The 57,671-nt window shown below is 70.9% G+C and carries 47 protein-coding genes (2 of these 47 only partly in view); 25 read left to right on the top strand and 22 right to left on the bottom strand.

The window, feature by feature from the left end:
* Both ACH442_RS34100 and ACH442_RS34095 read left to right on the top strand, forming a co-directional pair.
* A protein-coding gene (locus ACH442_RS34100) for a protein kinase (protein WP_396342178.1) crosses the window boundary here: on the top strand, positions 1–917 show its 3' portion. Its footprint begins 745 nt before the window's first position; 917 of the gene's 1,662 nt are visible here — the last part of the coding sequence; the start codon falls outside the window, past its left edge; the stop codon is at positions 915–917.
* Positions 918–962: 45 nt separating this feature from the next.
* Complete coding sequence (locus ACH442_RS34095; protein ID WP_396342177.1) at positions 963–1,625, top strand: hypothetical protein; 663 nt, start codon at positions 963–965, stop codon at positions 1,623–1,625.
* 183 nt (positions 1,626–1,808) lie between these two features.
* Here ACH442_RS34095 and ACH442_RS34090 read toward each other — a convergent pair whose 3' ends face one another.
* Together ACH442_RS34090 and ACH442_RS34085 are read right to left on the bottom strand one after the other, a co-directional pair.
* The gene (locus ACH442_RS34090; protein WP_396342176.1) at positions 1,809–2,123 is read right to left on the bottom strand and encodes a PLD nuclease N-terminal domain-containing protein; all 315 of its coding nucleotides are present in this window, start codon (positions 2,121–2,123) and stop codon (positions 1,809–1,811) included.
* A 217-nt stretch (positions 2,124–2,340) separates the two neighbouring features.
* Positions 2,341–3,117, bottom strand: coding sequence for an SGNH/GDSL hydrolase family protein (locus ACH442_RS34085; protein ID WP_396342175.1), 777 nt, complete (start codon positions 3,115–3,117; stop codon positions 2,341–2,343).
* A gap of 233 nt (positions 3,118–3,350) precedes the next feature.
* On the opposite strand from ACH442_RS34085, the gene ACH442_RS34080 reads away from it, so the two are divergent.
* Positions 3,351–3,728, top strand: a complete 378-nt coding sequence (locus ACH442_RS34080; RefSeq protein ID WP_396342174.1) for a hypothetical protein — start codon at positions 3,351–3,353, stop codon at positions 3,726–3,728.
* A gap of 216 nt (positions 3,729–3,944) precedes the next feature.
* Entirely contained in the window at positions 3,945–4,205 is a 261-nt protein-coding gene (locus ACH442_RS34075; RefSeq protein ID WP_396342173.1) for a hypothetical protein, read from the top strand.
* A 9-nt stretch (positions 4,206–4,214) separates the two neighbouring features.
* Here the strand turns inward: ACH442_RS34075 and ACH442_RS34070 are convergent, their stop codons facing one another.
* Positions 4,215–5,234 (bottom strand): LacI family DNA-binding transcriptional regulator, encoded by a 1,020-nt coding sequence (locus ACH442_RS34070; RefSeq protein ID WP_396342172.1) that lies wholly within the window; start codon positions 5,232–5,234, stop codon positions 4,215–4,217.
* Between the two features lie 136 nt (positions 5,235–5,370).
* Between ACH442_RS34070 and ACH442_RS34065 the strand changes: the two genes are divergently transcribed.
* From ACH442_RS34065 to ACH442_RS34045, 5 genes are all read left to right on the top strand, one after another.
* Positions 5,371–7,341 (top strand): beta-galactosidase, encoded by a 1,971-nt coding sequence (locus ACH442_RS34065; protein WP_396342171.1) that lies wholly within the window; start codon positions 5,371–5,373, stop codon positions 7,339–7,341.
* On the top strand, positions 7,338–8,207 hold the full coding sequence (locus ACH442_RS34060) for a carbohydrate ABC transporter permease (RefSeq protein ID WP_396342170.1): 870 nt from the start codon (positions 7,338–7,340) through the stop codon (positions 8,205–8,207). The genes ACH442_RS34065 and ACH442_RS34060 overlap by 4 nt, the downstream gene beginning before the upstream one ends.
* The gene (locus tag ACH442_RS34055; protein WP_396342169.1) at positions 8,204–9,031 is read left to right on the top strand and encodes a carbohydrate ABC transporter permease; all 828 of its coding nucleotides are present in this window, start codon (positions 8,204–8,206) and stop codon (positions 9,029–9,031) included. Before ACH442_RS34060 ends, ACH442_RS34055 begins: the two co-directional genes overlap by 4 nt.
* Before the next feature lie 97 nt (positions 9,032–9,128).
* Positions 9,129–10,463 carry an ABC transporter substrate-binding protein gene (locus ACH442_RS34050; protein ID WP_396342168.1) on the top strand — a complete coding sequence of 445 codons (1,335 nt, stop codon included), beginning with the start codon at positions 9,129–9,131 and terminating at the stop codon, positions 10,461–10,463.
* Entirely contained in the window at positions 10,460–12,523 is a 2,064-nt protein-coding gene (locus tag ACH442_RS34045) for an alpha-galactosidase (RefSeq protein WP_396342167.1), read from the top strand. Before ACH442_RS34050 ends, ACH442_RS34045 begins: the two co-directional genes overlap by 4 nt.
* Positions 12,524–12,633: 110 nt before the next feature.
* Here the strand turns inward: ACH442_RS34045 and ACH442_RS34040 are convergent, their stop codons facing one another.
* Genes ACH442_RS34040 through ACH442_RS34025 form a run of 4 tightly spaced genes read right to left on the bottom strand, consistent with a single transcriptional unit; the run spans position 12,634 to position 15,993 of the window.
* Positions 12,634–12,885, bottom strand: a complete 252-nt coding sequence (locus ACH442_RS34040; protein WP_396342166.1) for a DUF6510 family protein — start codon at positions 12,883–12,885, stop codon at positions 12,634–12,636.
* An 11-nt stretch (positions 12,886–12,896) separates the two neighbouring features.
* Positions 12,897–13,631 (bottom strand): ferredoxin reductase, encoded by a 735-nt coding sequence (locus ACH442_RS34035; RefSeq protein WP_396342165.1) that lies wholly within the window; start codon positions 13,629–13,631, stop codon positions 12,897–12,899.
* Entirely contained in the window at positions 13,601–14,200 is a 600-nt protein-coding gene (locus ACH442_RS34030; protein ID WP_396342164.1) for a sulfite oxidase-like oxidoreductase, read from the bottom strand. The genes ACH442_RS34035 and ACH442_RS34030 overlap by 31 nt, the downstream gene beginning before the upstream one ends.
* Positions 14,201–14,226: 26 nt before the next feature.
* Positions 14,227–15,993 carry a S8 family peptidase gene (locus ACH442_RS34025; RefSeq protein ID WP_396342163.1) on the bottom strand — a complete coding sequence of 589 codons (1,767 nt, stop codon included), beginning with the start codon at positions 15,991–15,993 and terminating at the stop codon, positions 14,227–14,229.
* 116 nt (positions 15,994–16,109) lie between these two features.
* Here ACH442_RS34025 and ACH442_RS34020 point away from each other — a divergent pair, with 116 nt between their 5' ends.
* The gene (locus tag ACH442_RS34020) at positions 16,110–16,544 is read left to right on the top strand and encodes a nitroreductase family deazaflavin-dependent oxidoreductase (RefSeq protein WP_396342162.1); all 435 of its coding nucleotides are present in this window, start codon (positions 16,110–16,112) and stop codon (positions 16,542–16,544) included.
* A gap of 98 nt (positions 16,545–16,642) precedes the next feature.
* On the top strand, positions 16,643–17,776 hold the full coding sequence (locus ACH442_RS34015; protein WP_396342161.1) for a DUF5925 domain-containing protein: 1,134 nt from the start codon (positions 16,643–16,645) through the stop codon (positions 17,774–17,776).
* 7 nt (positions 17,777–17,783) lie between these two features.
* Here the strand turns inward: ACH442_RS34015 and ACH442_RS34010 are convergent, their stop codons facing one another.
* Genes ACH442_RS34010 through ACH442_RS33985 form a run of 6 tightly spaced genes read right to left on the bottom strand, consistent with a single transcriptional unit; the run spans position 17,784 to position 23,455 of the window.
* The gene (locus ACH442_RS34010; RefSeq protein ID WP_396342160.1) at positions 17,784–19,154 is read right to left on the bottom strand and encodes a multicopper oxidase family protein; all 1,371 of its coding nucleotides are present in this window, start codon (positions 19,152–19,154) and stop codon (positions 17,784–17,786) included.
* Between the two features lie 11 nt (positions 19,155–19,165).
* Positions 19,166–19,582: a hypothetical protein gene (locus ACH442_RS34005; protein WP_396342159.1), complete on the bottom strand. Its 417-nt coding sequence runs from the start codon at positions 19,580–19,582 to the stop codon at positions 19,166–19,168.
* Between the two features lie 46 nt (positions 19,583–19,628).
* Positions 19,629–20,864 carry an adenylosuccinate synthetase gene (locus tag ACH442_RS34000; protein WP_396342158.1) on the bottom strand — a complete coding sequence of 412 codons (1,236 nt, stop codon included), beginning with the start codon at positions 20,862–20,864 and terminating at the stop codon, positions 19,629–19,631.
* A gap of 2 nt (positions 20,865–20,866) precedes the next feature.
* The gene (locus ACH442_RS33995) at positions 20,867–21,787 is read right to left on the bottom strand and encodes a hypothetical protein (RefSeq protein ID WP_396342157.1); all 921 of its coding nucleotides are present in this window, start codon (positions 21,785–21,787) and stop codon (positions 20,867–20,869) included.
* A gap of 10 nt (positions 21,788–21,797) precedes the next feature.
* Positions 21,798–22,727 (bottom strand): molecular chaperone DnaJ, encoded by a 930-nt coding sequence (locus ACH442_RS33990; RefSeq protein WP_396342156.1) that lies wholly within the window; start codon positions 22,725–22,727, stop codon positions 21,798–21,800.
* Complete coding sequence (locus tag ACH442_RS33985; RefSeq protein WP_396342155.1) at positions 22,724–23,455, bottom strand: NUDIX hydrolase; 732 nt, start codon at positions 23,453–23,455, stop codon at positions 22,724–22,726. The genes ACH442_RS33990 and ACH442_RS33985 overlap by 4 nt, the downstream gene beginning before the upstream one ends.
* A gap of 480 nt (positions 23,456–23,935) precedes the next feature.
* Between ACH442_RS33985 and ACH442_RS33980 the strand changes: the two genes are divergently transcribed.
* Both ACH442_RS33980 and ACH442_RS33975 read left to right on the top strand, forming a co-directional pair.
* Positions 23,936–26,227 (top strand): IPT/TIG domain-containing protein, encoded by a 2,292-nt coding sequence (locus ACH442_RS33980; RefSeq protein WP_396342154.1) that lies wholly within the window; start codon positions 23,936–23,938, stop codon positions 26,225–26,227.
* Positions 26,228–26,481: 254 nt separating this feature from the next.
* Positions 26,482–28,770: an IPT/TIG domain-containing protein gene (locus ACH442_RS33975; protein WP_396342153.1), complete on the top strand. Its 2,289-nt coding sequence runs from the start codon at positions 26,482–26,484 to the stop codon at positions 28,768–28,770.
* Between the two features lie 117 nt (positions 28,771–28,887).
* Here ACH442_RS33975 and ACH442_RS33970 read toward each other — a convergent pair whose 3' ends face one another.
* Positions 28,888–29,589, bottom strand: a complete 702-nt coding sequence (locus ACH442_RS33970; RefSeq protein ID WP_396342152.1) for a hypothetical protein — start codon at positions 29,587–29,589, stop codon at positions 28,888–28,890.
* A 231-nt stretch (positions 29,590–29,820) separates the two neighbouring features.
* Here ACH442_RS33970 and ACH442_RS33965 point away from each other — a divergent pair, with 231 nt between their 5' ends.
* The 3 genes from ACH442_RS33965 (at position 29,821) to ACH442_RS33955 (ending at position 34,434) form a co-directional block, all read left to right on the top strand.
* The gene (locus tag ACH442_RS33965) at positions 29,821–31,077 is read left to right on the top strand and encodes an IPT/TIG domain-containing protein (protein WP_396342151.1); all 1,257 of its coding nucleotides are present in this window, start codon (positions 29,821–29,823) and stop codon (positions 31,075–31,077) included.
* Between the two features lie 18 nt (positions 31,078–31,095).
* Complete coding sequence (locus ACH442_RS33960) at positions 31,096–32,283, top strand: IPT/TIG domain-containing protein (RefSeq protein ID WP_396342150.1); 1,188 nt, start codon at positions 31,096–31,098, stop codon at positions 32,281–32,283.
* A gap of 138 nt (positions 32,284–32,421) precedes the next feature.
* Entirely contained in the window at positions 32,422–34,434 is a 2,013-nt protein-coding gene (locus tag ACH442_RS33955) for a S8 family peptidase (RefSeq protein WP_396342149.1), read from the top strand.
* A gap of 26 nt (positions 34,435–34,460) precedes the next feature.
* On the opposite strand, the gene ACH442_RS33950 is transcribed toward ACH442_RS33955, so the two are convergent.
* On the bottom strand, positions 34,461–35,186 hold the full coding sequence (locus ACH442_RS33950; protein ID WP_396342148.1) for a hypothetical protein: 726 nt from the start codon (positions 35,184–35,186) through the stop codon (positions 34,461–34,463).
* Between the two features lie 242 nt (positions 35,187–35,428).
* Between ACH442_RS33950 and ACH442_RS33945 the strand changes: the two genes are divergently transcribed.
* Both ACH442_RS33945 and ACH442_RS33940 read left to right on the top strand, forming a co-directional pair.
* Entirely contained in the window at positions 35,429–35,650 is a 222-nt protein-coding gene (locus ACH442_RS33945) for a hypothetical protein (protein WP_396342147.1), read from the top strand.
* A gap of 80 nt (positions 35,651–35,730) precedes the next feature.
* Positions 35,731–36,330 carry a DUF4142 domain-containing protein gene (locus ACH442_RS33940; protein ID WP_396342146.1) on the top strand — a complete coding sequence of 200 codons (600 nt, stop codon included), beginning with the start codon at positions 35,731–35,733 and terminating at the stop codon, positions 36,328–36,330.
* Between the two features lie 67 nt (positions 36,331–36,397).
* On the opposite strand, the gene ACH442_RS33935 is transcribed toward ACH442_RS33940, so the two are convergent.
* The 5 genes from ACH442_RS33935 to ACH442_RS33915 all read right to left on the bottom strand — a co-directional run bounded on the left by ACH442_RS33935 (position 36,398) and on the right by ACH442_RS33915 (position 45,409).
* Entirely contained in the window at positions 36,398–37,585 is a 1,188-nt protein-coding gene (locus ACH442_RS33935) for a VWA domain-containing protein (protein ID WP_396342145.1), read from the bottom strand.
* A gap of 408 nt (positions 37,586–37,993) precedes the next feature.
* Entirely contained in the window at positions 37,994–40,348 is a 2,355-nt protein-coding gene (locus tag ACH442_RS33930) for a DUF5682 family protein (RefSeq protein WP_396342144.1), read from the bottom strand.
* Positions 40,341–41,402, bottom strand: a complete 1,062-nt coding sequence (locus ACH442_RS33925; RefSeq protein ID WP_396342143.1) for an AAA family ATPase — start codon at positions 41,400–41,402, stop codon at positions 40,341–40,343. Before ACH442_RS33925 ends, ACH442_RS33930 begins: the two co-directional genes overlap by 8 nt.
* Positions 41,403–41,453: 51 nt before the next feature.
* Positions 41,454–44,246: a DUF5691 domain-containing protein gene (locus ACH442_RS33920; RefSeq protein WP_396342142.1), complete on the bottom strand. Its 2,793-nt coding sequence runs from the start codon at positions 44,244–44,246 to the stop codon at positions 41,454–41,456.
* Positions 44,247–44,452: 206 nt separating this feature from the next.
* Complete coding sequence (locus tag ACH442_RS33915) at positions 44,453–45,409, bottom strand: glutathione S-transferase family protein (RefSeq protein WP_396342141.1); 957 nt, start codon at positions 45,407–45,409, stop codon at positions 44,453–44,455.
* A 67-nt stretch (positions 45,410–45,476) separates the two neighbouring features.
* Between ACH442_RS33915 and ACH442_RS33910 the strand changes: the two genes are divergently transcribed.
* From ACH442_RS33910 to ACH442_RS33895, 4 genes are all read left to right on the top strand, one after another.
* Positions 45,477–46,694, top strand: a complete 1,218-nt coding sequence (locus ACH442_RS33910; RefSeq protein WP_396342140.1) for an exonuclease domain-containing protein — start codon at positions 45,477–45,479, stop codon at positions 46,692–46,694.
* Positions 46,695–47,161: 467 nt separating this feature from the next.
* Entirely contained in the window at positions 47,162–47,857 is a 696-nt protein-coding gene (locus ACH442_RS33905; protein WP_396342238.1) for a response regulator transcription factor, read from the top strand.
* A complete protein-coding gene (locus ACH442_RS33900) occupies positions 47,850–49,205 on the top strand; it encodes a sensor histidine kinase (protein ID WP_396342139.1) in 1,356 nt (451 codons plus the stop codon). The genes ACH442_RS33905 and ACH442_RS33900 overlap by 8 nt, the downstream gene beginning before the upstream one ends.
* Positions 49,206–49,240: 35 nt before the next feature.
* Entirely contained in the window at positions 49,241–49,732 is a 492-nt protein-coding gene (locus tag ACH442_RS33895; RefSeq protein ID WP_396342138.1) for a hypothetical protein, read from the top strand.
* Here ACH442_RS33895 and ACH442_RS33890 read toward each other — a convergent pair whose 3' ends face one another.
* Both ACH442_RS33890 and ACH442_RS33885 read right to left on the bottom strand, forming a co-directional pair.
* A complete protein-coding gene (locus ACH442_RS33890) occupies positions 49,733–50,503 on the bottom strand; it encodes a DUF5995 family protein (protein ID WP_396342137.1) in 771 nt (256 codons plus the stop codon).
* 171 nt (positions 50,504–50,674) lie between these two features.
* Positions 50,675–53,485: an AAA family ATPase gene (locus ACH442_RS33885; protein WP_396342136.1), complete on the bottom strand. Its 2,811-nt coding sequence runs from the start codon at positions 53,483–53,485 to the stop codon at positions 50,675–50,677.
* A 175-nt stretch (positions 53,486–53,660) separates the two neighbouring features.
* Here ACH442_RS33885 and ACH442_RS33880 point away from each other — a divergent pair, with 175 nt between their 5' ends.
* The 3 genes from ACH442_RS33880 to ACH442_RS33870 form a co-directional block, all read left to right on the top strand.
* Positions 53,661–54,317 carry an adenylate/guanylate cyclase domain-containing protein gene (locus ACH442_RS33880; RefSeq protein WP_396342135.1) on the top strand — a complete coding sequence of 219 codons (657 nt, stop codon included), beginning with the start codon at positions 53,661–53,663 and terminating at the stop codon, positions 54,315–54,317.
* A 132-nt stretch (positions 54,318–54,449) separates the two neighbouring features.
* Positions 54,450–56,504 (top strand): type IIA DNA topoisomerase subunit B, encoded by a 2,055-nt coding sequence (locus tag ACH442_RS33875; RefSeq protein ID WP_396342134.1) that lies wholly within the window; start codon positions 54,450–54,452, stop codon positions 56,502–56,504.
* A 14-nt stretch (positions 56,505–56,518) separates the two neighbouring features.
* On the top strand, positions 56,519–57,671 hold the beginning of the coding sequence (locus ACH442_RS33870) for a DNA topoisomerase (ATP-hydrolyzing) subunit A (protein ID WP_396342133.1). 1,367 nt of this gene lie beyond the right edge of the window; only the first 1,153 of its 2,520 coding nucleotides appear in the window; the start codon lies at positions 56,519–56,521; its stop codon lies off the right edge, out of view.

Raw genomic sequence — 57,671 nt, 5'->3', positions numbered from 1 at the left:
GGAAACTGATCAGGTCCTGCCTCTCGGCGAAATCGCGCCAGCGCCCCGCCGCCCCCGCGCTCGTCCGCGACCTGCGGATGCTGTCCCGCAAACTGGCCGGGATCCCGGCGCTGCCACCACCCGAGGCGCCCCGCCTGCCGCCGGCCGACCCGGACGACATGGCGGTCGACCCGCCCGAACTGCGCCGCGCCGTCCACCCGTCGGCACCGTCCCGGCATGCGATCCCGCCGGCCCGCCGGCCGCGCAACATCGCGCCGAGCCACCGCTGGGTCCGCTCCAGCGCGACCGTCGCGATCCTCGCCGGAGTCCTGCTCGCAACCGGCGTCGCCACCTCGGTCTGGCGTCTCGCGCCCGAGCAGAGCGCCGCGCAGCCGCCACCGCCCGCCGGCACGCCCTCCAGCCGTCCGCAGCCGGCCGCCGCGCCGTCCTCCGCGAGGCACGCCGCACCCTCGAAGAAGCCGCGGGCCAAGGCCGCCTCCCCGACCAGAAAGCCGATCAAGGTACGGACGAAGCGGGCCGTCGACATCAGGAAACCCCAACCCGAGGGGGACCAGCAGGGCCCGTGGCAGTGCGCACCCGGCCTGATGATCGACCTCGCCACGCGCAGCCCGCTCTCCCCGCGCCCGTGCCACTCGCTCGGCCGGACCGTGCGGTTCCAGGCGTCGCTGACCGCCCCGGCCGGTGGTCGCGGGCGCATCGAGGTCACCCTGCGCGACGCCGACACCGGGCGGACCGTGGCCGGGCCGACCACGTGCGACGGGCTCACGTTCACGCCGGGGACGATGACCCGGGCGTGCGGGCCGGCGGGCGCGGCGCCCCGGCGGGGACGCAACTACACGGTCGTGATGGCGTTCCGCTACGAGCGCGACGGACGTACCGCCACCAGCACCGCACGGGGCCGAGTCTTCACCTGGTGACGTAGCGCACTAAGATCCTTCGATACGCCGGGAGGGGGCTTCGTCATGAGCTTCGATCTGTACGTCTGGCACGAGCCAGAGGCGATCACGCCCGGGCTCGCCGAGAGCAAACTGCGCCGCCGGCACGACGGGGAACCAGGAATGTTCCGGGCCCACCCCGCGGTCCTGCGGCTGCACGACGACCTGCTCCGCCGCTTCCCACCGGAATCCGGCGCGTGGGCCGTCACGCCGCAGCCGTCCGACATCCTGCTCGACCTGACCATCGCCTGGTCCCGGGCCGGCGAGGTCGGCGCGGCGGTGGTGGCGCTCGCCCGGGAGCACGGCCTGGTCTGCTACGAGCCGCAGTCACACCTGCTGAACCCGAACGCGGCCGGGCACATCGCCGGGTTCACGCTCACCTCGGCGGCCGGGCCGGACGTGCCCGACCCGACGCCGGAACGCATCGAGCAGCGGATCCGGGAGCTCGGCGAGGAGAACCACTTCCTGATCCTGGAACGGGCCGACGGGTGGTTCGTGCAGGTCGGGTTCGGGCCGGCGGCGGGGGCGGAGCCGGGGCGGTACGCCCTGGAATACCGGGAAGGGCATCCCGACAAGCACTACCGGACCGAGACCACGGACGGTGAAGCGGCGGCGCGGCTGCTGACCGACTTCCTGGCGGGGGACGAGGCGTACAAGCGGCGGCACGTGTGGCGGCCGCTCGTCACCTGAGCGGTTCGGGTGTCCGACGCCGTCAGCAGCCGTGGATCGGTTCGATTCGCCTCGTCAACGGGCGCGGGTCGGCCCGGTCGCATTCGTCAGCGGGCGCGGGCCGGGTCGGTTCGCCTCGCCAGCGGGCGCGGGTCGGCCCGGTCGCATTCGTCAGCGGGCGCGGGTCGGCTGGTCTCGCATTCGTCAGCGGTTGCGGATCGCCTCGGCCAGCAGGCGCAGGAACTCCGGGTCGTCGTCCGGGCCGATCGGAGCCGCGCGGCCCGGGGCGACCGTCCAGTCCGAGGTCTGCCCCGACAGGATCGTGCGCTCACCCGCGCCGACGCGTCCGGCGCGGAACCACGCGACCGCGCCGGCCACCGGGCAGAGCACGATCAGGACCAGCCAGGCGTTACGCGGGAAGTGCTGCACGCGGGTCCGGTCGGTGGCCAGGCAGTCGATCATGGCGACCACGGTCAGCGCGACGGTGACGAGGAAGAGCAGCATGTTCAGGCGAGCCATGCCCAAGGATCCTGCCGGGCGGGGGCGGCGACCCGGTTCGACGGCGGTTGCGGTGGCGTTGCGGTCGGGCGCCGGGATCCGGGCCGCCCGGCGGCGCCGTTGCGGCCCGGTGTCCCGCGGCGTCGCGGATGCGGGCCAGGGGGCGGGGGGAGAAGACGTACCAGAAAAGTCTTTGTGTCGGGCGGCGGGTGGAGCGGAGCCGCCGCCCGGCTGTCGGTCAGGAGACGGCGCTGGTCAGGGCGGGTAGGTAACCGAGCGTGTAGCCGTTGGTGTTCGGGTGGTACGAGTTCTGCGGCGGGATGATCGTCAGACCGTTGAGGTACGGTTTCGACGCGCACACGCCGTGACCGGTGAAGTTGCTGCGGACGTCGGCGAACGTGAAGCCGGCCGCGGTGGCCCGGGCCTTGATCATGTCGTCGAGGGCCTGCGCGCCGCTGTTGATGGCCTTGCGCTTGGTCGCGCTCATCTCGCAGATCGCGGCCGACGTGTCGAAGATGTTCGGGTAGGAGAGGACGACGACCTTCGCGCCCGGTGCCTTCGATTTGATCGCGGTGTAGGTGGCGTCGAGTTTGCCGGGGAGCGTGTTCGCGACGTAGGTCTTGCCCGCCGCGACCTTCGCTGTACATGTGGCATCGCTGCTGGTCAGGCACGTGAGCACGGTCGGGGCGAAGCCGGCGTCGTTGCCGCCGACGGTGATGCTGATCAGGTCCGCGCCGCTGTTCATGGCCGGGACCTGGGTGTTGCGGACGTCGTCGGTGACCGCGCCGCTGCAGGCCAGGAACTGGAACGTGGCCGGGCTGTTCCTGGCCGCCCACTGCGCCGCGTAGCTGTAGTTGCTGCGCAGGCACGAGCCGGACTGTCCGGGCGCGCCGACCCCGGACGAGTAGGAGTCGCCGAGGGCGACGTAGTCGACGCCGGCCGCCTGAGCGGGGGATGCGGCGGCGAAGGTGAACGCGAGGACGGACGAGAAGACGAGGACGGTGAGCCTGCCCATCGATGGCCTCCGATATCCAAATGCGGATCTCTGGGGCCGAAGCGCTTCGGTTACCGCACAGTAAGTCAATGTTGAGAGAAATGGAATCCGGTGATTTTCCTGTTACAAGGGAGTAACATGCATCGATGTGACCTGGGGTTATGTCCCTGGGGGATGTTACATGGGTGCTGTTCTCAACCGCTGTGAAGCGGCTCTTCAGCGTGTCTCCAGAAAGACGCGTTACGTTCGGGCGCATGGAAGAGAACCGGGCTCGCCGGGTCGTCGAGCAGCTGCGCGGGCGCAACGTCTTCGCCCATCTGAAACTTCCGCACGCCGGCCTCACGGAATACGGGATTCGCGTCGTCATGCCCGACGGGCGTGAGGCGATCTGGGACAACGACGGGACCGCGGGGCTCGAAGCGCAGGTGATGCGCGACGGGGTGCTCGTCGGGTTCGTGCCGTCGATCCCGGGGTCGGAGCGCTTCACCGACGACGAGATCGTGGCGGCGATCGCGGCGGCCGACTACGACCAGCCGATCGGGCGGTCGGCGCCGGCGGCCAACCGGCGCCCGACTCCGCCGCCACCGCCGCCGAGCCTCGCCCAGCGTCTTCGCACCACTTTCGGCGGCTGAACCCCGAACCCCTTCCCGCGTACGCCGTCGGCCCGCCTGCCGTCGGCCCGCCTGCTGGTGTCCCGCCTCCCGTCGGCCCGCCTCCCGTCGGCCCGCCTGTCGGAGATCCCCGCCTGCCGGAGGTGGCCCGCCTGCCGGAGCCGCCGCCCTGTCGGAGCCCGCTGCGCTGAGGCGTCTGCCCACCCGGAGTGCCTGCCCGGTGGAGCCCTCGGCTCGGTGGAGCGCCGCCACGCCGGTTCGCGCCGGCGCTCGGGCTCGATCCGCTCGGGCTGGATCCGCTCGGGCTGGATCCGCTCGGGCTGGATCCGCTCGGGCTGGATCCCTCCGGACATCCGGCTTGCCGGCCTCGTCGTCGGCGTCGAGGCTGGTGGTCGCGCCCAGCCGGGCGTGCTGTCCCGGCTGGTTCTCAGGAGTGTTTCGGGCTGGTTGAAGCACCCCGCAGGACCAGCCGGCGAGGTGCGCCGCGGCTGGGGGTGAGGGTGGCGGTCACGCGGAGTCGCGCCAGATGACCGGAGTGGGGAGGAGCCGGCCGAGGGTCTCGATCTGTTCGCCGCGGAGTTGGCGGAGGATGAGCTGGGCGGCGACGGCCCCTATCTCCTTCGCCGGCTGGTGCACGGTGGACAACTGCGGCTGGGTGCGAACGGCCCACGTGCTGTCGTCGAAGCCGACGATGCCCACCTCGGACGGGACGCTGCGGCCGGCCTCGCGCAGGGATTCGAGGGCGCCGGCGGCGATCGCGTCGGATGCGGCGAAGACGCCGTCGATCGACGGGTCGCGTTCGAGGAGCAGGCGCATGCCTTTGACGCCCGAGCCGTAGTCGTAGTGCGGGACGTCGGCGACCAGGTCGGGGTCGAAGAGCGGGCCGAGGGCCTGGCGGAAGCCGGCCAGACGGTCGCTGCCGGAGTCGCGGTCGAGGGCGGCGGCGATCATGCCGATGCGGCGGCGACCGGTCTGGATGAGGCGGGTCGTGAGTTCGCGGGCGGAGCCGGCGTTGTCGATCCCGACGTACGGAATGGTGCCGTCGAGGTCCGGCGGGTGGCCCACGAACGCGGCCGGGAGTCGCAGGTCGCCGATCACCTGGATGATCGGGTCGTGGGCGCGGGCCGAGACGACGATCGCGCCGTCGACGAAGCCGCCGCTCAGGTACCGCGCGACGCGTTCCATGTCGCGGCCTGACTCGACGACGAGGCTGACCATCTGGTGGTCGGCGAGGGACAGGGCGGCGTTGGCGCCGAGCATGATGGAGCCGATGTTCGGGTCGTCGAGGAAGAGCGAGTGCGGCTCGAGGGCGACGAACGCGACCGCTTCGGAGCGGCGCATCTTGAGGGCGCGGGCCGCGGTGTTCGGCACGTAGCCGACTTCGGTGATCGCGGCTTCGATGGCGGCGCGGGCCTCGGCGGAGACGTAACCGCCGTTGAGGACGCGGCTGACGGTGCCCCGGGACACGCCCGCGGCGGCCGCGATGTCGTGCACCGTGGCGCGTTTCGGAGGCTGGGGGCGGGCCATGCGATCACGATAGCCCGGCCGGTGCTATTGACCTCGCGAGAACCCGGTCCTACTGTGTGCACGTTCACACATCCGTAACGCCTATGTCGGCGCCGCGAAATGTGTGCACGTGCACACACTCGTGACCAGGAGTTTTATGAACAGCATCATTCTGGGTTGCGACTACAACCCGGAGCAGTGGACGCCCGACGTCTGGCGTGAGGACGTCGCGCTGATGCGCGAGGCCGGCGTCGACCTGGTCGCGGTCAACATCTTCGGGTGGTCCCACCTCGAGCCGGCCGACGGGCGGTTCTCGTTCGACGACCTCGACGAGGTCATCGAGCTGCTGCACGCGAACGGGATCAAGGTCAACCTGGGCACCGGTACGTCCTCCCCGCCGCCGTGGCTGACCACGCTGCACCCCGCGATCCTCCCGGTCGCCGCCGACGGCACCACTCGCTTCCCGGGTGGGCGCCAGGCCTGGTGCCCGAGCTCGCCGGTCTTCCGCGACCGGGCGTACGAGCTGGTCCGGCGCGTCGCCGAGCGTTACGGCAACCACCCGGCGCTCGCCCTCTGGCACGTCTCCAACGAGCTGGGCTGCCACAACGCGCTCTGCTACTGCGAGGCCAGCGCCGAGGCGTTCCGTTCCTGGTTGCGCCGCCGGTACGGCAAGATCGAGACGCTGAACGAGGCGTGGGGCACGTCGTTCTGGAGCCAGCGCTACGGCGACTGGGCCGAGATCCAGCCGCCGCGGGCCGCGCTGTCGATCCGGAACCCCTCGCAGATCGTCGACTTCCACCGGTTCAGCTCGGACGAACTGCTGGACTACTACCGCGGCGAGACCGAGATCCTGCGGGCGCGATCCTCCGCCCCGGTCACCACGAACTTCATGGTCACCGCGCACATCCGCAACCTGGACTACTGGTCCTGGGCGCCGGAGATGGACGTGATCGCCAACGACCACTACCTGGACCACCGGCTCGGTGATCCGGTCGCCGAGCTGTCGTTCGCCGCCGACCTGACCCGCGGCCTGGCCGCCGGCAAGCCGTGGATCCTGATGGAGCAGTCCACCGGCGCGGTCAACTGGCAGCCGTACAACCTGACCAAGGCGCCGGGCGAGATGCTGCGCAACACGCTCACGCACGTGGCCCGCGGTGCCGACTCGATCTGTTTCTTCCAGTGGCGGGCCTCCGCCCAGGGCGCCGAGAAGTTCCACTCCGCGCTGCTGCCGCACGCCGGCACCGACACGGTGGCGTGGCGCGAGGTGCTGAGGCTGTCGCAGACGCTGGACGCGATCGGCGAGGTGGCCGGTACGACCGTGGACGCCGACGTCGCGATCGTCTTCAGCTGGGAGTCGTGGTGGGCGGCCGAGGGGGAGGCCCGCCCGTCGCAGGCGGTGACCTACCTCGACCAGGTGCACGGGGCGCACCGGGCGCTGCGCGCGCTCGGCGTGACCTGTGACGTCGTGTCACCCGACGCCGACCTGTCGCAGTATCGGGCGGTCGTGGTCCCGTGCCTCTACATGGTCGGGGACGTCGCCGCCGAGCGGATCACCGAGTACGTCGCCGCCGGCGGCCACCTGCTGGTCACGTTCTTCAGCGGGATCGTCGACGAGCGCGACCGGATCCGGCTCGGCGGTTACCCGGGCGCGTTCCGGGACGTGCTGGGCGTGCGGGTGGAGGAGTTCGCGCCGCTCCGGCCGGATCACCGGGTGAACCTGTCCGGCGGCGGGATCGGGTCGCTCTGGACCGAGCGGCTGCGCACCACGTCGGCGGCGACGATCGCGAGCTATCTCGACGGGCCGCTGCCGGGGACCCCGGCGATCACGCGCAACGAGTTCGGCGACGGCGTCGCGTGGTACCTCGCGACCGCCCTCGATGACGACGGCATGCAGCGATTCCTGCGAGATGTCGTACCGAATCGCGAATTTGATCTCGGAAGTGACGACGTCGAAGTCGTGCGCCGCCGTGGCGACGGCCGCAGCTACCTCTTCGTCGTGAACCACGGGGTGAATCCCGTCGAGTACCCGGCGGCGGGCCACAACCTCATCACCAATGAACCGGTCGGCGGAACGCTGCGCGTCGAGGGCGGCGGCGTCGCGGTGATCAGGGAGGAGGCAACAGCATGACCAGGAAAAAGCCGGTAACCGCGATCCTCTTCTTCATTCTCCCGTTCGGGCTGCTGTTCATCGCGTTCTATCTCGCGCCGATCGGGTACGCGATCAAGCAGTCCCTCTACAAGGTGACCCGCACCGGCACGTTCGGGCCGGCGCGCGAGGTCTTCGGGGGCCTCGAGCAGTACCAGCGCGTGTTCGAGAACGGGCCGTTCTGGTCGTCGATCGGGCGTGTCCTGCTCTTCGGCGTGGTGCAGGTCCCGGTGATGCTCGGACTGGCGCTGCTGCTCGCCCTGCTGCTCGACTCCGGGCTGGTCAAGGGTCGCGCGTTCTTCCGGCTGGCGTTCTTCGTGCCGTACGCGGTACCGGGCGTGGTCGCCGCGATCATGTGGGGTTTCCTCTACTCGCCGAACCTGTCACCGTTCACCGCGGTCACCAAGACCTGGGATCTGCTCTCCGCGGATCTCGTGCTCTGGGCCATGGCCAACGTCGTGACCTGGGTGTACGTCGGCTACAACATGTTGATCATCTACTCCGCCCTGCTGGCGATCCCGCAGGAGGTGTACGAGGCGGCCAAGCTCGACGGCGCCGGCCCGATCCGCACCGCGTGGTCCGTCAAGATCCCGCTGGTCATGCCGGCGATCGTGCTGACCACGGTCTTCTCCATCATCGGAACGCTGCAGCTGCTGGCCGAGCCGCAGGTGTTCCGGACCTTCAGCTCGGCGGTGTCCAGCACCTACACCCCGAATCTGACCGTCTACAGCACCTCGTCGATCCCCAACTTCAACCTGGCCGCCGCGTTCTCCGTGGTCCTGGCGCTGGCGACGTGCGTCCTCTCCTTCGCGTTCCTGAAGTTCACCCAGCGGGGAGCCGACAAGTGAAAAGCAAATCCGCCGCCATGGCGATCATGGGGATCTGCACGCTCTACTTCCTGGTCCCGATCTGGTGGCTGTTCGTCGGGGCGAGCAAGTCCCGCTCCGACTTCAGCAACACCGCCCCGCTCTGGTTCGCCCACTTCAACCTCGGGTCGAACCTGAGCGAGCTGTTCCACTACCGCGACGGCGTGTTCCTGCGCTGGATGCTCAACAGCATCCTCTACACCGGTGGCGCCGCGCTGCTCGGCACGATCCTCGCCGCGATGTGCGGTTACGCCCTGGCCAAGTACGACTTCCCCGGCCGGGAGGCGATCTTCAACGTCGTCCTCGGCGGGGTCCTGGTGCCGGCGACCGCGCTGGCGCTCCCGCTCTTCCTGATCTTCTCGCAGCTGAACGCGACCAACACCTTCTGGTCGGTGTTCCTGCCCAGCCTGGTCAACCCGTTCGGGGTCTACCTGGCCCGGATCTACGCCACCGCGAGTGTTCCGGACGAACTCCTCGAAGCCGCTCGACTCGACGGCTCGGGTGAGGTCCGCACGTTCTTCACGGTCTCCACCAAGTTGATGTTCCCGGCCCTGGTGACCATTTTCCTGTTCCACTTCGTGGCGGTCTGGAACAACTTCCTGCTGCCGCTGATCATGCTCGGCAACGAGCGGCTGTTCCCCGTGACGCTCGGCCTCTACTCCTGGAACACCCAGGTCAACCAGCTTCCTGAGCTGCGGATGCTGGTGCTCACCGGCGCACTTGTCTCGATCGTCCCGCTGGTGGTCGCGTTCCTGCTCCTCCAGCGCTTCTGGCGCAGCGGCCTCGGCAGCGGCGCCGTCAAGTAAGGCGCGGCTTCAGCCGAGCCGCCGAGTAAGGCGCGGTCGGCAAAGCCGCCTGGTAACGCAATTCCTTCCCGGTATTTCGACAGAAATGGGTCATCCCATGAAACTGAAAGCGATCCTCGGCCTAGCGCTGACCTCCACCCTGGCCCTGACCGCCTGCTCCTCCGGCGGCGACGACGCCACCACGGCCACCGCCGGCGGCGGCGCCGCGAGCTGTGCCCCGTCGAGCGGCCCGGTCACCCTCAACTTCACCTCCTGGATCCCGGGGATCGAGGACGTCGTCAAGGTCTGGAACGCCAAGAACCCGAACATCCAGGTCAAGGTGCAGACCGGCCCGAACGGCAACGGCGGCACCTACCAGAACTTCTTCAACCAGCTCAAGGCCGGCAACGCCCCGGACCTGGGCCAGATCGAGTACGACGCGCTGCCCAGCTTCCGCGTCCAGGACGGCCTGGTGAACGTGGCCGCCTGCAAGCCGGTGGCCGATGCCAAGGACCAGTTCATCGACTGGACCTGGAACCAGGTCTCGTTCGGGGAGAAGGACGCCGCCTACGGCGTGCCGCAGGACTCCGGCCCGATGGCGCTCTTCTACCGCAAGGACCTGTTCGAGAAGAACAACATCCCGGTGCCGACCACCTGGGAGGAGTACGCGGCGGCGGCCGTCAAGGTGAAGGCCGCGGGCGGCTCGATCACCAACTTCTCGCAGAGCGACATCAACCAGTTCGCCGGTCTCGCCTGGCAGGCCGGTGGCCACTGGTTCTCGAACGACGGCAGCAAGTGGACCGTGAACTTCCAGGACGAGGCGACCACCAAGGTGGCGAACTACTGGCAGGACCTGGTCAGCAAGAAGCTCGTCTCGACCGTGCCGCCGTGGACCACCGAGTGGGACAGCGCGTACAACAAGGGCCAGGCCTGGACCTGGGTCTCCGCGGTCTGGGGCGCCAACTCGATCTCCTCCGGCGCGCCGGACACCTCCGGCAAGTGGGCGGTCGCCCCGATGCCGCAGTGGACCGCGGGCGCCAAGGTCGCCGGTAACTGGGGCGGCTCCTCGACGGCGGTCTTCAAGGGCTCGAAGCACCCGTACGAGGCGTCGCAGTTCGCGATCTGGCTGAACACCTCGGAAGAGGCGCTTACGCTGCTCAACGAGAAGGCCAACCTCTACCCGGCGACCAAGACCGGTGGCTCGCTGGCGGCCCTGTCCAAGGGCGTCGACTTCTACGGCGGCCAGAAGATCTACGACATCTTCGCTTCGGCCGCCACGGAGGTCACCCCCGACTTCACCTGGGGACCGACGATGACCTCGACCTACGCCACCGCGTCGGACGGCTTCAAGGCCGCCGTCTCGGGCAGCGGCACCCTCAACGACGCGCTGAAGAAGGCGCAGACGTCGACGATCGACAACCTCAAGTCGCAGAGCATCCCGGTCGCCGAGTGACCCTGCACCACCTGCGGGCCGCGGGCGTCAGCTTCGTGCTGGACGCCCGCGGTGCCGTTCTGCACTGGGGTCCCGATCTCGGCGAGTTGCCGGATTCCTTCGCCGGCACTCAGGTTCCGGCGATTCCGCCGAGCTCCGTCGACGTACCGCTGCAATGGTCCTTGCTGCCGAGTCTCGGTGACGGATGGAGCGGCCGTCCGGCCCTGGCGGGCCATCACGACGGAAAACCATCCGGAACGCTTCAGGTCGTCGCGATCGAGCATGCCGGGAACACGATTTCCGTACGGGCGGAAAACGCCGGCCGAAGCATCACGGTCGTCACCGGCATCGAGCTGTCCCCGGAAGGCGTGCTCCGGATCCGTCACGTCCTCACCAACGACGGTCCGGGCCTTTTCGAGCTCGCCTCTCTCGATCCGCAGCTGCCGATCCCGGCCGAGGCCACCGAACTGCTCGACTTCACCGGCCTGTGGGCGCACGAGCGGCGTCCACAGCGCACCCCGCTGCGGCAGGGCGTGTGGAGCCGGGAGAGCCGGCACGGCCGCCCCGGGCACGACGACGCGTTCCTGCTGATGGCGGGGGTTCCCGGGTTCACGTTCCGAAGCGGGCGGATCTGGGCGCTGCACCTGGCGACCAGCGGCGACAAGCGGATCTGGGCCGAACGGTCCGCCCTCGGACACTCGGCGGTCGGTGCCGGCGAACTGCTCGCGCCGGGCGAGATCCGGCTCGCGCGGGGGGAGACTTACACGACGCCGTGGGCGGTCGCGGTCTTCTCCGACTCCGGGATCGACGGCCTTTCCGATCGGCTGCATCCGTGGATCCGATCGTGGAAGAAACTGGCGAAGCCCCGGCCGGTCGTGCTGAACACGTGGGAGGCGGTCTACTTCGACCAGTCCCTCGACCGGCTCGCCGATCTGGTCGACGCGGCCGCCGACGTCGGTGTCGAACGGTTCGTGCTCGACGACGGATGGTTCACCGGCCGTCGCGACGACCGGCGCGCCCTGGGCGACTGGTATGTCGACCCGGTCGTCTGGCCGGACGGACTCCACCCGCTGATCTCGCGGGTGCACGCGGCCGGAATGGAATTCGGGCTCTGGGTCGAACCGGAAATGGTCAGCCCCGACTCGGCCCTCGCCCGGGCGCACCCGTCCTGGATCCTCGGGCCGCCGCAGTCTTTGACGTGGCGATTCCAGCGCGTGCTGGACCTGGCGAACGCGGACGCCTACGCCTACGTCCTCGCCCGTCTCACCGATCTGCTCGCCGAGCACCCGATCGCCTTCCTCAAATGGGACCACAACCGGGACCTGCTGCAACCCGGGGTCGCCCACCGGCAGACGGCCGCGGTGTACCGGCTGCTGGCCGAACTCCGGGCGGCGTTCCCGCACGTGGAGATCGAGAGCTGCGCGTCCGGTGGTGCCCGGATCGACCTGGGCATCCTGCCGCTCGTCGACCGGTTCTGGACCTCGGACACCAACGACCCGCTCGACCGTCAGCACATCCAGCGCTGGACGAGCGTGCTGATCCCACCGGAGCTGCTCGGCGGGCACCTCGGGGCGGGGACGGCGCACGTCACCGGCCGTACGTCCGCCCTGGGTCTCCGTCTCGCCACCGCGCTGTTCGGGCACGCCGGCATCGAATGGGACGTCAGCCGCGCCTCGCCGGAGGACCGGGCGATGATCGCCGCGTGGACCGCCGACTACCAGCGCCTGCGCCCGCTGCTGCACTCGGGCGTGGTCGTCCGCGCCGACACGCCGGACCCGGCGGTGCTGCTGCACGGTGTGGTCGCCCAGGACCGCTCGTCGGCGGTGTTCGCCCTGGTCACGCTCGACTCGCCGGCCGCGGCGCTGCCGCCGCCGATCCGCTTCCCGGGCCTCGACCCGGACCGCCTCTACACGGTCCGCACCCTCGGCCACCCGCCGCGGGTGGTGCAGGACGCCCCGCCACCGTGGCTGGCCGCCGGCGCGGTGACCCTGCCCGGGCGGGTGCTCGCCGAGGTGGGCCTGCCGGCGCCGCTGCTGGTCCCGGAGCAGGCTGTTCTGCTCAGCCTCGACACCACCGGCTGACGTCGTATCCCGGAGCAGGCGCCCGGCCGGCTCCGGGGCACGAGGTTCGCCGGGGACTCGGCGTCCCGGCGGCCGGGCTCACGGGCGTACGCGCACATCGGGGTTGATCTTCAAAGCGGGAGATCCAGGCGCGCCGTGCCGGTCAGGGTGAGGACGAGCCGGGCCGGGGTGCGGACCAGGGTGAGGATGACGTCGCCGCAGTTAGGGCAGCGGGCGACCGCGCCGGGAGCCCTGTTCCAGACGCGAAGGGTGGCGACCGCGTCCGCGTGGCGGCAGCCGGCGCAGGTGAAGCGGGCCGAGGTCATCTCCGCCGTGAAGACCTCGGCCAGATCGCCGGCCAGGGCGTTGCCGTCGAGTTCCATCGTCGCGCCTCTCACTTGCCGCCGAAGCGCTCGGTGCGGATCTTCTTCGGGTCGTGGCCGAGGGCGACGAGGATGTCGGCGACGGTCTCGACGAACGACGTCGGACCGCAGACGAAGACGTCCGGCGCGAAGTCGGGCGGCCAGCCGTGCGTGTTGATCGTCGCCACGCCGATCCGTTTCGGGTCGGGGCCCGAGCGGGTGAAGGCGAAGTGGACGTCGAGGCCCGGGTCGTCGCGGACGCGGCGTTTCAGCTCGTCGGCGTAGCAGGCGTCCTCCGGCGTGCGCGCCGAGTAGATGACCCGGAACGGCTGACGGGCCCGCAACCGGCCACGCTCGCGGACCATCGACATCAGCGGGACGACGCCGGAGCCGCCGGCGATCAGCAGGACCGGGGCCGGCTGGACCGGCCGCCAGACGAACCAGCCGCCGATCGGGCCGCGCAGCTCGATCTTGTCGCCGGCCTCGACGACGTCCGTCAGGTACGGCGAGACCTCGCCGTCCTCCAGCCGCTGGACCGTGATCTCGACCGGGCCGTCACCGGGCCAGTCGGACGCGATCGAGTAGCTGCGCTGCGCGGAGTACCCGTCCTCGGCGGTGAGCCGCAGGTCGAGGTGCTGCCCGGGCAGGTGACCGGGCCAGTCGGGGATGTCCAGGACGAGCGTGCGGGCCGACGGGGTCTCCTGGCGCACCGCCGAGACCGTCGCGGCCTGCCAGTTCAGTCGCCCTGGTAGCGCTGCTCGGACCACGGGTCTCCGTACATGTGGTAGCCGGCCGCTTCCCAGAAGCCGGGCTCGTCCTCGTGCATCATCTCCAGGCCGTTGACCCACTTGGCCGACTTCCAGAAGTACAGATGCGGGATGAGCAGCCGGGCCGGGCCGCCGTGCTCGGGGTCGAGCGGTTCGCCGTCGAACTCGTAGGCGATCCAGGCCTTGCCGTCGAGCAGATCCTCGAGCGGCACGTTCGTCGTGTAGCCGCCCTTGCTGTGCGCCATCACGTAGTCGGCGGCGGTCTCCACGTCCTCGAAGAGCGTGTCCAGGGAGACGCCCTTCCACGTGGTGCCGAGCTTGGACCACTTGGTCACGCAGTGGATGTCCTTGGTGAACTCCTCGGACGGCAGGGCGGTGAACTCCGCCCAGTCCCACGTGTGTTTCTGGCCTGCCTCGGTGGTGATGGTGAAGCTCCACCGGTCCAGCGGGATGCGCGGCGTCGGACCGGCGGAGAGCACCGGGAAGTCGTGTGTCAGGTATTGGCCGGGCGGCAGATCGGGCGCGGAGTCACGCCGCCGCCCGCCGAAGCCCCGGGAGATGATGCCCATGGGCTATGAGTAAACCGCATGTTCGGTCAGGCTTTCACTGTCTTGCTGGTGACGCCGAGCACCTTCGCGTTAGACGAGAGCACCACGCGGTAGCTGCCGCCGCTGACCAGGCCGGTGACCTTGCGGCTGCTCGTGGCGCGGTAGGACTTCACCGTGCTCCAGCGCCGGTTCGCGTACCGCTGCACGACCAGCCGCTGCCCGGTGGCGCCGGTCACCGCCACGACCAGCGTCTTCTTCGCCGTCCGGCGCACGGACACCACCGCTTTCACCGTGTACGTCGTGGTGGCCGACGCCGCGGTGTTCGTCGTCGTGGCCGCGACCGAGAGCCGGGCGCGGAACGACGCGGTGGCCGCCCGGGTCAGCGGGTACGTGCCGGTCGCACCGGTCGTCACGGTGCTGCAGGACCAGGATCCACCGGCGACCGAGATGCAGAGCGACGCCGGTCTGCCGGCCCACGGGGTGGCCGTGAACGTGGTGCTCGTCCTCGTGCCGTAGGCGACGGAACGGCTGCTCACGCTGCTCGTGACGGCAACCGTGGTGACGACCGGTGCGGTCACCGGCACCGACCCGGTGACCGAGGTGAGCGCGGCGGCCGCATCGATCCGGCCGTACCCGTAATCGGTGTCCTTGCCGGTCGGGCCGAGGTCCTTCGCGGTGCTTCCCAGCGCCGACTCCACCTGGTCCGGCGTGAGGTCCGGCGCGGCGGCGAGCAGCAGCGCCGCAACCGCGGCCACGTGCGGCGACGCCATCGACGTGCCGTTCATCGTGGCGTATCCACCGGCCGCCGTCGGATAGGTGCTGATGATCCCGCTGCCGGGCGCGGCCACGTCGACGTAGCTCCCGGCGTTCGAGTACGACGCGACCACGTCCCCGGAGTCGGTCGCGGCCACCGCGATCACCCCCGGGTCGGCGCCCGGATAGCTGGTCGGGCTGCCCTTCGCGCGGTCGTTGCCGGCCGCCGCGACCACGACGACACCCTTGCCCCGGGCGTACGCGACGGCGTTCGTCACCGCCGTCGACGGCATGGTCCCGCCCAGCGACATGTTGATCACGTCGGCGCCGTGGTCGGCCGCCCAGACGATGCCCTCGGCGGTGTCCGAGTCGAACCCGCTGCCCTTCGCGTCCAGCACCCGGACCGGCAGGATCGTGACGTCCGGGGCGATCCCGGCGACACCGATCCCGTTGCCGGTCAGCGCGCCGATCGTGCCTGCCACGTGCGTCCCGTGCCCCTGCGGGTCGGTGTTGCCCCCGGCCGTGTTCGTGATCGCGTCGTACCCGGTGAGCACGTGCCCCGTCAGGTCCGGGTGGCGCCCGTCCACGCCGGTGTCGATCACCGCGACGGTGACGCCGTCACCGGTGGACCGCGGCCACGCCGCGGGGACGTTCATCGTCGTCAGATCCCACTGCCGATCCCGGTACGGGTCGGAGCCGCTCGGCACCTCGAGGGCGTGCACCGCACCGTCGATCTCGACACCGAGCGCGTTCGTGGCCTGCTGCGCCTGCTCGACCAGGCGGGCCGCGGTGACCGGGTCGCCGGCCTCGCGCACGGTGATCACCGGGCGGCCGCCGGAGTCCACGGCGGTGCCGACGACCCGGGCCGGACGCTCGGGGGAGATCCCGGCGGGCAGGATCGTGGCCGGGTCGGCGGTCAGCGCTCGACGGTCGGCGGCGTAGGCGTAGGACACCGGCGACCAGCCCGGCCCGCCGATCGGCAGGACCGCCGCGCCTGCCCCGGCGACCGCCGCCACCGTCAACGCCACCGCGAACCCCTTGCCCCGCGCGAACACCCTCATCCCGTCACTCCTCGTCGTCCCGGCCCTTCGCCCAAAAGGTCTGTCCGATGGAGTGCGCGCCGGGTGAGGGGCCGGTTGCCGTTGAGGTGCGAGTGATCCGCCGTAGACTCGGGTGCATGCCGCTGACCGGTGAATACGAGCCCAGCCCCGTCACGTGGGCGCGCGACCAGGCCGAGAAGTACGAAGCGAGCGACGGCACCGAGGGCAACGACATCCAGGGAATGTCGATCATCGTCCTGACCTCGGTCGGGGCGAAGAGCGGGAAACTGCGCAAGACCCCGCTCATGCGGGTCGAGCACGACGGTGAATACCTGGCGGTCGGCTCCCTCGGCGGGGCCCCGAAGAACCCGGTGTGGGTCTACAACCTGCGCAAGAACCCGCACGTCGCATTGCAGGACCGGGCGGAGCGGCACGACTACACGGCGCGGGAGCTGTCCGGCGCCGAGCGGGAGGTCTGGTGGGCGAGGGCGGTCGAGGCGTTTCCGAACTACGCGGACTACCAGACCAAGACCGACCGGCTGATCCCGGTGTTCCTGCTGACGAGACGCTGACGGAGCCCATCACCATCGGGGACACCACCCACCCGGTGGGCACGGATGGCGCGGAAAAAGGGGATGCCACCAGGCTGTCCAGCCGCGATCATGGGGTCATGCGGACCCCCCACCAGCCCCTCGACCGCGCCAACGGTTCGGCGGTCCCGGCTCCTCGTCCCGCCTCGATGCCGCTCGCCGGCTCCGTCGACGACGGCGACCGCCTGGTGGACCTGGTCGACCTGATCGCGCTCGACCCGTTCGTCACCGGCCGGGAACCGTTCGGCCGCACCACCTGGCTGGAGAGCCTGCGCGCCGAGGCGCCCCTGACCGTTCCCGGCGCCCGTGTCGTGCGCGACGCGGTGGAGGACGACGGTCACGGCCGGCTCAGCGTCGGCGACGGCTGGACCCTGCACGTCATGCGCTGGAAGCAGAGCCGCCGTGCCCGGGTCACCGTCACCGCGACCAGCAGCGAACTTGCCGAGACGATCCTGACCGCGGTCACCGCCGACGCGGTCGAGGAACCCGAACCGGCCGACGACAGCGTGCCGGTCGGCTTCTGGCACTTCGGGCCGCACGGGCCGCGCCGCACCCAGCGGGAGATCGGCGCCGCGTCGTGGGAGACGATCAAGCGCAACTACGCCCGGCCGGTCGGCGACACCCTCGAACGGCTGATGGCCATCGACGGGTCCAGCGTCACCGGCCGCCTGCTGCTGCTGCACGGCGAACCCGGCACCGGCAAGACCACCGCGCTGCGCGCCCTCGCCCAGCAGTGGCGCTCCTGGTGCCAGGTCGACTGCGTGCTCGACCCGGAACGGCTTTTCGGCGACCCGGCGTACCTGATGAGTGTCGCCCTCGGCAGCGGCGAGGAGGACGAGCCGAAGTGGCGGCTGCTCATGCTGGAGGACTGCGACGAGCTGATCAGCGGTGACGCCAAGGCCAGCGCCGGGCAGTCGCTGTCCCGCCTGCTCAACCTGACCGACGGGCTGCTCGGCCAGGGCCGCAACGCGCTGATCGCGATCACCACCAACGAGGACCTGTCCTCGCTGCACCCGGCCGTGGTCCGGCCCGGGCGCTGCCTGGCCAGCATCGAGGTGGGCCGTCTGCCGTACCAGGAGGCGGTCGAGTGGCTCGGCACCTCCAAGGGCATCGGGCCGGACGGCGCGACGCTCGCCGAGCTCTACGCCCTCAAGACCGGCGCCGAGCCGGTCACCGTCCCCCGCCAGGCCCCGCCCACCGGCATGTACCTCTGACCGCCGGTCACTCCGGGGTGTTGCCGGTGGGGCCGCCGACCTGGAAGGAGCTGCGGACGCCGGCGTAGGCGAGGTGCACGACCAGGCCCTCCGGGACGTGTTCCAGGTTGTGGCAGTGGTCGGCCCAGATGCCCGGGTTGTCGGCGACGAACGCGATCTCGTACGTCTCCCCGTCGTTCACGTCGAGCGAGTCCACCCACCACGGGCTGCCGCCGGCGGCGACGCCGTTGCGGCTCAGCACGACGACGTGGTGGCCGTGCAGGTGCATGGGGTGGACCTCGCCGCTGCCGTTGTGCAGCGTCATCCGGACCACGTCACCGGTCCGCACCATGAACATCGGGACGTCGGGGAAGAGGTGGCCGTTCACCGTCCACCACATGCCGGGCCGGCCGTCGAGGAAGCCGAAGCGCCGGCCGATGTCGTACCGGAAATCGCGGTCGGCTCTCGAAGGATCAAAACCGAGAGGAGCGTTCTTCCCGTACGCGAGGAAGTCCACCGTCTCCGCGGGCAGCGGGACCGGGCTGATGCCGGTGGCCGTGACCGCCGCGCCACCGCCCACGTCGACCCGGCCCGGCCCGGCGAGTCGCAGGTCGACGCGCGCGCCCGCGGTGACCAGGACGGCCCGGTCCGCTACCGATGGGGGCTCGTTGACGTCATGACCGTCGATCGCCGCGACCTGGAAGGTGGTGCCGCTCACCCAGATTCGGATCGGTCCCGCGTCCGTGTTGATCACGCGGAGATGCGTGGACGACATTCCCGAGGTTCCCGGAACGCCGTTGACCGTGCGTTTGCCCTCATAGGTGTGGACCAACGCGACCTGATCAGCCGTCCTCGACCCGCGCGGCGTGATCACCAGCGCGCCGAACAGCCCGTTCTTGACCTGCTCGTGCGAGACCTGATGCGAGTGATACCAGTACGTCCCGGCGGCGCGCGCCACGAACCGGTAGACGAAACTCCGCCCGCGCGGCACCGCGTCCTGCGTGATCCCGGCGACGCCGTCCTCCCCGTTCGGCACGTCCACCCCGTGCCAGTGCAGGGTCACCCCGTCCGGCACCGACTCGTTGACGAGCGTCACCTGGATCAGTTGTCCCTGCTCGGCACGGATCTCCGGCCCGGGCGTGGTGCCGTTCAGCGTGTACTTCGCGCCTTCCTCGCGGGCGGTCAGCGTCACCGCCACGTCCGGTGTCCCGCTCGGGCCCTTGAGGTCGGCGACCGACATCCCCGCGGTGTGGTCGTGCTCGACCGGCGTCCCGCCCCCGTAGTCGGCGTAGCCCATGGCGGCCATGTCGTAGGTGCCCGGCACCAGGCTGGCGTACCAGAAACAGCCGACCAGCCCGAGCACGGCGAGGGCCGCCACCACGGCGACGGCGGCCCGCATCGAGGCTCGCATCAGACGGCGACGGGCGTGGCCGGCGCCTTGGCCGCCTGCTTGCCGGCCATCTGCGCGAGGCCGGCGACGGCGAGCGCGTTGAGCCCGTGCAGCGCGCCCAGCCCGGGCACGCGGTAGCCGGCGAACGCGAGAACGATCTGCAGGACGACCGCGCCGAACGTCAGCGCGGCCCACTTCACCCCGCCCGGGACGTGGGCGAAGAACGAGACCACCAGCAGCGTGAGGGCCAGCAGCGGGATCAGTTCCGCGCCGACCACGCTGTGCACGTCGTGCGCCCAGTTGCGGCTGTTGTTGTCGAAGACACCGCCGTTGTCGACGTCGTCGAGCACCAGGAACCAGGCCGCGGCGATCACCGTCAACTGGATGACGACACCGAGCGTGATCAGAACGGACAGTACGCGATAAACGGAGCGCATCGGGATTCCCCCTTCACAACCGATGCCCTCAGCGTTCTCCCAGCGGTCAGACCAGGCAATACGCCGGGAGTCGTATCCGTGACGGCGGGTGTACTCCCGGAGAGACGAAACGCTTGTCGGTGCTGCGCGGCCCGTACGACTCCAGGGTTACCGGCGCCCCGAGCAGCCCGCCGATCGCGGACGCCCAGTCGGCGGGCCGGTGCAGCTCAGCGGGGCGGGCACGGTGCAGCCACCCGGTCAGGTGCTCCTGATGGGCCAGGTCGTGGTGCGGGCCGGGGACGATCCGGTCGACCACCTCGCCGTCCACCCGGTACGACGTGCAGATCCGCAGGCCCGGTTCGCGGGCGGGCACGTCGAGGTGGGTGACCGCGAGCTCGTCGACACCGCCGGCCACCTCCACGGCGTACCGGTGGGCGACCGCGTCGAAGTGCCCGGTCCGGAACGCGCCCTGCCACTCGTCGTGCCCGTTGTGCCGTTCCGGCAGGTCGAGCAGCGGGTTCTCGGTGACGAACGGGCCGGCGCCGTGCCGCGTCGTGTACGTGCGGACCACGCCGAGCCGCCGGAACGACGGGCAGAGCTCGGCCACGTTGTCGAACGTCGTCGTCGACCACGTGGTGTGCGGGTGCCAGCCACGCCACTCGTCGAGCAGCACACCCTGGGCGCCCTCGAACACGCACGGGCCCTCGGCCAGCAGCCGCATCGAATAGCTCTCGTGGACGATCCGGACCGCGCGGCCGAACGCCGTGAACGCGTCCACCACATCGTCGACCGGGGCGTCGGCGAAACCGTACGCGTCCTGCACCTTCTCCAGACGTCGCCGCAGCCGCGCCGGGTTCAGCACGTCGGCGACGCGGGGGGCGTCGGGGTTGCTCAACGCGTACGCCATCGTCTCGCCGATGCCCATGCCGCAGGAGCCGTGCCGGTTCGAGCGTTCCTTGCGCCGGTTCGCGGCGCGATGCCAACCAGTGGCGAGCAGTGCGTCGCCGTCGACGGTGAGCAGCTCGTACGGGTTCCCGAGCGCGGCCGCCTCGGCCGAGAGCGCGAGCGGGTCCACGATCATGAACCGGGTCAGGTGCGTCGGCACGCCCCGCAGCGTGCCCGCGCCGAACTGGCTGAACGTGTGGTGCCGGCCGTCGGCCGCGATCACGTTGTGCGCGGCCTGCGCTCCCCCGTTGAAGCGCAGCACCGCCCGCGTCCTGGAGCGCCCGCACAGCGCGTCGACGACGGTTCCCTTGCCGGCGTCCCCGTAGCCCAGGTCGACGACAGCCACGTGATCGTTCATGATCAGACCCGCCTGACCTGAGGTGATCTGTCGGCGATCGGAGCGAGCGCGCCGGCGACCGAACCGGCGGCGGACGACCCGTACGCGGCAAGGTCGTCAAGGCCGTCGTCCAGGTCGACGTTGTCCTCGCCGAGCCCGACCGTCAGCGCGATCGTCTCGCAGACCGCGTTCAGGTCGTCGAGCTCCAGCACGTTCTGCCCGAGCAGGTCGCGCCAGGCCTGGAGCACCTCCCGGTCCCCGCCGTAACCGGCCGCGCTCGGCAAAATGAAGAAGACCTCGAACTTGCGCTTCAGCTCGGCCACGATCGACTCGACCGGGATCGCCTCGGCCAGGTCGTCGCCGATCACGCGCTTGACCTCCGCCGGCTTCACCTTCCGGTACGGCAACTCGTCCCCGATCAGGAACAGGTAGCCCTTCCGCTGCCGCTGGATCATCGAGTCCATCACCACGTGCCGGGCCAGGAAGTACATCGCCAGCTCGTACGACTCGCGTTTCTGCCCGCCACCGCCGCCCTCCAGCACGATGCGGGACAGGTCCTCGTCCATCCGGTTGTCGGACTCGAACTGACCCACCTGCAGCGGCACCCGGTCGCACGTGGCGTCACCGATGGCACCGAACATGATCTGCGGGTCGGTCGCGTACCCCTTGCGGGTCAGCATGCCGAGCAGCTGCGGCAGTTTCGTCTGCAGCACCCGTGGAACGTTGCCCATCGAGCCGGTGACGTCGAACATCACCACGATCGGGGTGCTGCTCGGGTGCTCGTCGCTGTCCCGGCACTCCCGCATGAACACGCCCCCGGGGTCGAGCGCCGCGTGCGCCCGCCGCGCTCCGCCGTCGCTGTAGGCGAAAGCGCTCTGCCCGGTCGCCGCGCGGAAGTTCTCGGCCGCGGTGTAGACGTCGGTGGACCAGCGTCCGCTTCCCATGTGGTGCCTCCTATTTGCGGTACTGCCGGGGGATCAACTCGTCGAATTCGGTCAGGAGCTGCCACGCGTTCTGCGGGCGCATCCGTGGTGCGTCGTACCGGCAGCCGTCGGCGAAACGCCGCAACGGATCCGGCATGTCCGGCCCGAACAGGCGTTTCATCAGACTGGAGGCCAGATGGATGTCGGTCGCCGTGGTCAGCGGCCGCCCGGTGGGGATCTCCGGCGGGTAGAGCGGCTCCCGCCGGGCGATGAGCGCTTTCGGCCGCCGGCCGATCGCGGTGGAGTAGCACCAGTCGACCAGCACCAGCCCGCGGACCCGCGGGTCGATCAGGACGTGCTCCTCGAACACCGCCGCGTGCACGACACCGGCGCGGTGCGCCCAGCCCAGGCCGGCCAGCAGCCGCCGCCAGATCCAGACCAGATCGGCAGGCTTGAAGTCCGGCATCTCCGCCAGGTTGCGGAATCCTCGCTGCCGGGCCACGACATTCGCCGTACGCCCGTAGTAGCTGAACGAGTCGGCGAGCCGCGGCGCATAGGCGCGGTAGGCCGGGTCACCGTGATCGCGAAGGCGGCGCAGGGCCGCGGCCTCAGCGGCCATCAGATCGTTGTTGGCCGGATCCCGGACGACCTTGACGAGCGTCACCCCGTCGCTGAAGAGGTCCGCCAGGTCGCCCTTCAGGTCCGGCTCGCGGCGGTCCTTACGGTCCCGCGGCTCGTAGCGGGCGCTCGCGTTGTAGAGCGCGTTGAGTTTCGCGAACGCCTCGTTGGCCGGCCCCCGCCGCGTCGCATCGGCCACGTCCGGGTGGACGATCTTGGCGAGGATCCGGTACGCCTGACGGTCGATGCCGACCCCGGTCTCGTCGACCAGCTCGGCGAACGTGCTGGCCGCCGCGATCCGGGCGGCGATCTCGTCGAACCTCTTCGCGTACCCCGGGTTCATCGGACTCTGTCCTCCCTGGTCGGCCGCAACAGCGCCGGGTGCAGCAACCGCGCGTCGCCGGCCCGGTAGAGCTTCGCTTTCGGCCCGCCCCGCTCACCGCCGCGCGCCGCGGTCTCACCGGTGCTCTCCACGAACCCCGGCACGGACAGCACCTTGCGGTGGAAATTCCCGGCGTGCAGTTCCTCGCCCCACACCGCGACGTAGACCGCCCGCAGCTCGGAGACGGTGAACTCGGTGCCGACGAACGCGGTGGCGAGCGGCGTGTACTCCAGCTTGTCGCGGGCCCGCTCCAGCCCGTCGGCCAGGATCTGGTCGTGGTCGAAGGCGAGATCCTTCGCCTCCTCGACCGGCACCCAGTAGGCGCGGGCCGCGTCGGTGCCGGCCGTCGCCTCCGGCAGATGCGGGGCGAACGCCAGGTAGGCGACCGAGACGATGCGCATCCGGGGGTCGCGGCCGGGATTCCCGTACGTCCCGAGCTGCTCCAGGTGCACCCGGCCGTCGGCGAGCCGGACGTCGGTCTCCTCGGCCAGCTCGCGCAGCGCCGCCTGGTCGAGCGTCTCCTCCCGGACGAACCCGCCGGGCAGCGCACGGTGGCCGGCGAAGGGCGGCTCGCCGCGCTCGATGAGCAGGACACAGAGCTTCCCGTCCCGGATCGTCAGCGCGACGACGTCGACGGTCACGGCGACAGGCGGGTAGTCCCGGGGGTTGTACTCAGCCATGTCGTTCATGCTCTGCATCTTGTGGACCTTGTCCTTCTCACTGTGAGTCTTACTCGATGTGAGATGAACCTAGCGTGATCGATCCCCGGTGTCAACGCCGGACACGAAAAGAGCCCGCCGCTCGGGCGGGCCACTTCCTCGGCCGCCGCCGAATGGAGCCATTCCGCGAAGGGTGGATACACGATTTCCGCAATGAACGAGCGCGAATCGAATGGTTGAGGGAGCCTTTTGGGTCGGGTGCCTGACCATTACCGGTGACGCGCGGTGGACGGGCGAAATCGATGATCGTGCGGTGTGCGTTCGCCGGCCATTGGTGAAGATCGAGGTTTGCGGTCTTTGGTCTGACATATCGGGATCTTTCTTACTCTACGCTACTGAACCCCCACGAATAGTTACGCTTCCGGCGAGACGGCCCGCGACGGTTCATCCGGACGCCTGGGCCCAGCAATCCAGCGACGTGGTCCGTTGGGACCCGTAGGAGGACCTCGCATGCGTAAGTCCAGAAATGCCACGCGTCCCCGGTGGACACGTGTTGGTCTGACGACCGGGGTGGTCGGTGCCGCTCTGCTCGTCAACCCCCAGGCGGCATTCGCCGCCTCCTCGGTAACGCCGCCGGTCGCGCCGGTGGGTGGCAGTGTCACCATTACCGACACTGCCCCGTCCCCGAACTTCACGGCGACCAACTCCGTCACGCGCGTCCAGATCATCTCGACCGGCACCTGTGCGAACACCTACACCACGCCGACCGTGGCGATCGTGTCGGCGACCGTGACCGCGGCGGCCGCGCAGGCGGGTCCCGTGGCCGGAGCGGTGACCTTCACGGTTCCCACCGGGGTGACGCCGGGCACCAATGGTCAGGTCAAGCGATACCTCGCCTGCGTGTACGCCGGGACCACGGCGGGCTCCAGCGCGCGGGAAGGACTGGCGGCAGGCTACCCGTTCTACGTCGGAACGCCCCCGACTGCGTCGCCGGCGGCAGGTGTCACCGGTGGTGGCAACACTGTCACCATCACTGCGGGAGCCGGCGGACCCGTCTTCACCGGTATCGCGACGATCGGGGCCGCGTTCAGCCTCAATACTTCGGACTGTGCGCAGACCTACGGCACTCCGACGGCGAACCTGACGACCACGGTTAACAAAACCTCGGACACGGCGGCCAGCCTGACCGTTCCGGCGGGTGTCACGTCCACCACCGCGAACCCGACCCCGTACAACATCTGCCTGTACAACGGCAACTCCTCGGGCGCGCCGCTGATCTCGGTGGTGCCGTACACCGTCGGGCAGTTGCAGCTGAGCCAGACCACCGGCCCATGGCAGGGTTTGAACGGCCTCAACATCACGTCGCCGAACCAGTTCCTGGCCGGCATCGACAACCCGGGCGTGGTCTTCACGAGCACGGCGTGCCCGCTCACGTACACCCAGGCTCCCGGCGCCACCAATATCCCGGTCGACCCGGTGAACAGCGTCCGGAAGCTGTCTAACACCCGCCTGGCCACGACTGCGCCGGCCTTCTACGGCAGCCCGAGCGACGCCACCGCCGCGTTCACCGCAGCGGGCAGCGGGACCATCACCTGGAACCTCTGCGTCTACGACGGTTCCACGGACGCGCAGTCCAACTTGGTGGTCGCCAACCCCTACAAGGTGACCACGATCCAAACCTCGACCGGCGTCTCGCCAAAGGCCGGCCCGGCGCTGGGCGGCAGCCTGATCACCGTCACCGGCACCGCATTCCCGACCGACGCGACCCAGATGTCGGCGACGCTGGGTGGTGTGCCGCTGATCGACATCACGCCGCTGAGCAGCACCGCGTTCACCGCGAGGACGCCGCGGCACGCGCCGGCCAACAACGTCGCGCTGGTGGTCACGACGGCCAGCGGCTCGCACAAGCTGAACAACGCCTTCTCGTACACCAGCGCACTGGTGGTCACCCCGAACACGGCGTCCAATAACAAGATCGTTCAGGTGGTCGTCAACGGTGTCGGTTTCCAAAGCGTGACCTGGAGCAACGACCCGACCGCGGGAACGCACATCTTCCTGGTCAAGGGCAGCTATAGCTCCACCGACATCGGCGGCACGGTGCGGGCCAACCCGCCGGTTGCGGACTGCAACAGCGTGCTGGTGCTCAGTGACACCGAGCTGATTTGCAAGCTGGACCTGACCAGCCGGCTGGACAAGACCGGCGCGGCGATCCAGGTCGCGACACCGACCGCGGGCAACGCTGTCGTCACGGTCGCCGGTAGCCGGAAGATCACCGGTAACGCCTTCTCGCCCGATGACGTCGGCAAGGCGGTCATCGAGGCCAACGACACCCCGGCGATCCCGGCCGGTACGGTGATCACCGACGTGATCAACAGCACGACGGCTGTCATGTCGAACGCGGCCACCGGAACTGCAACTCCCGCTGATGTCACCCTGGCATCGCCTGTCACACAGCAGGTCTCCGTCACGCAGACGGCTGGCTCGCCGACCCTGACGAATGTCGCGCCGGCGCTCAACGGGGCGACAGTCGCCAATGGCGGGGACGTCGGGAAGTATGTCATCGGCGCGGGCATTCCGACTGGTAGGACCCTTGCTTCGGCGACGACGCTGAACTCGGGAACCAGCGTATTGGTCAATGCCGGGCACACGGTGACCGTCGCTGGCACCATGATTCCGGTTCCGGAAGGTGCCTACAACCTGCAGTACGTGAGCAACGCCGCGGTCAACGCGGTGGCGACCGACCCCAGCTACGTGCAGAGCCAGGTCTCCAGTACCTCCACCTTCACGGTCGCCGCCTTCTGACGGAATAAGGCCACCGAGAGCGGTGGCCCGGAGCGCACAGCTCCGGGCCACCGCTTTTGCGTCCGTAATCCGAGGTGTTCAGCACTTGAATTATCAAAGGAGTTGTCTGACATATACTTATGTTTCCTGCTTTGGAGAATCGAAACGCCGCGAATAGTTACGCTTCCGGCGAGACGGCCCGCGACGGTTCATCCGGACGCCTGGGCCCAGCAATCCAGCGACGTGGTCCGTTGGGACCCGTAGGAGGACCTCGCATGCGTAAGTCCAGAAATGCCGCGCGTCCCCGGTGGACGCGTGTTGGTCTGACGACCGGGGTGGTCGGTGCCGCTCTGCTCGTCTACCCCGAGGCGGCGTTCGCCGCTTCCTCGGTAACGCCGGTCGTCGCCCCGGCGGGCGGCACGGTCACCATCAACGACGACGGTGCGGGCAGCCCGCCGTTCATCGGCTCCGGTACCGACCGGGTGGAGTTGCTGACCACGCCCGGGACCGCATGTCCCGGGACGTACACCACGCCCACCGCGTCCATCCTGGCCGCGGCGTCGACCACCTCCAGCAGTACCAGCCAGGTTGTGTTCGTGCTGCCGACCGCGGCGACCGCGGGCGCCAACGGGCAGACCAAGAAGTACGCGGCCTGCGTCTACGCCAGCAATACGGCCGGCTCCAGCCTCCGAAAGGGTGCGGCGAACGGCTATCCGGTCTACGTCGGCACTGCGGCGACCGCGTCGCCGACCGGGGGGATCACCGGCGGGGGCAACCAGTTGACCATCACCGGTGGTGTCGGCGGGCCGATCTTCACCGGTGTGACCACCGTCGGGGCGCAGTTCGCGACCCAGACCGCGGACTGCCCGTCGACCTACGGAACGCCTGCTGCGGGCACGTCGGCCACGGTCACCAAGACCTCCGACTCGGCCGCGAGCCTGACCGTGCCGTCGGGTGTCACGTCCACCTCCGCCGCGCCCACGCCGTACTTCGCCTGCCTGTACAACGGCAACCTCGGCACGTCAGCGCTGATCTCGGTGGTGCCCTACAACGTCGGGCAGCTTTCGCTGAGCCAGGCGATCGGCCCGTACGGTGGCGGTAACAACATCGACGTCACGTCGCCGAACCCGTTCCTGGCCGGCGTCGACACCCCGGGCGTGGAGTTCACGCAGGGGGAGACCTGCACCTCTACCTACACGACGACGCAGTCAGCCGGATCGAACGAGCCGCTCACCTCGAGCAGCATCCGGAAGGTGACGAACAACCGGGTGGCGGTGACCGCTCCGGCGTTCTACACCGGAGGCACCTGGGCCACCGCCCTGGCCGCTCAGCCTGCGGGAGCGACCTCTATTCCGTGGCAACTCTGCATCTACGATGGTGCCACCGCCCAGAGCAATCTGATCGCGACCAGCCCGTACAAGACGACCGTGGTGCAGACCCTGACCCGGATCACGCCGAACGCCGGGCCGGCCCTGGGCGGCAGCCTGATCACCGTCGTCGGCACCGCGTTCCCCACTGACCCGACCCAGATCTCCGCGACGCTGGGTGGTGTGCCGCTGACCGACATCACGCCGCTGAGCAGCACCGCGTTCACGGCCCGCACGCCGATGCACGCACCGGCCAACAGCAACTCGCTGGTGGTCACCACGCCCGCCGGCACGGCGACGCTGAACGGCCAGTTCGCCTACACCAGCGCGTTGGTGGTGAACCCGAGGACGGCGCCCAATACCCGCAGCCTCGACGTCGTGGTGAACGGTGTCGGCTTCCAGGGCGCGGCATGGGGCCTCACCCTGAACTCCGGGGCGCACATCTTCCTGTCCCGCGGCAACTACAGCAACGCCGCGATCAGCGGAGCGCGGGCCAACCCGCCGGTTGCCGACTGCAAGAACGTGCTCGTGCTCAGCGACACTGAGCTGGTCTGCCGGCTGGACCTGACCAAGCGGCTGGACCTCACCGGCACGGCGACTCTCTCCGCAGCTCCCAAATACAACGTCTCCGCCAATGTCACGGCCGGTAGTCGTGTTCTCACGGCGGCCGCCAGCACCTTCGACGCCTCGGATGTCGGTAAGGCTGTCGTCGATCCGGCCGGTCTCGCACTCGCGGCCGGCACTGTGATCACGAACGTCGTCAGCGGCACGACGGCGATCATGAGCAATCCGGCTTCTGCCTCGCTGGCCAGCGATGCGACCATCACGATCGCGTCGCCGACCTACCGGGCCGCCACGATCACCACTACCGGTACCAATTCCGTGGCCGCAATCACCGCGCCTGCGAGCACCTTCACCCAGGCTGATGTCGGCGCCTACCCGGTCAACGGGAACATCACGGCGGGAACAACGCTCCAGGCCGTGGGTAGCGACACTGGTGCAACGCTTTCGGCCAACGCCGCCACTGCCGGCGCAAGTGCCGCGAGCATCATCTACAGCCAGTACGTCCCGGTGCCGGAGGGTGCCTACAACTTGCAGTACGTGAGCAACGCCGCGCTCAACGCGGTGCAGACTGACGCCACGTACGTCCAGAGCCAGGTCTCCAGCAGTTCCACCTTCACCGTCTCGGCCTACTGACGGCGAACAGCACCGAATGTGTGGTGGCCCGGAGCGCGAGCTCCGGGCCACGGCTCTTCTGCAGTAACGAGAACGCCGGCCACGGGATCCGCGGCCGGCGTTCTGCTATGTGGAGCGTCAGCCGAGCTTGCGCCACTCGCGTTCGATCACCTCAAGACTCTTCGCCACCGGCGGGTGGCCGTCGATCTTCGCGACTACCGTGATCACGCTGCGCTTGGTGCTGGTGCGCCAGCAGACCAGCAGGTTGTCCCGCGTCTTCGGCGTGGCCTCGTTGTAGAACTTGAACTTCTGCGTGCATTCCGTGTCGCCGTGCTTGGTGATACCACCGGCGACCCAGGCGAGCTCACGCTGCCCGGTCAGGTCGCCGTGCGCGGTGATGATCCGCATGGTCTGGCCTTTCTTGGCCGAGCCGACCGTCACCTCCTTCGCCCCGGCCACAGCGGACAGCCGGGCCGGGTCGTTCTGCTCCGGCAACGGGTGGGTGATCTTCACGCCGTCCTTGGCGGCGGCCTTCCGCGCCGCGTCGACGCGTTCCTTCGCGGACTGGGGCAGCGACGGCTCCGGCCTGCCTTTGGCCTCGTCGTCACCGGCGGCGGCGATTTTCGCGATCTTCTCGGCCGGGGCGCCGACGGAGGGGCTGGCGAGCGGTTCCGTCCGCGCGGCCTGCTGGTTCTCCGACGAGTGGTTGGCGGCGAAGAAGGCGGCTCCGGAGATCGCGACCGCCGCTCCGGCGGCCGCAACCAGGGCTTGCTTCCGTCGCTTGCCACGGCGTACGGGGGAAAGGTCCTGGGTCGGTGTGTCCTGTTCTTCGTTGGCCATGTCACGTCCTTCAACGGGTCTCGACTTGGCGCCCGCCCAGCGTGCATCGCCGGGCGGCTTCCGAATCCCCATGGTTTCAAAGATCGGGACATATCGGGTCGAATACAGCGGTCTCTCAGGTTGGCCCCGCGAGGGCCGGGCGGATTTCGTCTTCTTCGCAAATGTGGAGCAATCCGGTCGCTACGCTGCCTTCGAAGCGGTCCGTGACGTAGCGCCGCAGGAGGATCCCCAATGATCAAGCCCATCGGCCGGGCCTGCCTGTCCTCGGCCGCAGTGACCGCCCTGATCGTGGGAGTGGCCGCCGCCCCGGCGCAGGCCGCGGCACTGCCCATGACGCTGAGCAGCGCGACCGGGCCCAGCGGTGGTGGGAACACGCTGATCGGGACGGTCGCCGCGAGCGCCGCTAATCCGATTCCGTTCGCCGCGGGCAGTACGCCGACCGTGCAGTTCCAGTACAACGCCTGTTCGGCGAAGGCTCGCGCGGTGACCCAGATCGCGGCGACGACCACCACGACGACGGCCGGGGTGCTGACCGTGGATCCGGACAACGTGAAACGCATGCTCGGCACGCAGATCGCCTTCGAGGTGCCGTCGAAGTCGTATCCGGCCCAGGTGAACGGCAGCACCAGCACGATCAACACCGGGGGACTGGTGCTGGCCGGCACGCAGACCAGCGCCAAGTGGAACATCTGCGTGTACGACACCCCGTCGACGGAGAGCAGCAGTCTCCTGGCGCAGGCGTCCTACACCGTCGGCATCCGTCCGAGGATCACCGCGATCATCCCGTCGAGTGGCGCGGTGCTCGGCGGTCAGACGATCACGGTGACCGGGGCGGGGTTCTCCACAGCGAGCAACGCGACCACCGCGAGCATCGGCGGGGCGGCGCTGACCGGCATCAAGGTCGCGGCGAACGGCAACAGCTTCGTCGCGGTCACCGGGGCGCGCGCGGCCGGCACCGGCCTGGCGCTCACCGTGAACACTCCGGGTGGACCGGTGAGCAGCACGGATCCGGACAACAACGGTCTGCCGGAGGACGGTGACGACGACACCGCGGACACGCCGATCACCTTCACCTACAGCAACGGCATCCAGGTGTCGCCGCAGACCGCGCCGACCGGCACGAAGGTCGACCTGCTGATCAAGGGCGTGGGCTTCCAGCAGTTGATCTTCGACCGGAGCGCGCAGGCGACCCCCACCTCGGCGAGTGCGCACATCTTCCTGGTCAAGGACGCGTACGTGGCGGCCAGCAACCGTGGTGTCCAGGAGTGCAAGGGCGTGCTGGTGGCCAGCAATACCGCGATGGTCTGCACGCTCGACCTCGTCGCGGACCGGCTCGACCCGGCGACCAGTTCGGTGGCGACGGGCAACAAGGTCGCCGAGGGGACTTACTCGATCGTGGTGGTGGCCAACGGCGCCGCCGACGCCGCGGACGCGGCCGCCCCGACCATCATCAGCAGCGGTTCCACCTTCACCGTTGCGCCCTACTGAGATCGGGAAGAGACTTCGATGCGTACGTTCCGAAGGGCTGTTCTTGCCTCGATCGCCGGGACCGCTCTGCTTCTGGGGCCCGGTGTGGTCCCGGCGCGGGCCGCCACTCCGCTGAGCCTGATCCTGAGCACCCCGGTCGGCCTCAGCGGCGGCGGTAACAAGGTGGTCGGCTCGGTCGTCGCGACGACGGCCAACCCGGTCCCGTTCGTGGTGAACAAGGTCCCGGTGGTGCAGTTCCAGTACAACACCTGCAGCGTGCGAGCCCGGAGTGTGGCCCAGATCGCGACCAGCAACGGGTACCTGTCGGCGGGTACGGTGCAGGTCAACCCGGCCGACGTCGCCCGGATCACCGGTACGAAGATCACTTTCAAGGTGCCGTCGGCCTCCTATCCCACCACTGACAACAACGGGTTGACCAGCACGATCAACACCACCGGGCTGGTGCTGGGGACGGGCCTGACCACGGCCAAATGGAACGTGTGCGTCTACGACAGCGACTCGCTGACCGCCAGCAACCTGATCGCCTCGGGCATCTACACGGTGGTGGAGAAACCGACGATCAGCGCGGTGACGCCGACCAGCACCCCGGCCGCCGGCGGTAAGACGATCACGGTCACCGGCACCGGCTTCACCACGGTGACCACGCCCCTGACCGGGGCGATCGGCGGGAGTGCCCTCACCAACGTCAAGATCGCGGCCGACGGGAAGAGCTTCACCGCGACCACCGCCGCACACGCACCGGGCGACGACTTCGAGATGGTGCTGAACACGCCGGGCGGGACGGTGAGCAGTCTGGACCCGGACAACGACAACAATCCCGCCGACGACACCGACATCACCATCGACTACACGAACGGGATCACCGTCACGCCCACCACGGCGCCGGCCGCCACCACGGCCACGCTGGACATCACGGGGGCCGGGTTCTCGGGCCTCTCGTTCGACCCCGGCAGCCCGTCCAACAGCTCGAACGCCCACGTCTTCCTGGTCAACGGGGCTTATGAGGCCACCAGCAACCGGGGTGCGGCCGAGTGCACGGGTGCGGTCGCGCTGACCGACACCGAGATCGTCTGCACGCTCGACCTGACCGGCGTTCCCGAGGGCGCGTACATCGTCACGGTCGTCGCCAACGGTGGGGTCGGCTCCGGCTCAGCGAACCCGTCGATCGTCAGCAGCGGCGCCGTCTTTGCCGTGGCACCCTACTGAGCTGGGCTTACGCCGTACTGCCGAATAGCCGGCCCGGTGCGGAGCGGAGCCGCACCCGGACAGCAACCTCGCGCAACCTCGATCCACAACCCCGCCCGAAGACCGTAGATCACGTCTTCGAGCTGGAGGTTGTGGTCCATGAAGGTTGTTCTGCGCCGGTACGCTGTCGGAGCCGTTGCCACGGCCGCGCTCGCCGGGGTGGCCGCGTTCGCGCTGCCCACGGGCACCGCGGACTGGGCGCCGGTGACCTATGGCCTGACCGAGAGCGCCGACCAGCTGCTCCCGGCCACGGTGTCGGCGGAGAAGCCGGCGCGGGTCGTGTCGACCACGGTCGGCAAGGACGGCAGACCGGTCGTCACGGTGCGGACCGCGACGGACAAGAAGAGCGCCGCTGAGCTGGTCGAGAAGGCGCAGAAGGCGGAGAACGCGGTCGGCGTCGAGATCGACGCGAAGGCCGTGGCGCTGGAGGCCCCGACCGGCACCGACCTCTACCGCGGGCAGCAGTGGGATCTCACCACGATGCGTGCCACCGACGCGTGGGCGAGGTCGACCGGTGCCGGCGTGACCGTCGCGGTGATCGACACCGGGGTCGACGGCAGCCACGTCGACCTCACCGGCAAGGTGCTGACCGGCTGGGACGCGATCGCCGACAAGTCCGGCGGCAACACCGACCCGAACGGGCACGGCACCCACGTGGCCGGCACGATCGGTGCGGTCACCGGGAACACGATCGGTGTCTCCTCGGTGGCTCCGGACACCAGGATCCTTCCGGTACGTGTTCTCGGCGCCGACGGCAGCGGTTACATGTCGGACGCCGCCGAGGGCATCGTCTGGGCCGCGGACAACGGCGCCCAGGTGATCAACATGTCGATCGGGTCGTCGTCGCAGCTCTCCTCGGTCAGCAACGCCGTCACGTACGCCCGCAGCAAGGGTGTCACCGTCGTCGCCGCGGCCGGCAACGAGCGGGCCGGCGGCAGCCCGACCAGCTACCCGGCCGCCGACGCCGGCGTGATCGCGGTCGCCGCCACCGACTCGGCCGACAAGGTGGCGAGCTACTCGAACGCGGGCAGCTACGTGGACGTGGCCGCGCCCGGCTCGGCCATCGTGAGCACCTACCCGTCCGCGCTGGGCCGCAGCTACGCCGGGATGAGCGGCACCTCGATGGCGTCGCCGCACGTCGCCGGGCTGGTCGCGCTCCTCAAGGCGGCGCAGCCGAGCCTGACGCCGGACCAGGTCGAGCAGGCGATCGAGAAGTCCGCGGTGGATCTGGGCACGGCGGGCCGGGACAACGATTTCGGGTACGGGCGGGTGGACGCCGTGGCTGCCCTCGCGGCCGTGGCCCCGGTCTCCCAGACGCCGTCTGCCGCTCCGTCGTCTGCTGCTCCCTCGTCTGCTGCTCCCTCGTCTGCTGCTCCCTCGTCTGCTGCTCCCTCGTCTGCTGCTCCCTCGTCTGCTGCTCCCACGACTGCTGCTCCCACGACTGCGCCGACGTCCCAGGCGCCGTCGACCGCTCCCACCACGACCGCTCCCACGGCCGCGCCGACCTCGAAGGCTCCGTCGGCCGCGCCGACCTCGGCGTCCCCGTCGCCGTCGGTGTCGACCAGCCCCGCGGTCAAGGCCAAGCCGGTCATCGTCCCCAACGTCACCTCGGCCGACCTCGCCTACCACAGCACCACGGTCACGACGTTCACCGTCACGGCGGCCGGCCAGCCCTGGGTCAAGAAGAACGCCCAGCTCTGCGTCGCCGAGACCGGTAAGGCGTTCCAGTGCGTCGACGTGGTCACCTCGGCCACCGGCACGGTCACGCTGAACCGGGTCGCCACCGGCGGCTACCAGCTGCAGCTGCGGGTCGCCGCGACCGGCGCCAACGAGGCGGCGACCGGGACCGCGACGTACACCGTGCGCAGCACCGTGAAGGCGACCCGCACCGCCGGCCGGGTCATGACGGTGAGCATCGCCTCGCCGTCCGGCCTGACCGTCGAGGTGCAGCAGCTGGTCGCGGGCACGTGGCGCAAGGCGCTGCAGTTCGCCACCTCCGGCACGACGACGAACGTGACGGTCAGCGGGCTGACCACCGGCCAGCAGTTCCGCGTGGTGGTCCCGGCCACCACGACGGTCGCCGGTGCGACCAGCGCGACCGTGATCGGCTGACCGTCAGTGGTACGAATGGGCGGCGCTCACCCGAGCGTCGCCCATTCCTGTTCGATGACGGCGACGCTGTCCCGCGGATCCGGCGAACCCTGGGTCGCGATCGCCATCGTGACCACGCTGCGGTCGTCCGACGTGCGCCAGCACAGCAGGAGGTCGTCGCGGGCGGCCGCCGGGTCGTCCGCGGCGAACCGCACCCGGCTCGTGCAGTGCACGCCGTCGCCCACCGGGTAGCCCGCGTCCGCGGCCAGCCGCAGGTCACTCTGGCCGCTCAGGTCGAATCGGGCGCTGGACACCCGTATCGTCCCGTTGCGGAGCGTCTCGACGCGACGCGTGACCATCGCGTGCGGCGCCGCCGCGACCGTCTCCAGCGGCGCCGGGATCAAGGACGAACCAAGATCGTCAGGGGTGGGGGAGGGCGCCCGCCGCGCGATCTGTGCGGGGTGCGTCGTCCGTGAAGCCCGAAGATGCCCCGGTACGGGCGAAACGCCCGTCCCGTCGATCCCGGGCGTCACCGGCGTGGTCAGCGGAGCCAGTGCGGCCGGCTCGGGAAGCGTCTTCTGGCTGGTCTCCATCACCTGGGTCGTGATCAGATACGCCCCGGCCAGCACCGCGAGGGCGCCGCTCACGCCGATGACCACCTGCGTGTGGCGCACTTTGCGGCCGGGCGTGGTGGCCGCCGCGGAGGCGTACACGTGGCCGTGGTGCTCGTCGTCGGTCATGTCACCGTCCTCCCGGTCGCGTCCTGATCTCATGTTTCCAAAGATCGGGACATACCGGGCGTTCTTCCGTCGCTTTCCCGTGCGCCGCATCCGTCCGCCGGGGGCGCTACGGGCGGAATGGCGGACGTGTCTGTCGGCTATCGGTCGATGTCGTCACCCGCAGAGGGAACGCCGGTTGACCGTGTCCGGTGGCACGCGCATCGTGTGGAGCACGGGTGCGGTGGCGGGCGGATCCGGGGGTCGTCCCGCCGTGCCCGGATCCGGAGGGAGGCCACGTGACCGAGGAAGCGGAACACCTTCCCGCGCGGCCGTCGTGGGACTGCCGTGTCTGCGGTCGTCCGTGGCCGTGCGAACCGGCCCAGGGCGTGCTGAGCCGCTCCCACGGGCGGATGGACCTCGCCGTGCTGATGTGGAACTACCTCGAGGAAGCCGCGAAGGACATGCCTCAGGCGGCGGCGTCGAAGCTCTTCGACCGGTTCCTCCGATGGACCCAGTGATCCGCCGCAATACGGTCAAAAGCGAAGGCGACCCACATCTCTGTGACTAGGGTGAAGATGCCCTATCAGAGGAGATGAGTATGTTTTTGCGCCGAATCTCGACGGCGGCCAGCCTTGCCGGCCTACTGATCCTGCCCGCCGCCGCCGCGCAGGCCGGACCATCCGTGCGCCCCGCCGACGCCGCTGTCGCGGCTCCAGCCCAGGACGAGCCGTCCGCCCAGGACGCCGCCTTCCTCAAAGCCGCACACCAGGGGAACCTCGCGGAGATCGCCGCCGGACGCATCGCGTGGACCACCAGTAAGGACCCGACCGTCAAGGCGCTGGCCGCCACCCTGATGCGCGACCACATCCACATGGACGCTGACCTCTACCAGACCGCGCGCCACCTGCGGGTCTTCCTGCCGGACGCGCCGACCGACGAACAGCGGGCCCTCGCCAAGCGGTACGAGGCCGCGGGCGCGGACACCTTCGACGAGTACTTCATCTCGACCCAGCTGGCCGAGCACCGCGAAGCGCTGAAAATGGTCGCCGAGCAGGTCAGCGACGGGTCCGAGCAGTCCGTCAAGGATCTCGCGGCCGCCGCCGAGCCGGTCATCGCTCATCACCGGCAGCTGCTGCGGGACGCCGCCGAGGCGAAAGGCATTGCCGGGTACGCCGGTGCCGGCGGCCGGCGCGGTTGAGCACCACGTCGTCGTCTCGGCCGGGCCGCGCCTGGCCGAGATACGTGCCCCCAGCCCACAGCCCCGGTCAGCTCGCGGTGGCCTTCCGGTCGGCGAACCGCTCAGCGAACGCCATCAGGTCCCGCCGCTCGACAGCCGCCGCCATCAGCTCCGGGAACGCGTCCGGCGTACACGCGAACGCCGGCACCCCGAGCGCGGCCAGCGCCGCCGCGTTCTCGTGGTCGTAGGCCGGCGCACCCTCGTCGGAGAGTGCCAGCAGCGCCACCACCTGCACCCCGGCCGCGGTCATCTCGGCGACCCGGCGCAGCATCTCCTCGCGCACGCCGCCCTCGTACAGGTCGCTGATCAGCACGAAGATGCTGTCCCGCGGCCGCGTGATCAGCGTCTGGCTGTAGGCGATCGCCCGGTTGATGTCCGTCCCGCCGCCGAGCTGGGTGCCGAAGAGCACCTCGACCGGGTCGCTGAGCTGCTCGGTCAGGTCCACCACGGCGGTGTCGAAGACGACCAGCGACGTCCGCAGTGACCGCAGCGACGCCAGCACCGCCGCGAACACTCCGGAGAAGACCACCGACGCGGCCATCGAGCCGGACTGGTCGACACAGAGGATCACGTCCCGCTGTACGGCCGTGGTCCGCCGCCCGAACCCGACCAGCCGCTCCGGGATCACCGTCCGGTGTTCGGCCTGGTAGTGCTTCAGATTCGCCCGGATCGTCCGGTCCCAGTCGATGTCGGTGTGCCGCGGCCGGTTGATCCGGGCGGCCCGGTTCAGCGCGCCGGACACCGCGGCCCGGGTCTGCTGCGCGATCCGGCGTTCCAGCTGCTCGACGACCGTGCGGACGACCTGCCGGGCGGCGTCCTTGGTCGCCTCCGGCATGACCCGGTTCAGCGAGAGCAGCGTGCCGACCAGGTGCACGTCCGGCTCGACGGCGGCCAGCATCTCGGGCTCCAGCAGCAGCCGGGTCAGGTCGAGGCGCTCGATCGCGTCGGCCTGCATCACCTGCACGACGGTGCTCGGAAAGTACTCCCGGATGTCGCCCAGCCAGCGCGCCACCTTCGGCGCCGACCCGCCCAGCCCGGCCGACCGTTTCGCGGGCCGCTCGTCCCCGTCCCCGGCGGTGTCGTAGAGCGCCGCCAGTGCCCCGTCCATCGCTCCGTCCCGCCCTTCGGCCTGGCCGAGCGACTCCTCGGCCGCCCCGCCGAGCACGAGCCGCCACCGCCGGAGCCGTTCCCGGCCCGCGTCACCGGCCTCAGTCATGCGATCTGCCCGGGCGTCCGCCCCCGCCCCGGCGGCGACTCTCCTTGCCCTGACCAGGGTCATTCGCCCGGCCAACCCGGCCACCTCCTCTCGTCCGTTCCCCACGCGCGTGCCCGCCGGAAGCCTCCGCCCTCCCGGCGCCGGACCCCCGGCCGAAGCCGTCGGCCCCCCGCCCCCGGCCGGAGCTGTCGGCCCCCCGCCCCCGGCCGGAGCTGTCGGCGTCCTGTCCGGCTCCCTCGAGGCCGGCCTTCGGGTGCGAGAAGATCCGCTCCGGCGGCGTCGCCGCCTCGGCCCTCGACCCGTCCGCCTCGTCCGGCGTCGGGTGCGAGAAGTGCAGTTCCGCCGGCTGGGCCGCGACCTCGCCCGACGGCGCCGGCTCAGCCGAATGTGAAAAGAGCTCTGAACTGCTCATGCGTCCTCCCGGATGTGTATCTCGCGCCCGAGCAGGGCGCCCAGCACGGGCAGCACCGAAACCGCCCGTTCCTCGTCGATCGCCGCGACGCCGGCTCGGGCCGCTCCCGCCCGTGGCCCGGCCACCCGTTCACCGATGGCCCGCCGCTCGCCGGCCTCGAACGTCCCGAACGTCCGCCGCAACAACGGCAGAACGTCCTCGAACGCCTCCGCCGGCACGTCCGCCAGCCACTCGTCGACCAGCGTGAGCAGCGCGTCGTCGTGCACCAGCAGCAGCCCGCCCCCGGCCAGGAATCCCTCGACCCAGGCGGCCGCGTGGGCCGGTGGTGTGCCCACGGTCAGCGGCAGCCGCAGCCGGCGGCGCACCTCCACGGTATCGAGTCGCCCCGCATCGAGCAGCAGCCGGGTCAGCCGACCGGCGGGGAGACCGTGCAGATCGGGCCGGCGGGCCAGTGACTCGACCGTGGCCAGCCACAGGTCCCGCAGCTCGTCACCGGCGAGCAGGCCGACCGCCTGATGCACACCGTCCATGCCGTCGCGCAACTGTTTCGCCGCGTCGTCGGAGAGCGACCCGGCGGCCGACGGCAGCCCGGCGCAGATCCGTTTCAGCAGGCCGGCGGTGACCGTGGCGAGGCCGGCCACGTCCGTGCGCCGGACATCCCCGTACCGCAACGTCCGGGCCAGCGCCGGCAGCGCCGCCATCAGGTGGTGAATGTCCGCGTCCAGCGCCGCCCGGGTGTCGAGCGCCGCCAACACCTCGGGAAACGCCTCCCCGAGGTCCGCTAGCAGGCATGTCTCCAGCAGCGCCGTCACCTCGGCCAGGGTCGTCGCGGCGCGCGCCCGCCGGACCACCCGCGCGGTCGCCGCGGCGGCCACGGTCGTGCCCCACATGCTGCCCTCGACCAGCCGCACCGCGAACTCCGGCTGCCAGCGCAGCACCCACTCCTCGCGGAACGTCCCCGTCCCACGACGGCCCGCGGCCGGCTCGCCCCACGGCAGGTCCAGCGTGCGCAACCGGTGCAGCAGCCGGCTGCGCCGCAGGTCGGTCTCCTTGCGCAGGTCCAGCTTGAGCTCACGCTCGGTCGCCTCGGGCTTGAGCCGCAACGCCCGCTGCTGCGCGGTCAGATCCCTGGCCAGCGGCACCGCGGGCATCTCGTCCGGCACCGCGCCGAGCCGCTCACCGACCACCAGCCGCCGGTTGATCAGCTCGGTGCGCAGTGGCTCCCCGTCGCACATCACCGCCTCGGCGGCCTCGGTCACCTCGGCGAGCCCGGCCAGCGGCCGCCCGCGCAGCGTCGCCAGGGTCTCGGCCAGCCGCGTCGCCTCGATCACGTGCGCCGACGAGGTGGGCACGCCTTCCGCCCGCAGCACCCCGGCCGCGTCCACCAGCCACCGCGGCACGACCGAGTCCGCACTGACGAACAGGTGGTGATACCACCCCGGCGAGCTCACCCCCGCGCCGTAACCGGACCACGACGCCAGCCGCCCATACGTCCACGGCACCCAGGTGAACGCGACCTTGCCCTTGCGCCGCCCCTTGAGCAGCGCGGTGTCCTCCTTGACCGGGACCTTCCGGGTCAGCGCCGGCACGTGCCAGGCCCCGCAGACCACCGCGATGTTCTCGTGCTTGCGCCGGACCTCCCGCAGCACCGACCGCATCCAGGCCTCTCGCAGCAGATCGTCCGGATCCTCGGCAGCGCCCTCGCGGATCGCCGTCATCGCCTCCGCGATCGCCTCGAAGACCGGCACTCCGCGGTGCTCGACCACGTCCTCCCACCAGCGCTCCGGGTCGTCGTAGCCGGCCGCCGCGGCCAGCTCCCCGATCGGATCCACCGGTCGCCGAGCCCCGTCCGCCGTGCCCCCGCCAGTTCCTTCCCCCACCGTTTCGGGCACTTCCCCCGGTATGCCCGGATCCCCGCCCCCACCGGCGGGACCCCCCGCGTCCACCGCTTCGGGCTCACCCCGCCCCGGCACTGCATCCGCACCACGCGACGTGTCCGGCCCGGAGTCGCCGGCCGCCGGGGCTGTCTCGCTCGTGCCGACCCGGAACGCGTAGGGCAAGTCGAAGAAGCGGACCGGCACCCCGTTCTCCACCGCCCAGCGGATCGCCTGCCACTCCGGCGAGAAGACCGCGAACGGCCAGAACGCCGCCCGTCCCGGATCCTCCGCCGCGTAGCCCAGCAGCGCGACCGGCGGCTCCAACCCACCCTCGGCCACCCAGCGGACCAGGTCGTCGGCCTCCGGCGGCCCCTCCACCAGCAGAATCTCCGGCTGCTGGGCCGTCAGTTCCCGCACCACCGCCCGGGCCGACCCGGGCCCGTGATGCCGGATCCCGTAGAACCGCTCAGGCATCGCGTGCTGCCCGATAGAAATCCAGCCAGTCGGGCCGCTCGCGGACGACGGTCTCCAGGTATTCCCGCCAGACGACCGCGTCCGAGACCGGATCCTTGATCACCGCGCCGGTGATGCCGGCCGCCACGTCACCGGGGTGCAGCGTGCCGTCCCCGAAGTGCGCGGCCAGCGCCATCCCATTGGTGATCACCGAGATCGCCTCGGCGGTGGAGAGCGTCCCGGTCGGCGACTTCAGCTTGGTGCGCCCGTCCTCGGTGATGCCGGACCGCAGCTCGCGGAAGACCGTGACCACCCGGCGGATCTCCTCCAGCGCGGCCGGCACCTCGGGCAGCTCCAGTGACTTGCCGAGCTGCGCCACCCGCCGGGCGACGATCTCCACCTCGTCGTCGGCGCTGGCCGGCATCGGCAGCACCACCGTGTTGAACCGCCGCCGCAGCGCGCTGGACAACTCGTTCACCCCGCGGTCGCGGTCGTTCGCGGTGGCGATCAGGTTGAAGCCGCGCTGCGCCTGCACCTCGGTGTTCAGTTCCGGGACCGGCAGCGTCTTCTCCGACAGGACGGTGATCAGCGCGTCCTGCACGTCGGACGGGACACGGGTCAGCTCCTCCAGGCGGGCGATCGCCCCCGTCTGCATGGCCCGCATGATGGGGCTGGGCACCAGGGCCGCGTCGGTCGGGCCCTCGGCGAGCAGGCGGGCATAGTTCCACCCGTAGCGAATCGCTTCCTCGGCCGTCCCCGCGGTGCCCTGGACCAGCAGTTTCGAGTCGCCGGAGATGGCTGCCGCCAGGTGCTCGGAGACCCAGGTCTTCGCGGTGCCGGGCACGCCGAGCAGCAGCAGCGCCCGGTCGGTGGCCAGCGTGGAGACGGCCACCTCGATCAGGCGGCGGGGCCCCACGTACTTCGGAGTGATCTTCGCACCGTCACCCAGCAGATAGGTCACCACGGCGTGCGGCGACAGGCGCCAGCCGGGCGGCCGGGGCCGGTCGTCGGCGGCAGCCAGGAGAGCCAGCTCGTCGGCGTACTGATCCTCGGCGTGCGGTCGCAGAGCGGACAACTCGAACTCCTGAATCTCCTGGACTGACCGGTTGATGGCTCGATCAGCAAACTACCGCTGGGGTGTGACAGTTTCCGGCGCCCGCAGCTCGCGCAGCATCTCCTCGCGAAACGTGAGCGTGCGGGCCAGATCGGCGACCGGCCGGACCCGGCTCGCATCCACCTCCGGCTCCAGCTGTGCGGCGAGCCGGCCGGTGAGATCGGCATAGTCCGGCGGCATGGCGACCGCGGCCGTCCGGCACAGTTCGCCGAGCTGCCAGGTGTGCCGGTCGGTGCGGGCCCGGTGCGCGATCGTCTCCAGAACGGTCACGCTCAGCGGCTCGGGCCACGGCCCGGGGTGCAGCGCGAGCAGCCGATGGGCCGATCCGTCCTCGGCGCGCAGCGCCTCGGCGGCGAGCCGGGCCAGCGCGTCCGGCGGCAGGACCAGATGCAGATCCCAGCGGACCGCCTCGCGCAGCACCCCGGCGCCGGCCGCCAGCAGCGTCGCCGCCCAGCGGGCCTCGCCCTGCGCGATGGCAGCCTTGGCCCAGCCGTGCAGCAGGGGGCCGGCCCAGTCGTTTCCCCTGGCCAGCGCCACGTACCCAGACGGCTCCAGCTCGGTCCACGCGCCCAGCGGCGTGCCCGCGACCACCTCCTCCAGCAGCCACGCGCCCGCTCCGATGCCGTGGACCGGGCTCGCGCCCACGCCGTCGCGCCGCAGTGCCGCGTCGCATTCCTCCGGCGGCTGCACCGCCAGTCGGGGCGGATCGCTGAGCACCAGGCGGACCGCCACGGACGCCCGCTGTCGCATCCGCTGCCCGAGGGCCGCCCCGGGCAGCCGGCGCAGCAGCTCGACGGCGGTCTGCCGGACCTCCTTGCGCCGGTCGTCCAGGGCGCGCTCCAGCAGCTCCTCGTCGTCGGGCGAGAGCCCGTCGGCGAACGTGCCGAGGAACCGCGCCCGGTTCTCCGAGGACTCGGTGTTCCACGTGCCGGCCACCAGCTCACGGGCGCGTGCCGGGTCGGTGCGGCGCAGCGTGATCAGGTGGCCCAGGCGTTCCGCGCCGGAGGCCGTCGACCAGTCGACGAGCGTGACCGGGGCGGCCTCGTCGAGCAGCCACCGCCAGTCCGCGCGTTGCGCGGCCAGCCAGCCGCCGCGCCGCCCGGCGACCCGGGCCACGCCGGGGCGGACCGTCGTGTTGCGCCGGGCCGCGTCCAGGAGCGCGGGCAGGAGCACCGGGGGGACGACCCCGCCCCGGGCGACTGCCGCGGACAGCCACTGGGCCAGCAACTCCTGCTCCAGGTGGGCCCCGCCGGGCGCGCCCCCGCGAAGGATCCGCCCCAGCCGAACCCCGGCCGCCGCGGGCAGCGGGGGCGACGTCTCGCCCGGTGCGGCGACCACCGGCGCCTTCCCCTCGGGCGCGAAGCCCGCCCGCCGAGCTGTCAACGCCACCACCGCCGCATCGAGCAGCGCCACCGACGCCTCCCCTGGCCTGCCCCAGTCCCCCTCGACCGAAGCCGTCCCGACCCGCACCGACCGCCCCGACCACGGCCGCCGGGCCGTCCCGACCAGCGCCGCCGCCAGCATCTCGGCCGGCAGTTCGGCCATGCGCGGCGCCCCCGGATCCGGCACCGGACTCCCGGCCGGCACGAACTCGCCCTCCACCCACGCCGCAAGCGGCCGCAACCCGCCCGGCGACCATTCCGCCGCGACCGCGGCCGGCCGGCCGCCGGCGGCGGCGAGCAGCCACCACGGCTCCCGATGCCCGGCTGCCAGCGGCAACGCATCGCCGGCGGGGTCCACGAGGAACCCGTCGGCCGTCGGCATGACGTCGGCCAGCAGCATCGGACCGTCGAACCGGAAGGGCTCGGCGGCCAGAAGCGCGGACCAGCGCGAGAGGGCCGCCCGGACCGGCCCGGCCCCGTCGGGCGAGCCGAAGGGCTCGGCGGCGCTGTCACGGGATGCGACCAGTGCCCGCAGCGGCGCCGCGCCCGGATAGAAGCAGAGGTCACCCCGGAACTCGGTGCCGGGCACGAGGTCGGCGGTGAGCGTCTGCCCGGGCGCGGCGAACGACAGCACCAGCGCGAACCGCGACGTGGACGACCCGTGCAGCCACGTGCGCCGGGTGGTGAGCGCGCCGTCGTCGGTGTCGTGCTGACCCAGCACCTGCCAGCGATCGGTGAACCGGGGCCCGGCCAGCACTTCTTCGGTGGGGGTGGGGAAACCGATCCGGGACCGGACGCTCGCGGCGGTCGCCGGGTCGAGGGTGCCGAGCCGCTCGTGCCCGGCGACCACCAGGTGCAGCACGGCCAGCTCGCCGAGGAGCCGGTCGGCCCAGTGCGGGCCGATGCCGGCGATCCCGCCGAGCCGGCGGACGGCGCTCGCCACCCCGGGTGCCTGCGCGTCGACGAGCCGGGCGGCCATCGGCTCGAACGCCTGGTGACCGCGCCGGCCGAGCCCGGCCAGCCCCTGCCCGACCTGGTCGTCGAGCCAGCGCCGCAGCTCGGTCATGCCGCCGGCGACCCGCTCGGCCCGCTCGCGGGCGCGTTTCGCGGCGGCGACCGGATCAGGCGTGGAAGCCTCTTTCGGTTTCGCCCGCGCGGCCCGCATCGTCTGCCATTTCGTCACCCACTCGGGCGCCGGCCACGTGCCGGGCCCGGAATCGGCCCAGTGCAGGAGCAACCCGACCGCATGTTTGCAGGGCACCTTGAAGCTGGGGCAGGAACATGTGAACGCCGGGCCGGACACGTCGACCGCCACCTGATAGCCCCGGCACAGTCCCCAGAGGATGTCGTCGAGCAGCCCGGTGGGACCGAACTGCCCGGCGACGCTGCGGGCACGCTTGAGCGCGGCGGCGTCGGGAGCCACCGACTCAGCCTGGGCGAGAGACCATCGTTCTGCGGGCACGGATCGACCCTAGGCCGCGGGTACGACGTTTTGCCGTCACGCGGACCCGCCTGTGGACAACGGCGCGCCGACGCGATGAAGGCCCGGCCCCGCCGAGCGGCGGCGCCTGCTGTCCGACCTCACCCCGGCCCGGCAGTCCCAGCTCTCCGAACTGCTGAGACAACTGCTCAGTGGTCGCTGACCGGGGGAGTGCCGTCGCCGAAGGGGCGCCCGCCCAGCGACTCGCGGCCGTGCGGGGTGAGCCAGCCGCTCGGGTCCGGCCCGACGGGGACGATGCCGGTCGGGTTGATGTTGCGGTGCACCACGTAGTAGTGCTCCTTGATCTGCGGGAAGTCGATCGTGTCCCCGAAGCCGGGGGTCTGGAAGAGGTCCCGTGCGTAGTCCCACAGCACCGGCATCTCGCTGAGCTTCGACCGGTTGCATTTGAAATGCCCGTGGTAGACGGCGTCGAAGCGGGCCAGGGTGGTGAAAAGGCGTACGTCGGCCTCGGTGATGGCATCCCCGACGAGGTAACGCTGACGCGCCAGCCGGTCGGAGAGCCAGTCCAGACGGTCGAAGAGCTGCCGGTACGCCTTCTCGTAAGCGTCCTGCGAGGTCGCGAACCCGGCCCGGTAGACACCGTTGTTGACGTCGCGGAACACCACCGCGTTGACCTCGTCGATCTCGTCGCGCAGGTCGGCCGGGTACAACGCCGGGGCGCCGGGACGGTGGAACGCGGTCCATTCCAGCGACAGGTCGACGGTGATCTGCGCGAAGTCGTTGGTGACCACGGCCCCGCTCGGCACGTCGACCATCGCGGGCACGGTGATTCCCTTGTCGTACGCCGGGAATCTCTTGAGAAACGCCTCCTGCAGACGCTCGATGCCGAGCACCGGGTCGCGCCCGCCCGGGTCGAGGTCGAAGCTCCAGCTCCGCTCGTCGTGGGTCGGCCCGGCCATGCCCATCGAGAGCACGTTCTCCAGGCCGAGCAGCCGGCGCACGATGATCGCGCGGTTCGCCCAGGGGCAGGCCCGGGCCACCACCAGGCGATATCGGCCCGGTTCGACCGGGTAGCCGTCGCGGCCGTCGGCCGTGATCCGGGTCGTGATGTAGCGCTGATCCCGCGTGAACTCACCGGATGCCATGCGATCCATCGTGCCCGACGCCGGGCCCGCTGGCGTCGCGCCGGAACGGTCGCCTACTTTTCTTCTCATGTACGCCGTCGTCGACCTGCAGACCACCGGCACGAAGACCAGCTGGCACGACCGGATCGTGGAGATCGCGATCGTCCGCCTGGACGAGGCCGGCCGGGTGCTGGACGAGTGGTGCACGCTGGTCAACCCGGACCGTGACCTGGGCCCGCAGGAGTTGCACGGCATCACCGGGGCGGAGGCCCGCCGCGCGCCGCTCTTCGCCGAGCTGGCCGGTCAGGTCGCGGAACGCCTCACCGGGCAGCTGGTGGTCGCGCACAATCTGCTCTTCGACGCGGACTTCCTGACCGCCGAGTTCGGCAAGCTGGGTGTCGCGGTGCCGGTCGAGGACGATCTCGGTTTGTGCACCATGCGCCTGGCCGGGCATTTCCTGCCGACCGCGTCGCGCAGTCTCACGGCCTGTCGCGCCGCCGCGGGCCTGGGCCCGTACCGGGAGTACTCCGCGCTGCACGGTGCCCGGGCCGCCGCCGAGCTGCTCACGTACTACCTGGAGCGCGCCGGCGATCCGCTCCCGTGGACCGAGCTGCTCGACGAGGCCCGTCACGCGAAGTGGCCGGCGCTGCCGGTGACCACGATCGCGCCCGTCCCGCGCCGCCGTCCCGAGGAACGCGAGCCCCACTTCCTGACCCGCCTGGTGGACCGCCTGCCCCGCCAGCTGAACCCGAAGGCCGACGCGTACCTGGCGCTGCTCGACGGCGTCATGCTGGACCGGCACATCTCCGCCAGTGAGGCCGACCAGCTGGTCACGATCGCCGGCCGGATCGGACTGTCCCGCGCCGACGCCGAGTTCCTGCACCGCCGCTACCTGTCCGGCCTGGCCACGGTCGCGCTGGCCGACCAGATCCTCACCCCGGCCGAGCGCCTCGACCTCGACGGCGTCGCCGAACTTCTCGGCCTGACCAGCGCCGACGTCGACCGCGCCCTGGCCGGTGCCGCGGCGAGACCGGCCGCTCAGCCCGCCCAGTGGCAGCTCACCCCTGGTGACCAGGTGGTTTTCACCGGCCCGCTGAACCCGCCGCGCGAGCACCTCGAAGTCGACGCGCTGACCCACGGCCTGCGCACGGCCCGCAAGGTCACCAAGCAGACCCGCCTGCTGGTCGCGGCCGACCCCGACTCGCTCTCCGGCGTGGCGAAGCTGGCCCGCCAGTACGGCATCCCCATCGTCACCACCACGGCCTACAAGGCGATGCTCGAGGCCTTGCTCGCCGGCTCCCGCTGAAGATCAAGATCTGATTGGCGTACGCCCCGGGCCGCCGGTCAGGTCCCGTGCCGAGCCCGTGCCACCGGTCCCGGCTCTGTCCGCAGCGCGACGCACCGTCCCGGGCTGTTCTCACCGTGGTTTCCGGCCCGGACAACCACGGTGAGAACCAGACGGGGACGGCCGCCCGTGGGCGGCCGTCGGTGAAGCTCGGTGGGCGAGGCATCCCCCCGTGTGCGATGCCTCGCCCGGCTCAGGGGGCCGGGCATTCCGGGCACGGCGCAGCGAACCGGGTGGAATGCGCGGCGAGGCCCGCTGCTGGACCTGCGCCTTTATAGCACGCCAGGAGAGCGCTTTCCGATACCTGCAACGGATTGTGGGAGCGCACCCAGCCTGGTGGGCGACGTCCTCGCTGGTCGGGAGTTCACCCGACCCGGGGAGAGCCCTTACGTTCCTCGAACATCCGTGCCGCGCACTCCGGCGGCATGATGTGTCCCGTGACTAAACCGTCGAAGGGGCTCGTCCTGCTGGTCGAGGACGAGCGGCCGATCGCCGACCTGGTCCGGCTCTACCTGAGCCGGGAGGGCTTCGGCGTGCACGCCGAGCACGACGGCGTGGCCGGTCTGGCCGCGGCCCGCCGGTTGCGTCCGGTGGCGTGCATCCTGGACATCGCGCTGCCGGGGCTGGACGGCACGGAGATCTGCCGCCGGATGCGTGCCGACGGTGACTGGACGCCGGTGATCTTCCTGACCGCCCGCGACGACGAGGTGGACCGGATCCTCGGGCTGGAGCTGGGCGGGGACGACTACGTGACGAAACCGTTCAGCCCGCGCGAGCTGGTCACCCGGGTCAAGGCTCTGCTGCGCCGCGCCGCCGGTCCGCCGGAGATCGATCGCGTACGGACCCTGGGCCCCCTCACCCTCGACCAGGGCCGCCGCACCGCCGCGGTCCACCAGCAGCCACTGATCCTCACCGCCACCGAGTTCGACCTGCTGGCGCACCTGCTCGGGCGGCCCGGCCGGGTGTTCACCCGCGAGGAGCTGCTCGCCGCGGTCTGGGGCTACGCGTCGCACGCCGGTACCCGTACCGTCGACGTGCATGTGGCCCAGGTCCGCGCGAAACTCGGCGACGCGGCGAGCCTGATCCGCACGGTCCGCGGGGTCGGGTACACCGCCGATGCGTGACTTCTTCCGCACGCTGACCGGCCGCGCGGTCCTGGTCACGGTCGCCACCTCGGTCGTCTCGGTGATCGTCACGGCGCTGGTCGCCGTCCCGGTCGCGATCCGCTCGGAGAACACGCAGGTCCGCGCGGAGCTGGTGGAGAAGTCGGCACTCGCGGTCGAACTGCTCGCCGACGAGCGCCCGGCCGCGCGGGAGAGGATCGCCCAGCGGCTGCGCCGGGACCAGATCGAGATCTACCTGATCCGGCGGGGCGTCCCCGACCATCAGGGCCTGCCGGCGCGCGTGGTCGCGCAGGTCAGCGGTGGTGCGCTGGTCGACGCACGCGGGCGGGTCGACGGGCGGGCGTCGTTCATCGCGGGCCGCCCGCTCAGCGGCGTCGACGCCGGGGTGGTGCTCACCCGGCCGGCCTCGACCGGTCTCGTGCTGCGGGTGCTCGGCAGCGTGTGGTGGGCGCTGCTGGCCGGTCTGCTCGGCGGGATCCTGGCCGGCGCGCTGCTGGCCCGGTTCGTCACCCGGCCGATCGAGCTCGCCGCGGCGGCGGCCGGGCGGCTGGCCGGCGGCGACCGGTCGGTGCGGATCGCCCGGCGCGGCCCGGCCGAGGCGGTCCGCCTGGCCGAGGCGGTGAATCAGCTGGCCGCGGCCTTGCAGACCAGTGAGGGCCGCGAACGCGACTTCCTCTTGTCGGTCTCCCATGAATTGCGTACGCCGCTGGCCACCATCCGTGGCTACGCCGAGGCCCTCGCCGACGGCGTGGTCGGTGCGGACGGCGCGCAGCCGGCCGGCGCCACCATGGTCGCCGAGGCCGACCGGCTGGACCGGCTCATCTCCGACCTGCTCGTCCTGTCCCGGCTGGAAGCGGCCGACCTGCCGCTGGACGTGGTGCCGGTGGACCTCACCGAGCTGGTCCGCGAGGCGGGGGTCGCGTGGTCGGCGCGCTGCGGTGCGGACGGCCCGCGGCTCTCGGTGGAGCTGCCGGGCACGCCGGTCACCGTCGAGACCGACCCGGGCCGGATCCGTCAGGTGGTCGACGGGCTGTGCGAGAACGCGCTGCGGGTGGTCCCGTCCGGTGCGCCGCTGGTCCTTGCCGTGCACGCGGGGGAGTCCGGCGGCGTGGTCGAGGTGCGGGACGGCGGCCCGGGGTTCACCGACGACGATCTGGCCGTCGCGTTCGAGCGGGGCGCGCTGAACCGGCGCTACCGCGGCATCCGCAAGGTGGGCAGTGGACTGGGGCTGGCCCTCGCGGCACGCCTGGTCGGGCGGCTGGGTGGCCGGATCGAGGCCGGGCACGCCCCGGAGGGCGGGGCGATGTTCACCGTGGAACTTCCTTACCCGACTCGAACAATCGGCTGACGTTCGCCGATTCGGGCGGGCTCACGCTCGTACCCATGAATCGAAGCGGGAAAGCCCTCATCGTCGCCGCAGCCTTGACCGCCGCCCTGGCCGGATGCGGCGCAGCCGCGACCGAATCCCCGTCGTCGCTGGGGGACGTCGCCTCCGAGGCCGTCGCCCTGCAAACCGTTGGATTCACCACCGACGAGTCACCGAGCGCGACCACCCCGGACGGTGTCCGGCCGCGCGTCGTCCGCAAGCTGCTGCGGCGCAACGCGCTGCACGGTGAGGTGACCGTGCAGGCCAAGGACGGTACGAAGACCGTGGTCGTGCAACGCGGAACGATCACCGCGGTGGACGACAAGAGCGTGACCGTCAAGTCCACCGACGGCTTCCAGCTCACGTGGAGTTACGGCGATCCGCTGCGGATCGTGCAGCAGCGCAAGGCCGCGGACCGCACTGTCCTGAAGGCCGGCGCCGAGGTCGGCATCGGTGGCGTGCAGGACGGATCGGCGACCGCGGCTCGGCTGATCGTCGTGAAGAAGTAGTTACTGCAGGAAGTCCGCGAACGGCGAGAGCAGCAGTTTCCCCAGACCGGTGGCGGTACGGTCGAGCCGTCGACGCTCCGAGTCGAGCGCGATCAGGTCGTGCCGGATGGCCCAGACCTTCTGCGCGTTGCGCCAGGCGACGTTCCGGGTGTACTCCACCATCTCGCCCTGCCACCAGTCGTCCAGGTCGCCGTTCATCGTGTCGATGAGCAGCTGCCAGCGGTCCAGATATCCTCGGCGCAGGCCCGGGATCTCCTCCGCGAAGATGTCGTTGACCTGCAGATAGTCGTGGTGCTGGTCGCTGCCGTCGATCGGGTCCGAGCCCAGGTGGTCGAACGTGGTGACCAGCGCGAACGGCAGGTCGAAGTTGATGTGCGCGTTGACCCCGGCCACCGCGGACGGCAGCGGGCGCGCGTCCGGCCCGGGAATCCGGTGGAACAGGCCGGCCCAGACGCCGGGGCAGGCCGGGCTGCCCTCGGTCCAGTAACGCAGGGCGTCGAAGTAGCGGGCGGCGAACTCCACGTCCAGCCGGGACAGGAACGCCGGGTCCTTGAACTTGCCCGCGTAGAGCCGGTCCAGCACGTTCTCGGTGATGGTCAGGTAGAGCTTGTTGAAATCGGCGAGCGGATTGCCGTTCAACAGCGGCGGCACCTGACACAGAACGTCCTGCAGAGCGCTGAGCTGGGCGACGACGGCGGGCACGTCGTCCGGGTGCTCCTGCAGGATCGCGGACATCTCGGATTGCACTGGCCCCCAGGTGGGCTGGGTCATCGGATCCTCCACGGACTGCTGATGTGCGGAGGGCCCCCAGCACCGCCCGGTGGCTGTGGCCACCGGGCGGTGCTCCCCCGTGCCCACAGCCTTTCACCGGCTACGGGCGAGGGGATCGGTAGAACGACGTATTCCGTGTACGTATGTCACGGCGGGATAACGATCGCCTTGTCACGCCGCTGTCAGATAGACACGACTGGCCTGCACCCGGGTACGTACCTGAAGTTTGTCGAAGATGTGCCCGAGGTGCACGCCGACCGTGCGCTCGCTGATGAACAGCAGCTCGCCGATCTCCCGGTTGGTCAGCCCCTCGGCGACCGCGGCCAGCACCTCGCGCTCGCGCCCGGTGAGAACAGCCAGCTCATCGCCGGGGTCGGGCTCGGGCGGGGCCATCGGCACGGTGTCCGCGTCCTCGGCCAGCGCGACCCGGAACCGCTGAGCGACGCTCTTGATCTCGTTGGCCAGCGGCCGCGCGCCCATCGCGATCGCGGTCACGTACGCCTGACGCAGCCCGGCGACCGCGGTGGTGCGCCGGGCCCGGCGGCTCAGCGCCACCTCGGCGTGCCGCAGCCGTGAATAGGCCGCCGGGTAGGGCTGCTCCCGGCGGTCCCAGATCGCGGCGGCCCGGGCCCACGGCTCCGGGTCCTGCCGGTCCTCGACGCGACTCAGTTCGGCCGCGCAGAGGAAGAAATAACCGTCCAGCACCGCGCGGACCTCCGGAGCGGCGGCGTTCGCCCCCGCCTCCAGGCGCGTCACCACGGTCTTCAGCCGGCGCAGCGCGCCCGGGTCGACCTGCGCGCCGTCCGCGTGCGCCTCAGCCTCGGCCCGCAGCCCGTGCCAGGCCAGCACGCCCAGCAGCACCAGGTCGTCGGAGCGGGTCTCGGTGAGGCCGCGCTGCACCGCGGCCCGCGCGACGGCGTGCTCCTTCTGCCACATCGCCAGCCCGGAACGCAGCGTGAGCATCGGCAGCACGTGCCGCGCCCCGCCGCCGGCCAGCAGCGTCGCCACCGCGTCCAGGTCGCGGCGGGCGTTGTCCAGCTCGCCGAAACCGACCCAGAGGCGGCTGCGGGCGAGCAGCAACTCCACCGCGTCGGCGCCGGACGGGCGGTGCCGCATCGCCTCGGCCAGCACCGCGTCCGCCTCGGCCCACTGGCCGATGCGGAACAGTCCGTTGCCGGCGATCGCCAGCAGACGGGTCTGATATGTCCGGCCGACGCCGCGCGAGGCCAGCCGGTCGGCGCCCCGGCGGGCGACCAGAACGCCCTCCTCGATGCTGTTCAGCGGGCCGGTGAGCAGCTCGGCCAGGTGCAGGTAGGCCACGCCCAGATCCTCCGGGTGGCCGGAGCGCTCGGCGATCTCCACGGCGTGCCGGATGACGGCCAGGCCGGCGTCCGGATCCTCCCGGAAAGCGGCGCTGAAGCCCAGCGCGGCACTCGCCCGGACCAGGTCGGCGGTGGAACCGTTGATCGCGGCCAGCTCCAGCGCGTCGCGGGCGTGCTGGTTGGCGTCCCCGTACCGCCCCAGGTGCAGGAGCAGCTCGGCCAGGAAAGCGGCGGCGGTGCCGCGCAGCTGCGGGGTGCAGTCGGGGGAGCGCAGCGCCAGCTCGTACTCCTGCTCGGCGGTCTCCGAACGCCCGGCCGCGGCCAGGTACCGCGCGCGGCGCAGATGCAGCTCGCACTCGGTCGGCGCGTCCTTGCGGCCGGCCAGCTCCTCCAGGCGGGCCAGGGCGAGCACGTGCTCGCCGCACTGGTGCGCCGACTCGGCCGCGTGCCTGAGCAGCTCGGTCCGGTCGTCGGCGTCCTCGCCGGTCAGCCGCAGGGCGAGGGTCCAGTGGCGGTGGGCCTCGGCGAAGCCGTACATCCCCTCGGCGGACCGGGCCGCGGCGATCACCGACGGCAGCGCCCGGGACGGCAGGCCGGCCCGTTGCCAGTGGTGGGCCAGGCGGGCGTGGTCGGCCTCGTCCGGACCCGCCTCCAGCGCCTCGGCGTACCGCCGGTGCAGCGCGGTCGCCTCGGCCGGCAGCACCTCCTGCTCCAGAACCTCGGCGACCAGGCGGTGCCGCAGCCGGTAGCCCTCGCCGTCGCCGATCACGAACCGGTACGCCACGGCGGCGCGGATCGCCTCCAGCAGCTCGTCCTCGGCGAGGCGGACCACCCGGGACAGCACCGCGTGCTCGACCGGCTCGACGCCGGCGGCCAGCGCGTTCACCACGGCGTGGGCGTTCGGCGGGAGCTCGTCGATGCGGGCCAGGAAGATCTCGCGCAGCGTGTCGGAGAGCTCCACCCGGCCGTCGCGCAGGTCGCGCGCCAGCTCCTCGACCACGAACGGGTTGCCGCCGCTGCGCTTGTAGACCCGCTCGGCGTCCTCCCCGGCCACCTCGCCGTCGACGATCGCGCCGACCAGCTCGCGGGTCTGCTCCTGGTTCAGCGGGGCGAGGTCCACGACCCGTACGGACCGCAGGCGGCGCAGCTCGGCGAGCACCCGGCGCAGCGGGTGGGTGCCGTGCAGGGCCTCGGCGCGGATCGCGGCGAGCACCGACACGCGCACGTCGCCCAGGCCGGCCAGCAGGTAGAGCAGCAGCTGGCGGGTGCTCCGGTCGGCCCACTGCAGATCATCGAGCACGAGCAGCAGCCGCTGGTCGCCGGCGATCGCGCGCAGGTCCCGTGAGACCCGGTCGAGCAGCGCCCCGGCGTCGTCGGCGGTGGTGGCCGGCGCGCTGTCGTGCCGGCGCAGGGCCTGCAGCACCGGGTGCAGCGGCGACGCGTCGCCGATGTCCAGACAGGTGCCGAAGAGCACCGCGAAGTCCCTACCGCGCAACGCGTCGGCGGTCTCCCGCAGCAGCCGGCTCTTGCCGACCCCGCTCTCCCCGGTCAGGAAGACCGCGGCTGTCCCACCGGGACCGACGTTGCGCAGGTTGGACTGAATGTCGGCCAGCGTGCCGGTGCGCCCGACAAGCGGCCCGTCGTCCCCCTGGCTGGCCATGACCGGCAGCCTAATGCGAAAGCGGCTATCACGTTGTCGTCGGTTCGGACTGTTCTGCGTCACAAAAATGACGAGTGTTGATGCTGTCAGAGATACGTCGTTCTGCGGATCCGTATGTCGATCGGGACTGGCACCGTTCTCCCGGTCAACGCAGAGATCTGGGGGAGCGTGAGACATGACCACCATCACCATCGGCACCGTTCAGGAGCGGCGCCAGACCGTCACCGTGCTGTTCATCGACATCGTCGGCTTCACCACCTTGGTGGACCGGCTGGACTGCGCGGAGGTGCGGGCGTTGCAGCGGGACTACTTCTCGGCGGTCGCTCGCGTGGTCCGGGAGTGCGGCGGCATCGTCGAGAAGTACGTCGGCGACGCGGTGATGGCGGTGTTCGGCGCCGGCGAGGACGGCTTCGAGCCGGAGGCGGCCGCCTCGGCCGTGCGCGCGGGCCTGTCGGTCCAGGAGGCGTTGAGGGGGCGTCTCCTGGCCGGCAGGCACCGGGTGCGTACCCGGGCCGGGCTCGCCACCGGGGAGGTGATCGTGGATCCACTGATGACCTTCGACGGCGGGTACGCGATGATCAGCGGCAGTGTCGTGGCGACCGCGGCCCGGTTGCAGGCCTACGCCCCGCACGACACGGTGGTGGTGTGCTCGGCGACCCGGGACGTCACCGACGAGCTGATCGCCTATCAGGAGATGCCACCGGTCTCGGTGCCGGGCAAGTCCTACCCGCTGGATCTGTGGCGCGCCCTGCAGCCGCAGTCCACGACGTCGGAGCCGAGCAGCGGTGGGCTGGGTGGCGCGGGCCGGCTCGTCGGGGCTCTTGCCAGCTGAATTTTGTAACCTTTTCCCCGAATTTTCGGACTGGCAAGCCGTGACCTGGCTCGCCTGGGGCAGAAGTGTCGGAGGGGCCGGGTAGGCTCGCGCCGTTCTGACCACTGACGGGCGACCGGGAGAGCCACACTCGTGACCGCACAGCCAGAGACCTTGTACGGGGCTGACGACCTCACGCACCTGGAAGGGCTGGACGCTGTCCGGAAACGCCCAGGGATGTACATCGGGTCCACCGACAGCCGGGGTATCAACCACCTGGCCAACGAGATCATCGACAACTGCACGGACGAGGGGGTGGCGGGCCACGCCACCCAGATCGCCGTCACGCTGCACACCGACGGGTCGGTCCAGGTCGACGACGACGGCCGGGGCATCCCGACCGACGTGCACGCCAAAAGTGGCCTGAGCGGCGTCGAGCTGGTGCTGACCCGGCTGCACGCCGGCGGCAAGTTCGGCGGCTCGGGCTACAAGGCGTCCGGCGGCCTGCACGGCGTCGGCGCCTCCGCGGTGAACGCGCTCTCGCTGCGCTACGACGTCACCGTCAAGCGCGACGGCAAGGTCCACGAGATCTCGTTCCAGCGCGGCGTGCCCGGGGTCTTCGACGGGCAGGGCCCGGGCGCGTCGTTCACGCCCCAGGCCGGCCTGCGGGTCGTCCGCCGGATGAAGCGCGGCGAGCCCACCGGCACCTCCACGCGGTACTGGTACGACGCCCGCTACTTCGAGGCCGGCGCCCGGCTCGACGTCGAGGCCGTCCGCGGCAAGCTGCGCAACACCGCGTTCCTGGTGGCCGGGGTGCAGTTCACGCTCTTCGACGCGACCGCCGAGGAGCCGGCCACCGAGACGTTCCACTTCCCCAACGGGCTCACCGACATGGTGGAGTTCCTGACCCCGGCGTCGGACAAGCCGGTCTCCGGGATCCTCATCATCAACGGTGAGGGGACGTACAAGGAGAACGCCGCCGACGCCAACGGCGTCATGCAGTCGAACGTGGTCCGCGAGGCCCAGGTGGAGATCGCCTTCCGCTGGGGCACCGGCTACGAGCGCACCGTCGAATGCTTCACCAACACGATCCGCAACGTGCACGGCGGCACCCACCGCAAGGGCTTCGAGCGGGCCCTGACGCGCGCGCTGACCGAGGCCGTCCGCAACGCCCGTGGGCTGCTCAAGCCCAAGGAGGAGCCGCCCGTCCTGGACGACTTCCTGGAGGGGATGACCGCGGTCCTCCACGTCCGCGTCCCGGAGCCGCAGTTCACCTCGCAGACCAAGGACGAGCTGTCCACGGCCGGCATCACCCGGGTGACGCAGGGCCTCGTCGAGGCGTACCTGAAAGCCTGGATCGACGACCGGAGGACGAAGACCGAGGCTCGCACGGTTCTGCAGAAGGTGGTGGACGCGGCTCGCGTCCGGCTCACCCAGAAACAGCAGAAGGACGCGGCCCGCCGCAAGACCGCCCTCGAGGGCGCCTCGATGCCGCCCAAGCTGGTCGACTGCCGCACCACCGGCATCGCCCGCAGCGAGCTCTACATCGTCGAGGGTGACAGCGCGCTCGGCACCGCCCGGATGGCCCGCTCCTCGGAGTACCAGGCGCTGCTGCCGATCCGCGGCAAGATCCTCAACGTGCAGAAGGCCAGCATGCAGCAGGTGCTGGACAACGCCGAGTGCTCGGCGATCGTCCAGGTGCTCGGCGCCGGCTCCGGCCGCACCTTCGACATCGGTTCGATGCGGTACGGGCGGGTCATGCTGATGGCCGACGCCGACGTCGACGGCTCGCACATCCGCACGCTGCTGATCACGCTCTTCGCCAAGTACATGCGGCCGGTGATCGAGGACGGCCGGCTCTACGCGGCGATGCCCCCGCTGCACAAGCTGACCACCAAGGGCCGCAACTCGGAGACCTTCTTCACCTACACCCAGCAGGAGATGGAGGCCACCTTCAACCGGCTGCAGCGGGAGGGCAAGTCGCTGGCCCCGGTGAGCCGGTTCAAGGGTCTCGGTGAGATGGACGCCGACGAGCTGTGGGACACCACGATGAACCCGGCCACCCGTACCGTCCGGCGCATCACGCTGGACGACGCCGAGCGGGCCGAGGCCACTCTCGAGCTGCTGATGGGTGAGCGGGTCGAGCCCCGGAAGAACTGGTTGATCGAGGCTGCCGGCCGGATCGACCAGGAGACGATCGACGCCTGAGAGGTTCGCTACCAATGGCACGCCGCAAGACCGAGAACCGCGTCGACCTGTCCGCGTTCGACCAGGCCGGCGCCAACATCATCGACAACCCGCTGACCACCGAGGTCGAGGACTCCTACTTGGAGTATGCGTACTCGGTGATCCACTCCCGGGCGCTGCCGGACGCGCGGGACGGCCTCAAGCCGGTGCACCGGCGCATCCTCTGGTCGATGTCCGAGCAGGGCCACCGGCCCGACCGGGCGTACGTGAAGTCCGCCCGCGTCGTCGGCGACGTGATGGGCAAGTACCACCCGCACGGTGACGTGGCGATCTACGACGCGCTGGTCCGCCTCGCGCAGGACTTCTCGCTCAACACGCCGCTGATCGACGGCCACGGCAACTTCGGCTCGCCCGACGACGGGCCGGCCGCCGCGCGGTACACCGAGGCGCGCATGTCGCGCGAGGCGATGCTGCTCGTCGGCGAGCTGGGCGAGGGCACGGTCGACTTCAAGCCCACCTACGACGGCTCCGACCTCGAGCCCAAGGTGCTGCCCGCCGCCTTCCCGAACCTGCTGGTCAACGGCACGTCCGGGATCGCGGTCGGGATGGCGACCAACATGATCCCGCACAACCTGGGCGAGGTCGTCGCGGCGGCCCGGCACCTGATCACCAACCCCGGCGCCGAGCTCGACGAGCTGATGCGCTTCGTCCCGGGCCCCGACCTGCCCACCGGCGGTCAGCTGCTCGGGCTCGACGAGGTGCGCCGGGCGTACGAGACCGGCCGCGGCGTGGTGCGCATCCGCGCCCGCGCGCAGACCGGCCTCCTCGAGGGTGGACGCGGGCGGCAGGCGATCACCGTGACCGAACTGCCGTACGGGATCGGGGCCGAAAAGATCATCGAGGCGATCACCGACGAGGTGAAGGGCAAGCTGATCACCTCCGGTCCCAAGCGGGGGCAGCGGCAGGCCGCCCGGCTGACCGGCATCGCCGACGTGAAGGACCTCACCGACCGCGAGCACGGCACCCGCCTGGTGATCGAGTGCAAGGTCGGCGTCAACCCGCAGGCGCTGCTCGCCGACCTCTACCGGCTGACGCCGCTGGAGAGCTCGTTCGGCATCAACAACCTCGTCCTGGTCGACGGCCAGCCGCGCACGCTGGGTCTCAAGGCGCTGCTGGAGGTCTTCGTCC

It is taken from the genome of Actinoplanes sp. NPDC020271 (genome assembly GCF_044388125.1).
GTDB lineage: Bacteria > Actinomycetota > Actinomycetes > Mycobacteriales > Micromonosporaceae > Actinoplanes.
Note: the sequence above shows the minus strand (reverse complement) of the source record. Positions and strands in the feature narration are given on the sequence as shown.

Coding starts and splice junctions, on each gene's coding strand:
- ACH442_RS34095 (WP_396342177.1), top strand. CDS start 963: ATGAGCTTCGATCTGTACGTCTGGCACGAGCCAGAGGCGATCACGCCC.
- ACH442_RS34090 (WP_396342176.1), bottom strand. CDS start 2,123: ATGGCTCGCCTGAACATGCTGCTCTTCCTCGTCACCGTCGCGCTGACC.
- ACH442_RS34085 (WP_396342175.1), bottom strand. CDS start 3,117: ATGGGCAGGCTCACCGTCCTCGTCTTCTCGTCCGTCCTCGCGTTCACC.
- ACH442_RS34080 (WP_396342174.1), top strand. CDS start 3,351: ATGGAAGAGAACCGGGCTCGCCGGGTCGTCGAGCAGCTGCGCGGGCGC.
- ACH442_RS34070 (WP_396342172.1), bottom strand. CDS start 5,234: ATGGCCCGCCCCCAGCCTCCGAAACGCGCCACGGTGCACGACATCGCG.
- ACH442_RS34065 (WP_396342171.1), top strand. CDS start 5,371: ATGAACAGCATCATTCTGGGTTGCGACTACAACCCGGAGCAGTGGACG.
- ACH442_RS34060 (WP_396342170.1), top strand. CDS start 7,338: ATGACCAGGAAAAAGCCGGTAACCGCGATCCTCTTCTTCATTCTCCCG.
- ACH442_RS34050 (WP_396342168.1), top strand. CDS start 9,129: ATGAAACTGAAAGCGATCCTCGGCCTAGCGCTGACCTCCACCCTGGCC.
- ACH442_RS34040 (WP_396342166.1), bottom strand. CDS start 12,885: ATGGAACTCGACGGCAACGCCCTGGCCGGCGATCTGGCCGAGGTCTTC.
- ACH442_RS34030 (WP_396342164.1), bottom strand. CDS start 14,200: ATGGGCATCATCTCCCGGGGCTTCGGCGGGCGGCGGCGTGACTCCGCG.
- ACH442_RS34025 (WP_396342163.1), bottom strand. CDS start 15,993: ATGAGGGTGTTCGCGCGGGGCAAGGGGTTCGCGGTGGCGTTGACGGTG.
- ACH442_RS34020 (WP_396342162.1), top strand. CDS start 16,110: ATGCCGCTGACCGGTGAATACGAGCCCAGCCCCGTCACGTGGGCGCGC.
- ACH442_RS34015 (WP_396342161.1), top strand. CDS start 16,643: ATGCGGACCCCCCACCAGCCCCTCGACCGCGCCAACGGTTCGGCGGTC.
- ACH442_RS34010 (WP_396342160.1), bottom strand. CDS start 19,154: ATGCGGGCCGCCGTCGCCGTGGTGGCGGCCCTCGCCGTGCTCGGGCTG.
- ACH442_RS34005 (WP_396342159.1), bottom strand. CDS start 19,582: ATGCGCTCCGTTTATCGCGTACTGTCCGTTCTGATCACGCTCGGTGTC.
- ACH442_RS34000 (WP_396342158.1), bottom strand. CDS start 20,864: ATGAACGATCACGTGGCTGTCGTCGACCTGGGCTACGGGGACGCCGGC.
- ACH442_RS33995 (WP_396342157.1), bottom strand. CDS start 21,787: ATGGGAAGCGGACGCTGGTCCACCGACGTCTACACCGCGGCCGAGAAC.
- ACH442_RS33990 (WP_396342156.1), bottom strand. CDS start 22,727: ATGAACCCGGGGTACGCGAAGAGGTTCGACGAGATCGCCGCCCGGATC.
- ACH442_RS33985 (WP_396342155.1), bottom strand. CDS start 23,455: ATGAACGACATGGCTGAGTACAACCCCCGGGACTACCCGCCTGTCGCC.
- ACH442_RS33980 (WP_396342154.1), top strand. CDS start 23,936: ATGCGTAAGTCCAGAAATGCCACGCGTCCCCGGTGGACACGTGTTGGT.
- ACH442_RS33975 (WP_396342153.1), top strand. CDS start 26,482: ATGCGTAAGTCCAGAAATGCCGCGCGTCCCCGGTGGACGCGTGTTGGT.
- ACH442_RS33970 (WP_396342152.1), bottom strand. CDS start 29,589: ATGGCCAACGAAGAACAGGACACACCGACCCAGGACCTTTCCCCCGTA.
- ACH442_RS33965 (WP_396342151.1), top strand. CDS start 29,821: ATGATCAAGCCCATCGGCCGGGCCTGCCTGTCCTCGGCCGCAGTGACC.
- ACH442_RS33960 (WP_396342150.1), top strand. CDS start 31,096: ATGCGTACGTTCCGAAGGGCTGTTCTTGCCTCGATCGCCGGGACCGCT.
- ACH442_RS33955 (WP_396342149.1), top strand. CDS start 32,422: ATGAAGGTTGTTCTGCGCCGGTACGCTGTCGGAGCCGTTGCCACGGCC.
- ACH442_RS33950 (WP_396342148.1), bottom strand. CDS start 35,186: ATGAGATCAGGACGCGACCGGGAGGACGGTGACATGACCGACGACGAG.
- ACH442_RS33940 (WP_396342146.1), top strand. CDS start 35,731: ATGTTTTTGCGCCGAATCTCGACGGCGGCCAGCCTTGCCGGCCTACTG.
- ACH442_RS33935 (WP_396342145.1), bottom strand. CDS start 37,585: ATGACTGAGGCCGGTGACGCGGGCCGGGAACGGCTCCGGCGGTGGCGG.
- ACH442_RS33930 (WP_396342144.1), bottom strand. CDS start 40,348: ATGCCTGAGCGGTTCTACGGGATCCGGCATCACGGGCCCGGGTCGGCC.
- ACH442_RS33915 (WP_396342141.1), bottom strand. CDS start 45,409: ATGGCATCCGGTGAGTTCACGCGGGATCAGCGCTACATCACGACCCGG.
- ACH442_RS33910 (WP_396342140.1), top strand. CDS start 45,477: ATGTACGCCGTCGTCGACCTGCAGACCACCGGCACGAAGACCAGCTGG.
- ACH442_RS33905 (WP_396342238.1), top strand. CDS start 47,162: ATGTGTCCCGTGACTAAACCGTCGAAGGGGCTCGTCCTGCTGGTCGAG.
- ACH442_RS33900 (WP_396342139.1), top strand. CDS start 47,850: ATGCGTGACTTCTTCCGCACGCTGACCGGCCGCGCGGTCCTGGTCACG.
- ACH442_RS33895 (WP_396342138.1), top strand. CDS start 49,241: ATGAATCGAAGCGGGAAAGCCCTCATCGTCGCCGCAGCCTTGACCGCC.
- ACH442_RS33890 (WP_396342137.1), bottom strand. CDS start 50,503: ATGACCCAGCCCACCTGGGGGCCAGTGCAATCCGAGATGTCCGCGATC.
- ACH442_RS33885 (WP_396342136.1), bottom strand. CDS start 53,485: ATGGCCAGCCAGGGGGACGACGGGCCGCTTGTCGGGCGCACCGGCACG.
- ACH442_RS33880 (WP_396342135.1), top strand. CDS start 53,661: ATGACCACCATCACCATCGGCACCGTTCAGGAGCGGCGCCAGACCGTC.